This window comes from Mycobacterium sp. E2989 (assembly GCF_001667595.1).
Taxonomy (GTDB): domain Bacteria; phylum Actinomycetota; class Actinomycetes; order Mycobacteriales; family Mycobacteriaceae; genus Mycobacterium.
The window spans coordinates 1-56,280 of sequence record NZ_LZJX01000001.1 but is presented as its reverse complement, the minus strand read 5'-3'; the positions used below and the strand labels follow the sequence as shown (position 1 = coordinate 56,280).

Genomic DNA, 56,280 nt, shown 5'->3' with positions numbered 1-56,280 from the left:
GGCCGGTGTCAAGCCCGGTTCGCTGTATCACCACTTCCCGCGGGGCAAGCAGCAGTTGGCCGCGGCGGTTGTCGAGACCGAGGGGACGGGTATCGAGCAATTGCTGCGCCGGTTCCTGGCGACGGGCCGGCCGCCGGCCGACATCGTCGATCGCTGGATCGACCTGCTGGCGGCGGGGTTGGCCGGTGACCGGCGCGACGGCTGCCCGATCGAGCCGATCGCCACCGAGTCGGTGAACGCGAGCCCGCTGGTGCGCGAGGCGTCGGCGCGCGCCTTCGCCGGCTGGTGCGCGGCGGTCGAGGAACGGCTGCGCTCCGACGGCTGGGCCGAGGACGAGGCCAACCGGGTTGCGCTGGCGGTGATCTCGCTGATCGAGGGGGCACTGATCCTGTCCCGGACCTCCGGTGACGCGGGCGCGCTGGACGCGGCCAAGCCGGCGGCGCGCACGCTGCTGTCCGGCGGCGCGGCGGTGCGGGTGTGAAAACCGTCACGGCGGTTGTCAAGGTTGTTGGGGACCAAGGACTTAGGACCCTACGGCGCTTCCCGGAGCGGCGAGACGATGACAACTGCACGATCAACCCCTCTGAGCAGAAGGGATCTCCCAATGGCCGAGAACGACCTGACCGCCCGGTTCGAGAAAATCTCCACCGCCGCCAGGGAGGCGAACGACAAGGTGCGCGCGGCGGCGCAGCAAGCCCGCGAACAGGTCCAGGCCGACGCGGCCCGCGCGCGCGAAAAGGCGGACCACGCAGCCGATCACCTTCAAGACCGGGCAGTCGCCGCCCACGACGAGGCGTCGAAGCACTGGCAGGAAATCGCCGAGAAATGGAAGTCACACGTCGCGAAGATCCGCAAGGACATGGCGGAGACGAAGGCCGAGCACGAAGCCAAGGAGATGGACGCCTACGCCAACATGGCCATCGGCTACGCGCTCGACACCATCGACTTCGCCGAGGCCGCGGTCTACGAAGCGGAATACGCTGTGCTCGACGCGCTTTCGGCACGTTCCGCAGCCGATACGATGGCCCGGGGATGACCGTCCGGTAAGCCCTACATATCCAGGCCGACGTCGAGCGCGCGTACCGAATGCGTGAGCGCGCCGACGGCCAGGTAGTCCACCCCGGTGGCCGCGTACGTGGCGGCGTTGTCGAGGTTTAGCCCGCCGGAGGACTCCAGCAGGACGGCGGGGGCCCGGGCGTCGCGGCGCTGCACGGCCATCTGCGTCTGCCACACCGGGAAGTTGTCCAGCAGGACCAGTTCCGGCTTTTCGGCCAGCACCTCGTCCAGCTGCTCGAGGGAGTCCACCTCGACCTCGCACGGCAGCTCCGGGGCCGCGTCGCGCACCGCCCGCAGCGCGTCGACCACCGAGCCGGCGGCCACCACGTGGTTGTCCTTGATGAGCGCCGCATCCCCCAGCCCCAGCCGGTGGTTGACGCCCCCGCCGACCCGGACCGCGTACTTCTGCAGGGCGCGCAGCCCGGGCAGGGTCTTGCGGGTGTCGCGGACCTTGGCCTTGGTGCCGTCCACGGCCGCCACCCAGGCCGCCGTCGTGGTGGCGATGCCGGACAGGTGGCAGACCAGGTTCAGCATGGTCCGCTCGGCGGTCAACAGGCCGCGGGTGTCCGCGCGCACGGTCAGCACCGGCTCGCCCGGCTGCAACCGGGCGCCGTCGTCGACGCGGTGCAGCACGTCGTAGCCCCCGGCGAGGACGGCGTCGAGGACCAGCAGCGCGACCTCGACGCCGGCGATCACGCCCGGCTCCCGGGGCACCATCGACGCGGTGGCCACCGCGCCGGCGGGCACCGTCGCCAGCGTGGTGACGTCGGGGCCGTAACGCAGGTCCTCTTCCAGCGCGCGCCGGATGGTGTCCTGGGCAGCGCTGCGTTCCTCGGGCTGCATCATCAGCCCACCGCCGCCAGCGCCTCCACCAGCACCTGGTCGTCGGCCAGCCGCAGCACGCTGCTGCGGGCCTGTTCCGGGGCCGGGTCCGGGTGCTCGGCGCGGTGGTGGCAGCCGCGGCTCTCGCTGCGGGCCAGGGCCGCGGCGGTCACCGCGCGCGCGGCCACCGTCAGCGCGACGTCCTCGAAGTCGCGGCGGCCCGCGATGGCCCGGGCGGGCGCCCCGGACAGCGCGTCGGACAGCCGGTTCAGTCCCGCGGCGTCGCGCACCACCGAGGCGTCGCGGCTCATCGAGGCCTGCAGTTCGGCGCGCCGCGGGGCGGTGTGCACGCTCGGCTCGGGCGCGGTCGCCCGGACCCGCCCCGCCGCCACCGCGTGCGCGGCCGCGGCCTTGCCGGCCCGCCCCCCGACCACCAGGCCTTCCAGCAGGCTGTTGGACGCCAGCCGGTTGGCGCCGTGCATGCCGGTGCGCGCCACCTCGCCGGCGGCGAACAGCCCGGGCAGCTCGGTCTGCCCGTGCACGTCGGTGACCACGCCGCCGCAGCTGTAATGCGCCCCCGGCACGACCGGGATGGGTTGGCGGACCGGGTCGATGCCGGCGGCCCGGCACGCGGCGGTCACGGTCGGGAAGCGGGCCGCGAACCCCCCGATATTGCGCGCGTCCAGGAAGACGCACGGGTCGCCGGTGGCCTTCAGCCGCGCGTCGATGGCGGCCGCGACGACGTCCCGCGGCGCCAGGTCGCCCATCGGGTGAACACCCGCGGTGACCGAATTGCCTTGCCGGTCAACCAGTATCGCGCCCTCACCGCGGATGGCCTCGGTGACCAGCGGGCGCCGCCCGCCGGCCCCGCCACCGTAGAGCATCGTCGGGTGGAACTGGATGAACTCGAGGTCGCTGACGGCGACGCCGGCCCACAGCGCCAGGGCGATGCCGTCGCCGGTGGAGCCTTCGGGGTTGGTGGTCGCGGCGTAGAGGTGGCCGAGCCCGCCGGAAGCCAGGATCACCGCGGGCGCGCTGATGATGCCGTACCCGTCGGGGTTGCCGACCGCGACGCCGGTCACGGCTTCTCCGCCCAAGGAGCCGTCGTGCAACACGCACAGGGCGACGTGGCTTGTCCGGATGTCGAGCAGCCGGGCGGCGTGGTCGAGCGCGCGCTGCACCTCGGCGCCGGTGGCGTCCCCGCCCGCGTGCACGATCCGCCGGCGCGAGTGGCCGCCCTCGCGCGTCACGTCCCAGCGGCCAGGCACCGCCTCGTCGAATCGCGCTCCGGCACCGACCAATTCGGACACCGCGAGGTAGCCGTCGGCGACGATCGAGGTCACCGCGTCGAGATCGCAGAGGCCCGCGCCCGCGGTCACGGTGTCGGCGACGTGGGCCTCGACGGAGTCGTCGTTGTCGGGCAGGACCACCGCGATGCCGCCCTGGGCGTAGTGGGTGGCGGTCACCCCGCGCGCCTGGTCGGCCTTGCTCAGCACGACGACGCTGCGCCCGGCGCGGTGGGCGGCCAGCGCCGCGGCCAGACCCGCGACGCCGGTACCGATGACGACGACGTCGGCGCTGTGCGTCCAGGCCGGCCGGACGATCATTCGCCGCCGCCCGGTTGACCGATTGCGATCATGCGCTGCACGCTGCGCCGACCCGCGGCGGCAATCTCGGGGTCGACGTCGACCTCGTCGGCGCCCTCCACCAGGCAGCGCAGCAGCGCCGCGGGCGTGATCATCTTCATGTACTTGCACGACGCGCGGTCGTTCACCGCGCGGAAGTCGACTTGCGGTGCGGCCCGGCGCAATTGGTGCAGCATGCCGACCTCGGTGGCGACCAGCACCTTGCGGACCCGGGTGTGGTGCGCGGCGTCCAGCATGCCTCCGGTGGACAGGATCTTGACCCGCTCGGCCGGGAAGGCGCCTTCGCCGGCGAGGTACAACGCCGAAGTGGCGCAACCACATTCGGGGTGCACGTACAGGTCGGCGTCCGGGTTGGCCCGGGCCTGCTCGGACAGCTCTTCGCCGTTGATCCCGGCGTGGACGTGGCATTCGCCGGCCCACACGTGCATGTTCGTCCGGCCGGTCATCCGGCGCACGTGCGCTCCGAGGAACTGGTCCGGGCAGAACAAGACCTCACGGTCGGGGTCGATCGAGTTCACCACGTCCACGGCGTTGGACGACGTGCAGCAGATGTCGGTGAGCGCCTTCACCGCGGCGGTGGTGTTGACGTAGGAGACGACGACGGCGCCGGGGTGCTCGGCCTTCCAGGCGCGCAGTTCGTCGGCGGTGATCGAGTCGGCCAGCGAGCAGCCCGCCCGCTGGTCGGGGATGAGGACCGTCTTGTCGGGGCTCAGGATCTTGGCGGTCTCGGCCATGAAGTGCACGCCGCAGAACACGATCGTGTCCTCGGGCGCCTCGGCGGCGATCCGGGACAGCGCGAGCGAGTCGCCGACGTGGTCGGCGACGTCCTGGATGGCGGGCAGCTGGTAGTTGTGCGCGAGCACGGTGGCGCCGCGCAGGTTGGCCAGCCGGCGGATCTCGGCGGCCCATTGCGCGTCGCCGTCCACGCCGGCGTAGCCGGTGGGCGAATTGGTGACGTCGGCGATCATGTCTTCGGCGAGCGTGTCCATGCGATTGATAACCGTCACGGCGGCTCCTTTCAGCCCGACAGGTTTTCGACTTATAATCGAAAACATGGGCCATACTAGCACTGAACACGAGGTGCTTGCGGTCGTGTTTCAGGTTCGCCAGGTAACGGCGGCACCGCGAAGACAGAAACCGCAGCTGAACGTGCTGTTGTGGCAACGCGCCAAAGACCCGCAGAAGGGCGCCTGGTCGCTGCCCGGCGGGCGGCTGCGCAACGAGGAGGACATGACCACCTCGGTGCTGCGCCAGCTGGCCGAAAAGGTGGACCTCAAAGAGCTGGCCCACCTCGAGCAGCTGGCGGTGTTCTCCGATCCGCAGCGGGTGCCGGGCAACCGGGTGATCGCCTCGACCTTCCTGGGCCTGGTGCCCTCCCCCGCCACCCCGGAACTGCCGCCGGACACCCGCTGGCACCCGGTGAGTGCGCTGCCCCCGATGGCGTTCGACCACGGCCCGATGGTGGAGCACGCCCGCACCAGGCTGGTTGCCAAGATGTCGTACACCAACATCGGATTCGCCTTGGCGCCAAAGGAATTCGCTCTTTCAACGCTGCGTGACATCTACGGTGCCGCGCTGGGTTACCAGGTCGACGCCACCAACCTGCAGCGGGTGTTGGCCCGCCGCGGGGTCATCACGGCGACCGGCACCATCGCGCAGTCCGGGCGCAGCGGCGGGCGGCCGGCGGCCCTCTACCACTTCACCGACTCGAGGCTGCGGGTCACCGACGAATTTGCCGCGCTGCGGCCGCCGGGCCAGATTTGACGACCGGGGCCCGCCGCCGCCTCCACTAAACTGGACCGGAAGGTCTTCCGGGGGACGCGACTAAGGCGCCATCAGTGGCGCGTCTTACCTGCGGGCACACAGACGAACTCGCTCACACACGGCGATTACGTTTTGGTTACCTGCCGTTGGTGCGCGAGAATGCCGGATGGCCTAGAAGGGAGCCTCAATGGCTGAGCTCGGCAATCTGGCAGGCACGCGTGGCGCGGAATGGATCGCCCGGCCGCCGCACGAGGAACTGCAGCGCAAGATCCGCCCGCTGCTGCCCTCGGACGACCCGTTCTACCAGCCGCCGCTCGGCTTCCAGCACGCCGAGCCCGGGACGGTGCTGCGCTCCCGCGACGTCGAGCTCGCCTTCCTGGGGCTGATCCCGCAGCCGATCAAGGCCGTCCAGCTGCTCTACCGGACGATGGACATGCACGGCGAGCCCGAGGCGGCGGCGACCACGGTGATCGTCCCCGCCGAACTCGCCCCGGAGCGGCCCTGCCCGCTGCTGTCCTACCAGTGCGCGATCGACGCGGTGTCGTCGCGTTGCTTCCCGTCCTACGCGCTGCGACGCCGGGCGAAGGCCCTCGGATCGATCGGCCAGTTCGAGCTGTTCCTGATCGCCGCCGCGGTGGCCGAGGGCTGGGCCGTCTCGGTGCCCGACCACGAGGGGCTGCGCGGGCTGTGGGGCGCGCCGTACGAACCCGGCTACCGGGTCCTCGACGGCATCCGGGCCGCCCTGGGCTCGGAACGCCTCGGGCTGTCGCCGGCGGCGCCGATCGGGCTGTGGGGCTACTCCGGCGGCGGCCTGGCCAGCGCCTGGGCGGCCGAGATGTGCGCCGACTACGCGCCCGAACTGGACATCGTCGGGGCGGTGCTGGGATCGCCCGTCGGCGACCTGGGCAACACCTTCCGCAGGCTCAACGGCAGTTTCCTGTCGGGTCTGCCGGCGCTGGTGGTCGCCGCACTCGCCCACATCTACCCCGAGCTGGACCGGGTGATCAAGGAGCACAGCAACGAGGAGGGCCGCGCCCTGCTCGAGTCGCTGGAGAAAATGACCACCGTGGAGGCGGTCGTGAAGATGGCCGGCAAGAACATGGGCGACTACCTCGACGAGCCGCTCGAGACCATCCTGTCGACGCCCGAGGTCACGCACGTCTTCGAGAGCATCAAGCTGGGCGCCGCCGTGCCGACGCCGCCGGTGTTGATCGTGCAGGCCGTCCACGACTACCTGATCGACGTCAACGACATCGACGTGCTCGCCGACGCCTACTCGGCCGGCGGCGCGCGGGTCACCTACCACCGGGACGCGTTCAACGAGCACATGCTGCTGCACCCGCTGTCGGCGCCGATGACGCTGCGCTGGCTCACGGACCGGTTCGACGGCAGGCCGCTGACCGAGCACCTGATCCGCACCACCTGGCCCACGATGTTCCATCCGATGACCTACGTCGGGATGGCCCGGCTGGCCAAGATCGCGGCGAAGGTCGTCTTCGGCCGCAGCATTCACCGCCGCCCGCTATGACACGGCCGCTTCGGCGGCGCCCCCTGAAGACACCGGCAACGCGGCCGACGAGCGGTCGCCCGCCGGCGGGACCCCCAGGTCGTCGCGGGCGTCCGCGGCCGCGAACACCGCATACACCAGCGCCGCGATAGCGGCCGGCCACAGCAGCGTCAGCGCCACCTGCAGCGGGTGGTCCGCGAAGAATACCGGGGGCGCCTGCACGACGTAGGCCACCGACGGGCCCTTGGCCAGCGGCACCGCATCGAAGTTCAACGCGCCGAAGCGGATTCGGACCACGGCCGCCCCGACCGCCGTCGCGACCGCGGCGGCGGTCACCAAGCCGGCCGTGAGCGCGACGACCATCCCCGGCCCGCGGCGCGCGCGCCACTGCCACGCCAGCACCGGCGCCACCACCGCCAGCACGGTCAGCAAACCCAACATCAGGCTCGGCGCGTCGAAGAAGTGCTCCGACTCGGTGCCGAGATAGTCGTGGACCCGCTCGCCGGCCCGCGTCATGGCCACCACGGCGTGGATCGGCGGGGCGATCCAGCCCCACACCCCGCCGAGCACCGCGCCGGCCGCCGCGGACCCCAGCCCGGCGCCGGCGATCGCGCGCCAGCGCGGCCTGCCCGCCGTGGCCCCGGTCACCGCCGGTCCTCCAGGTCGACTGAGTCGACCTCACCGTGCCGCGAGCACCGCGCCCGCCAGCCGTCGGGGCGCACCTGCACCACCATCCGGCGCCCGCATTCGGCACAGAACCGCGGCGGCTCCAGGCCCAACTGCGCCGCCGTCGGCACCGCGGTGCCCCCCAATTCGCCGGTGTAGACGTTGTAGACGCCGGCGCTGACCGGAGCGCCCAGATCCCCAACCACGGTTTCCACGCTTCTTACAGGGTGGCGTTGAGCGCCTTGATGGGCATCTGCAGGTCGTCGAGCAGTTCCAGATCGGCCTCGGCCGGCCGGCCGAGCGTGGTGAGGTAGTTGCCGACGATCACGGCGTTGATGCCGCCCAGGATGCCCTTCTTGGCGCCCAGGTCGCCCAGCGTGATCTCGCGGCCCCCGGCGAAGCGCAGCATCGCGCGCGGCAGGGCCAGCCGGAACGCGGCCACCGACTTCAGCGCCTCGGCCACCGGCAGCACCTCCAGGTCGCCGAACGGCGTGCCGGGGCGCGGGTTGAGGAAGTTCAACGGCACCTCGTCGGGGCCCAGCTCGGCCAGCTCGGCGGCGAACTCCGCGCGCTGCTCGAGCGTCTCGCCCATGCCCAGGATGCCGCCGCAGCACACCTCCATGCCGGCGTCGCGCACCATCGACAGGGTCTGCCAGCGCTCTTCCCAGGTGTGGGTGGTGACGACGTTGGTGAAGAACGAGCGGGCGGTCTCCAGGTTGTGGTTGTAGCGGTGCACGCCCATCTCGGCGAGCTGCTCGACCTGCTCGGGGGTCAGCATCCCCAGCGAGCAGGCGATGTTGATCTCGACCTCGTTGCGGATCGCCTCGATGCCGGCCGCGACCTGGGCCATCAGCCGCTCGTCGGGCCCGCGCACGGCGGCCACGATGCAGAACTCGGTGGCTCCCGACTTGGCGGTCTGTTTGGCGGCCTCGACCAGGCTCGGGATGTCCAGCCGGGCGCTGCGCACCGGGGAGGCGAACAGGCCCGACTGCGAACAGAAATGGCAGTCCTCGGGGCAGCCGCCGGTTTTCAGGCTGATGATGCCCTCGACCTCGACCTCGGGTCCGCACCAGCGCATCCGCACCTCGTGGGCCAGCTCGAGCAGGTCGTCGAGCCGGTCGTCGGGCAGCTGCAGCACCCGCAGCACCTGGTCCCGACTCAGTCCCTCGCCGCGCTCGAGCACCTGTTCACGGGCCACGGCCAGGATGTCCGCGTCGTTGGCGCCGGTCACCGGTCGAGTTGCCGCTTGAGTCACCAGTACTCCCCTGCATCGTCGGGCGCCGCGCGCGCGACCCCCTGCCCCACGGTCGTGGTGGCCTGGATAAAAGTGTTCAAAGTAGGGTAACGGCCGCAGTACATGCCGTCCGCCGGGGTATCTCACCACCATGACCGATCCGCACGTCGCCTATGTGGCCCACCACATGATCCTGCTGGCGATCCCGGCGTTCCTGCCGGCGATCATCGTCGTCGGCGTGATCCTGTACGTCGCGCTGAAAGACCGCCGCTCCCCCGGCGAGTCGGAGGACACCGAGAGCCGCACCGACGAAAATCGGTGATTGATCGGCCCCTGATTTGGGCATTCCGCTTCGTGCGAGCTGCATCACAGCTCGCCAGGCGGTCGGGCGCTGTTGGGAGGGTTGGACGATGAAATCGGCGGAACTCACTTTCGTTGCCGAGGCGCCGGCGCGCGGCGCCGGCCTCAACCAGGTGATCGGGCTGTCAGTGGCGGCGGTCGTGATCGCGGCGGTCATGCTCTGGGTCGGCTACGCCCACCGCACGCATCGCATCCAGTGGCTGACCCGGGTGGCCAACAAGCTCGGCGAGAAGTTCCACCGGCCCAATTGGGTGGCGCTGCCGGTCATGATCTTCACGACGTTCATCATCTGCGCCCTGTTCGGGTTCATCTGGGACGTCAGCTGGCACATCGGCAACGGGCGCGACCCCGGCCCGCTGGCCAACCCCGCGCACTACTTCATCATCATCGGGCTGTTCGGAATCTTCGTCGGCGGCGCGGTCTCGATGGTGCTGCCGTTCGACAAGCCGGGGCCCGCGGCGGTGCGCATCACCCGCAACTGGTACGCGCCCGTCGGCGGCATCCTGATGGCCGGCTGCGGCATGTACGCGATGATCGGGTTCCCGCTCGACGACATCTGGCACCGGATCTTCGGCCAAGACGTAACCCTTTGGGGCCCAACGCATTTGATGATGATCGGCGGGGCATGTTTCTCGCTGTTCTCGGTGCTGATGCTGGAGCGTGAAGGCGAGGCGCACGAAGCCGGGGAGGTATTCCACGGCGCGTTCATCACGTTCCTGCGGTACCTGTCCTTCGGCGGGTTGTTCATCGGCCTGTCCGTCTATCAGATCGAATTCGACTTCGGGGTCCCGCAGTTCCGGCTGGTGTTTCAGCCGATGCTGATCGCCGCGGCGTCCGCGCTGGCGGCCGTCGCCGCGCGCCTGACGATGGGCCGCGGCGCCGCGATCATCGCGGCGGTGTTCGCCATCGCGCTGCGGGGCGCGGTTGCGGTGATTGTCGGGCCCATCCTCGGCGCCCCGATCAACTGGTTCCCGCTGTACCTCGGCCCCGCCCTCGTCGTCGAGCTGGTGGCCCTGACCCCGCTGATCAAGCGCCCGCTGGCCTTCGGCGCCGTCTCCGGCCTCGCGGTGGCCACCGTGGGGCTGTGGCTGGAGTCGCTGTGGATCGGGGCGGTCTACAACTACCCGTGGCCGACCAGCATGTGGGGCGAGGCGCTGGCCATGGCGGTGCCGGTGGCCGTCCTGACCGGAACCTGCGGGGCGATGTTCGGCATGGTCCTCACCGGCGAGCGCCTGCCGGGCCGCCGGCTCGGCATCTCCGTCGTCGCGCTGACGGTGCTGGTGATCGGCGTGGCGGTGGCCAACGGGTTGCACATCACCGTGCCGAGCAAGAACACCGCCACGGTGACCCTGACGGACCAGCCGAGCCCGCCCGGGCAGCGCATGGTCTCGGCCGACGTGATGATCTCACCGACCACCATGGTCAGCGACAACCCGGACTGGCTGACGATCCTGTCCTGGCAGGGGCGGATGCAGAACCACCGGGGCCTGATGATCGACAAGCTCGCCAAGGTGGGGCCCGGGCATTACCGGTCCACCCAGCCGGTCCCGGTGTGGGGTGACTGGAAGACGCTGTTGCGCGTGCAGGACGGCCGGATGATGACGGCCGTGCCGATCTACGAGCCGGCCGACGACGCCATCCCGGCGCCCGAGGTCCCCGCGCTCGCGTCCAGCACGCGGCCGTTCGTCCTGGAGGTCACCATCCTGCAGCGCGAACGCGACCAGAGCGCGCCGGCCTGGCTGTTCACCGCCGGCGGGATCGTGGTGCTGTTCCTGACGCTGGCGGTGATCACCGCCCTGAGCTGGGGCGCGGGCCGGATCAACAACTACGACAGCCTCCCGAAGCGGCCCGAGGAACAAAAGCACCCGGTGCCCGATACGCCCCGGGCGGCGTGATCGATGGGAATGCGTAGCGCCCTGGCCGCGGCGTGGGTGGCGATCCTGGCGTGGGCGCTGATCGGCTGTGGCGGTTCGCAGCAGCAGGCCCCGGCCGCGGGCCCGACGGTCGACGTCACGATCGCCAAGGGGCAGGTGACGCCCACCAACGCCACGCTGCAGGCCAAGGTGCACCAGCAGATCACCCTGCGCGTGACCAGTGACGCCGCCGACGAACTGCACGTGCACTCGACGCCCGACCACAAGTTCCCGGTGGCCGTGGCGCCCAACCAAACCTTCCAGTTCGCCGTCGACGTGCCCGGCAACGTCGAGGTGGAGCTGCACCACCTCGACCGCACGATCGCGACCATCCAAGTCCAACCGTGAGCGCGGGCGGCGCGACCGCGGTACTCGCGCACGGGCTCGGCGGATCCGGCGACCTTCCGGTGCCGTACATGTACGCGATGGTCGGCGCGGCGTGGGCGCTGACGTTCACCTTCGCGCTGGTCGCCTTCGCGTGGCGGCGGCCGCGGTTCGATCCGGGCAAGCCGGGCCGCCCGCTGCCTTCGGCGGTCACCGCCTTCGTCGACGCCCGGGCGACGCGGTGGGCGGCCGCCGCGCTGGGTCTGGTGTTCGCGGCGTGGGCGGTGGCGGCCGGGGTGTGGGGTCCGCTATCGGAGACCAACGCCCTGCTCGGCGCGTTCTACGTGCTGCTGTGGGTCGGGCTGGTGGCGCTGTCGCTGCTGTTCGGGCCCGTCTGGCGGGTTCTCTCGCCGATGCGGACGGTGTACCTGCTGCTGTGCCGCGCCACGCCCGACCGCCTGCACTCGCCGCGGTTGTCCTATCCCGAGGGCTGGGGCTACCGCCCGGCGGCGCTGGGCCTGTTCGCGTTCGTCTGGATGGAATTGGCCAGCCCGAACCCGGCGTCGCTGCCGTGGGTGCGGGCGTGGCTGGCCGGGTACGCCGTGGTCATGCTGGTGGGCGCCTGGTTGTGCGGCCAGCGCTGGCTGGCCCGCGCCGACCCGTTCGGGGTGTACAGCATGGCGGTGTCGCGCCTGTCGCCGTTTCGCCGCAACCCCGAAACCGGGCGCATCGTCGTCGGGAACCCCCTCGACCATCTGCCGTCGCTGCCCGTGCGCCCCGGCGTGGTCATGGTGCTCGCGGTGCTGCTCGGGTCCACGGCGTTCGACAGTTTCTCGGCGTCGCCGACATGGCGCGGCTTCGCCGACAAGGCCTCCCGCGGCATCGGCCTGGCGCCGGCGGCGTCGTCGTCGCTGCTGCGGACGCTCGGGCTGATCGTCTTCATTTCGGTTGTCGCCGTGACCTTTTCGCTTGCCGCGCGCGCGACGGGCGGCGTCGACTCCGAGCGGCGCCGCGCGCTGCCGGGCCAGCTGGCGCATTCCCTGATCCCGATCGTGGTGGGCTACATCTTCGCCCACTACCTGACCTACCTCATCGAGCGCGGACAACAGGCCGTGATCGCGCTGGCCGATCCGTTCGGCCGCGGCTGGGGCGGGCTGGCGCACCAGCAGGTGGCCTACGTGCTGTCCACCCATCCGCCGGTCCTGGCCGGGATCAAGGTGGCCTGCGTGGTGACCGGCCACATCCTCGCGGTGATCGCCGCCCACGACAAGGCCCTGCGGCTGCTGCCGAGCGGCCATCAGCTCACCGGGCAGTTGACGATGATGCTGGTCATGGTGGGCTACACCTTCACCGGGCTGTACCTGCTGTTCGGCGGCTAGCCGATCAGGTGGTCGGTCTTCTTCTCCCCGTTCCAGTGCCGCAGGGCGGCGAAGCTGCCCTCGATGAGCGGGGGGCGCCCCGCGATGCGCAGCGCCCGGCTCAGCGCCGGTCCGCCGACGCGGCGGGCCAGCGTGACGTGCGGCGTCCACTGGCCGGGCAGGCTGGTGGGCGCCGGCGCGGGGGCCAGGTGCTCCCCGGCCAGCCGGTGCACCTCGGCATGGAACTCGAGCAGCTCGGCGCTCGGCACGACGAGCCGGGCCAGGATCGCGTTGGAGCGCCCGAGCAGCAACGACGCGCCGACCCCGCAGCCCACCGGCAACCGCTCGGTCAGCGGGCGCAGCGCGGCGTCGGCCTCGTCGGCGATGCGGTCGGCCACCGCGAGCGTGACGTGTGGCCGCCCGGCCGGCGCCTGGCTGGGAATCCCGGCGGCGGCCAGGGCGTCCCACAGCCCGCGGATGGTCGCCTCGGTCTCGCCGTCGAAGAGCAGCTCGATGGAATGCACCATCAGCGGACCAGCGCGGTGACCCAGTCGCGGTCGAACGCCGCGGCGCTCATGTCCGCGAACTGTGCGGCGCCCATCGATCCGGCGCCCGCCGGCAACGCGGCCCGCACCGCACCCAGCCGGGCCAGGGCGGAGCGATTCGATGTTTCCACCGACCCGGGGTGGCCCGGCCAGCTCCCGATCACCAATCCTGCGCACGAAACATTGTGCGCGGCAAGCGCTTCCAGAGTGAGCGCGGTGTGGTTGAGGGTGCCCAGTTCCGCACTGACCGCGACCAGCGCCGCGGCCCCCAGCTGGACGGCAAGGTCGCGCAGGGTGACACCCGCGGCGGCGAGCTCGACCAGCAGCCCGCCGGCGCCCTCGACCAGCGTCAGCCGCCCCGGGCGGTCCAGGCCGGTCACCAGCCGCAGCAACTCGTCGCCGGTCGGCAGGGCCGCGCCCGCCTGCTCGGCCGCGGCGGCCGGCGCGAGGGGCTGCGGGTAGCGGGCCAGCCCGGCCAGTTGGGTGACGCCGGACAGCCGGGCGACCTCGGCCAGGTCGTCGTCACCGGAGGCGGTGCCGGTCTGGACCGGCTTGCACACCGCCACGTCGACGCCGGCCCGGCGGGCGTGACAGGCCAGGGCGGCGGTGACGACGGTCTTGCCGACCCCGGTGCCGGTCCCCGTGATGACCAGGACGGTCAAGGGCGCGCCACAGCGAGCACGTCGGCGAGCACCCGCCGGGCGATGTCGAGTTCGGCCGCGTCCAGCGACGCGCGCGCGGTCAGCCGCAACCGCGACGTCCCGGCGGGCACCGTCGGGGGCCGGAAGCAGCCCACCTTCACGCCGGCGTCCAGGCAGGCGGTCGCGGCGGCCAGCGCCACCTCCGGGTCCCCCAGGATCACCGACACCACCGCCGACTGCGGGGCCTCGGGGACGTCGCAGACGTCGGCCAGGACGCGGGCGTGCCGCAGCACGGCATCGGGTCGCCACGGTTCGGCCCGCAGCACGTTCAGCGCGGACCGCGCGGCGCCCACCGCCGCGGGCGCAAGGCCGGTGTCGAAGATGAACGTCCGCGCCGCGTCGATCAGGTGCGCCCGCACCGCCGCCGGCCCGAGCACCACGCCGCCCTGGCTGCCCAGCGCCTTGGACAGCGTCGTGGTCATGACCACGTCGGGGGCGCCCGCCAGCCCGAGCTCGTGCAGCAGCCCGCGCCCGGCGCCGCGCACGCCCAGGCCGTGTGCCTCGTCGACGAGCAGCAGCGCGCGGTGGCGGCGGCACACCTCGTGCAGCTCGCGCAGCGGCGCCAGGGCGCCGTCGGCGCTGAAGACCGACTCGGTGATGACGACGGCGCGCTCCTCGTCGCGTCCGGCGAGGGCCGCCTCCACGGCGTCGACGTCGCGGTGTCCGGTGACGGCCACGCGGGCCCGCGACAGCCGGCAGGCGTCGACCAGGGACGCGTGCGAGAGCGCGTCGGACACCAGTAGCGAACCCCGGCCGGACAGGCCGACGACCGCGCCGAGGTTGGCCGCGTAGCCCGACGAGAACAGCAATCCCGAAGCGGCGCCGACGTATTCGGCGAGCTCGGACTCGAATTGCTGGTGCAGTTCGGTGTCGCCGGTGACCAGCCGCGAGCCGGTGGCCCCGGCGCCCCACATGCGCAGCGCCGCGATGCCGCCGTCGATCACGTCGGGGTGCTGGGACAGGCCGAGGTAGTCGTTGGACGCCAGGTCGAGCTCGGTCGCCACGGCGGGGCGCGGCCGCAGCGAGCGACGCAGCCCGGCCTCGCGGCGCTGGCGCTCCACCGCCTCCAGCCAGGCCAGCGGGGAAGTCTCGATCGGTGCCCTCATCGCCCTAAAGACTACGAGAGCCGGCGAGCCGGGCCACCTCGACCATCGCCGAGGTGATCTGGGCGATCTCGGCGGCCGGGCAGATGTAGGGCGGCATCGCGTAGACGAGGTTGCGGAACGGACGCAGCCAGACGCCGCGATCCAGCGCGGCCGGGGTTGCGACGGCCAGGTCGACCGGGCGGTCGCACTCGATGACGCCGATCGCCCCGCGCACCCGCACGTCGGTCACGCCGGGCAGCGCCCGGGCGGGTTCGAGCCCGGCGGCCAGCCCGGCGGCGATCTCGCCGACCCGCGCGCGCCAGTCCTGGCCCAGCAGCAGCTCGACGCTGGCCACGGAGACCGCGCAGGCGAGCGGGTTGGCCATGAAGGTGGGGCCGTGCATCAGCGCGCCGGCCTCGCCGGCGCTGATGGTGTGCGCGATGTCGGTGGTGCACAGCGTGGCCGCGAGCGTGACGTACCCGCCGGTCAGCGCCTTGCCGACGCACATGATGTCCGGGCTCAACCCGGCGTGGTCGGCCGCGAACAGCTCGCCGGTGCGGCCGAAGCCGGTGGCGATCTCGTCGAAGATGAGCAGCACGCCGTGCCGGCGGCAGAACTCGCGCAGGTCGCGCAGGTAGCGGGGGTCGTGGAAGCGCATCCCGCCCGCGCCCTGCACGACGGGCTCGACGACGACGGCGGCCAGCTCGTCGGCGTGCGCCGCCAGTTGTTGTTCGAACGCCGCGCTGTAGGCGGGGTCATAGTCGCGCGGCACCTGCGGGGCGAACACCTGGCGGGCCAGGATGTCGGTCCACAGGGAGTGCATGCCGCCGTCGGGGTCGCAGACGCTCATCGGGGTGAAGGTGTCCCCGTGGTAGCCGCCCCGCCAGGTCATCAGCCGGTGCTTGGCGGGCCGGCCGCGGCTGCGCCAGTACTGCAGCGCCATCTTGACGGCGACCTCGACCGACACCGACCCCGAGTCGCTGAAGAACACCGTGTCCAGGCCCGGCGGGGTGATCTGCACCAGCAGCTGCGCCAGCCGCGCGGCCGGTTCGTGGGTGAGCCCACCGAACATGACGTGGTTCATCGTGGCCAGCTGGGCGGTCAGCGCCGCGTCCAGGGCCGGGTGGCCGTGTCCGTGGATGGCCGTCCACCAGGAGCTCATCGCGTCGAGCGCGTCGATCGGCTCGCCGTCCCGGATCAGGGTCAGCCGGGCGCCCCGGGCGGCGACCGCCACCACCGGTGCGACGGCCTCGCGACCGATTGTGCTGTAGGGGTGCCAGACGTGCGCAGCGTCGATCGCGCTGATCTGCTCGGGCGTCAACCCGGCCCTCGCCGCAGGCATAGTGATCGAGGGTAAAGCAGCCGAGTCGCACAAATTCCGGCCATCGGGGAGCATGGGAGCCGATGGCTACGCCGCATCCGCCGGGCAATCCCGCCGCGGACACCGATTCCCCGCTGGTCGACTACGACGACGAAGCCCCGCGGGTCATTCGGGTGCGGCTGGCCGCGTGGGACGTCGTCTGCACGGTCGCCCTGTTGGCCCTGCTCATCGTCCTGGCCACCGCGACGACCTGGCCCACCCGGCTGTTCGGCTTCCTCGAGCACGTGTGCGCCGACGAGACCTGCGGGCCGGTGCCGTTCGGGGTCGACTACTACATCCGCCCGGTGGTGTGGGGCGGCATCGGCGCGGCGATCGCCGCCGCCGTCGTCGGCCCGCTCGTTTCCATCCTGAAGGGCTGGTTCATGTCCTTCTGGCCGGTGCTGGCCCTCACGCTGCTCATGGTCAGCTCCGTCGCCGGCTCGATCCTGACAACCTTTAGCGAACGCTATTGGATGTAGGCGCACCGCCGCCGCGGCCCGGGCCTCGCCGCTTTCACTGAGACCCAAATCACAACGGCGCATACGGAATTGGGTCACCCAGTCACCGTCCGGTCACGGTACGACAAAAAATCCCCCGGCGGCCTGGCGGCTAATAACTTCTGTTGTCAGAGTGGCTTTAGTGACTGATGTGAAACAGGGGCTTTGACCCGCTGTCACATCCGCAAGCGTCATGCAGCGGCGTCGGCCCCAACGTGGGGGTCCCGCCCGGGTCATGAACAGGCGGCCCAGGCGTGAAGTCACCGCGCCGAGGCCCGTGAGCCCCTGAGAGGCCAGAACAATGAAACGCATCTACGCCTTCGCGATCGGTTTGGCGATGCTCGCGGCGCCGGTGGCGGCTCCGCTGATCGCGTCCGCCGACCCGGGCACCCGGCCGATGGACTACCAGCAGGCCACCGACGTGGTGATCGCGCGCGGGCTCTCCCAGCGCGGCGTGCCGTTCTCCTGGGCCGGCGGCGGCATCAACGGGCCCACCCGGGGCACCGGGACGGGCATCAACACCGTCGGGTTCGACGCCTCCGGCCTGATGCAGTACGCCTACGCCGGCGCCGGCATCAAGCTGCCGCGTTCGTCCGGGGCGATCTACCGCGTCGGCCAGAAAATCCTGCCCCAGCAGGCGCGCAAGGGCGACCTAATCTTCTACGGCCCCGAGGGCACGCAGAGCGTGGCGATGTACCTGGGCAACAACCAGATGCTCGAGGTCGGCGACGTCGTGCAGGTCTCGCCGGTACGCGCCAACGGCATGACGCCGTACATGGTCCGCGTCCTCGGCGCCGACTCGGCGCCGGCCCAGGCGCTGCCGCAGCAGGTCCCGGCGCAGCTGCCGGCGCAGCAAGCCCCGCTGCAACAGCCCCCGCTCCAGCAACTGCCCGCCGCGCAGGCGCCCACCGCGCAGGCCCCGCTGCAGCAAGCGCCCGTGCAGCAGCCGGCGACGCCGCAGGCACCGGTGCAGCAGGCGCCGCTGCAGCAGCAGTCCGCGCTGGCCCCGCTGCAGCAAGCGCCGGTGCAGCAGGCACCGGTGCAGCAGGTCCCGGCGCCGCAGGCGCCGCTGTGGCAGCCGCCGATCCAGCAAGCGCCGGTGCAGCGGGCCCCGGTGCAGCTGCTGCCGCCCCAGCAATCTCCGTTCCTACCCCCGGCCGCCGGCACCACCCGGTAAATTCCCGGCACCGCCCGGGACTCCCGAACGCCGCCACCTGCTCCTAATCGGGAGCGGGTGGCGGTTTTCGGTAAATTGACTGGTAACCATGCCGACCCTGTCACCGCCTTCCACACCGGTCGCGACCGCGGAACCGGTCGCGAAGGGAGCGCGTGGCGAGGGGTTCTATCGCTACGACCTCGACGGCCTGCGGGGCATCGCGATCGCCTTGGTCGCGGTGTTCCACATCTGGTTCGGCCGGGTCTCCGGCGGGGTCGACGTGTTCCTGGCGCTGTCGGGATTCTTCTTCGGCGGCAAGATCATTCGCGCGGCGCTGAACCCGGCGGTGACCCTGTCGCCGGTGGCGGAGCTCACCCGGCTCGTCCGCCGCCTGGTCCCCGCCCTGGTCGTGGTGCTGGCGGGCTGCGCCGTCCTGACGATCCTGGTGCAGCCGGAGACCCGCTGGGAGACGTTCGCGGACCAGAGCCTCGCCAGCCTCGGCTATTACCAGAACTGGGAGCTGGCCAACACCGCGTCGGACTACCTGCGCGCGGGTGAATCCGTCAGCCCGCTGCAGCACATCTGGTCGATGTCGGTGCAGGGCCAGTTCTACGTCGGCTTCCTGCTGGTGATCGCGGGGTGCGCGTACCTGTTCCGGCGCCCGTTGGGCAAGCACCTGCGCACCCTGTTCCTGGTGCTGCTGACCGCGCTGACGGCGGCCTCGTTCGTCTACGCGATCGTGGCGCATCAGGACGATCAGGCCGCCGCCTACTACAACAGCTTCGCGCGCGGCTGGGAGCTGCTGCTCGGCGCGCTGGTCGGTGCGCTCGTGCCGGCCATCCGGTGGCCGATGTGGGTACGCACGGTGGTGGCCACCGTCGCGCTGGCCGCGATCGTGTCATGCGGGGCCCTGATCGACGGCGTGAATGAGTTTCCGGGCCCGTGGGCGCTGGTCCCCGTCGGGGCCACCATGCTGATGATCCTCGCCGGGGCCAACCTGCGGGGCGCCCCCGCCGGCGGCCGGTTACCGCTGCCGAACCGGCTGCTGGCGGCCCCGCCGCTGGTGGCGCTGGGCGCCATGGCGTACTCGCTGTACCTGTGGCACTGGCCGCTGCTGATCTTCTGGCTGTCGTTCACCGGACACCGGCACGCCGGCTTCGTCGAGGGCGCGGCGGTGCTACTGGTCTCGGGCCTGCTGGCGCACCTGACCACCAGGCTCGTCGAGGATCCCCTGCGGTACCGCACGGCCGGGCGGTCACCGGCGCCCGCGCCCGCGTGGCTGGCGCGCCTGCCCCGGCCCACGGTGGCGCTGGGCACCGCCATCGTGCTGCTCGGGGTCACGCTGACCGCCACGTCGTTCACCTGGCGTCAGCACGTCACGGTGCTGCGGGCCGCGGGCAAGGAACTCAGCGTGCTCAATCCGCAGGACTACCCCGGGGCGCGCGCCCTGACCGAACGGCTGCGGGTGCCAGCGTTGCCGATGCGGCCCAGCGTCCTGGAGGTCAAGGAGGACCTGCCGACCTCCACCCGCGACGGTTGCATCAGCGACTTCGTCAACCCGGCGGTGGTGGTGTGCACCTACGGCGACGTCGCCGCCGAACGCACCATCGCGCTGGCGGGCGGCTCGCACGCCGAACACTGGCTGCCCGCGCTGGAGCTGCTGGGCAGGATGCACCACTTCAAGGTCGTGACGTACCTCAAGATGGGCTGCCCGCTGTCCACCGAGGAAGTCCCGTTGATCATGGGCAACAACGCCGCCTACCCGCAGTGCCGGCAGTGGGTGGAACAGACCATGGCGAAGGTCATCGCCGACCGCCCCGATTACGTGTTCACCACGACCACGCGGCCGTGGAACATCAAGTCCGGCGACGTGATGCCGGCCACCTACATCGGAATCTGGCAACGCTTCTCCGACAACAACATTCCGATCCTCGGCATGCGCGACACCCCATGGTTGGTGAAGAACGGCCAGCCGTTCGACCCGGCGGACTGCCTGGCCAAGAAGCAAGGCAATCCCCAGTCGTGCGCGATCAAGCGATCCGACGTGTTGTCCGACCGCAATCAGACGCTGGACTTCGTAACCCAGTTCCCGCTGCTGAAGGTCCTCGACATGTCGGACGCGATCTGCCGTGCCGACGTGTGCCGCCCCGTCGAAGGTAACGTGCTGATCTACCACGGAGCCCATCACCTCACCCCCACGTACGTGCGGACCATGGTGGGCGAATTGGGCCGCCAGATCGCGGCCAATACCGGTTGGTGGTGACGCGCCCCGCGCCGCCGAGCGCGGATAAGGTCAGATGGTGCCGACCAACGATCACGCTTCAGAAACAGGCGTAGCTGGTAACCAACAGCCGAGACTGGCCACGGTCTGGCCGGGCAACCCCTACCCGCTGGGCGCCTCCTATGACGGCGCGGGGACCAACTTCTCGTTGTTCTCCGAGATAGCCGAGAAGGTCGAGTTGTGTCTGATCGACGACGCGGGGGGCCAGACGCGGATTCCCCTCGATGAGGTCGACGGCTTTGTCTGGCATGCCTATCTGCCCAACATCACCCCGGGCCAGCGCTACGGCTTCCGCGTGTACGGGCCGTTCGACCCGGCCGCCGGCCACCGGTGCGACCCGAGCAAGCTGCTGCTCGACCCGTACGGCAAGGCCTTTCACGGCGACTTCACCTTCGGCCAGGCGTTGTTCTCCTACGACCTGAAGGCCGTCGGCCCCGACGGCGACAACGCCGACCCCGGGACGCCGCCGATGGTCGACTCGCTGGGCCACACCATGACCAGCGTGGTGAGCAATCCCTTCTTCGACTGGGGCTCGGACCGGTCGCCGCTCACCCCGTACCACGAGACGGTGATCTACGAGGCCCACGTGAAGGGCATGACCCGGACCCACCCGGGCATCCCCGAGGAACTCCGCGGCACCTACGCCGGCCTGGCCCATCCCTTGGTCATCGATCATCTCAAATCGCTGAACGTCACGGCGATCGAGCTCATGCCGGTGCACCAGTTCATGCACGATTCGCGACTTCTCGACCTGGGCTTGCGAAACTACTGGGGTTACAACACATTCGGTTTCTTCGCCCCGCACAATCAGTACGCGGCCAACCGCAAGGCGAGCGTCCAAGAGTTCAAGTGGATGGTGCGCACCTTTCATGAGGCCGGCATCGAGGTCATCCTCGATGTGGTCTACAACCACACCGCAGAAGGCAACCACCTCGGTCCGACGATCAACTTCCGCGGCATCGACAACGCCGCGTACTACCGACTGGTGGACACCGACCTGCGGCTCTACAAGGACTACACCGGTACCGGCAACAGCCTCAACGCCCGCCACCCGCACGTGCTGCAGCTGATCATGGACTCGCTGCGCTACTGGGTGACCGAGATGCACGTCGACGGGTTCCGATTCGACCTGGCCGCCACGCTGGCCCGCGAGCTGCACGACGTCGACCGGTTGAGCGCCTTTTTCGACCTGGTGCAGCAGGATCCGATCGTCAGCCAGGTCAAATTGATCGCCGAGCCGTGGGACGTGGGCGAGGGCGGCTATCAAGTCGGCAATTTCCCGGGTTTGTGGACGGAGTGGAACGGGAAGTATCGCGATACTGTGCGTGACTACTGGCGGGGCGAGCCCGCAACCCTGGGCGAGTTCGCTTCCCGGCTGACCGGGTCGTCGGACCTGTATGAGGCGACCGGCCGGCGTCCCAGCGCCAGCATCAACTTCGTCACCGCCCACGACGGGTTCACGCTGAATGACCTGGTTTCCTACAACGAAAAGCACAACCTGGCCAACGGCGAGGACAACCGGGACGGCGAAAGCCACAACCGCTCGTGGAACTGCGGCGTCGAGGGACCGACCGACGACCCGGAGATCATGGCGCTGCGCCGGCGCCAGATGCGCAACTTCTGGGCGACCCTGATGCTCAGCCAGGGCACGCCGATGATCGCGCACGGCGACGAGCTGGGCCGCACCCAGAACGGCAACAACAACGTGTACTGCCAGGACTCCGAATTGTCTTGGATGGATTGGTCATTGGTTGACAAGAATGCCGACCTGCTGGCCTTCGCGCGCAAGGTCACCGCGCTGCGCAAAAACCATCCGGTGTTCCGCCGGCGCCGGTTCTTCGAGGGCGAGCCGATCCGAACCGGCGAAGAGGTCCGCGACATCGCCTGGCTGAACCCGAGCAGCCGGGAGATGACGCACGAGGACTGGGGCGAAAGCATTCACAAGTGTGTGGCGGTGTTCCTCAACGGCGAGGCCATCACCGCACCCAACGCACGCGGTGAACGGGTGGTCGACGACTCATTCCTGTTGTGCTTCAACGCCGGTGAGGAACCGGTTGAGTTCGTGATGCCGAACGACGACTATGCGCAGGAGTGGACCGTGGAACTGGACACCAATCACCCGGCGGGTGACGCCGACCAGCAAGTGAACGCCGAAGAGAAGGTCTCGCTGCCCGGGCGTTCCCTTCTGGTTTTACGTAAGACCATGTGACGCATGCCTTTTCCGATACTCTCGACCTACCGGTTGCAGCTGCGCGGTGAGGCCAGCGGGTTCGCGTTCACCTTCGCCGACGCCGAAAACCTGCTGGACTACCTGGACGAACTCGGGGTCTCCCACGTTTACCTGTCCCCGATCATGACCGCGGCCACCGGCTCCAACCACGGCTACGACGTCACCGACCCCACCACGGTCTCCCCCGAGCTCGGCGGCCGCGACGGGCTGGCCCGGCTCTCGGCGGCCGCGCGCGAACGGGGCATCGGGCTGATCGTCGACATCGTGCCCAATCACGTCGGAGTCGACCAGCCCCAACAGAACGCCTGGTGGTGGGACGTCCTGCGGCATGGCCGATCGTCGCAGTACGCAACGTATTTCGACATCGACTGGGAGCTCGACGAGGACGGCCGCATCGTGTTGCCGATCCTGGGTTCCGACGACGACGCCGCCGATCTCAAGGTCGACGGCGACCTGCTGCGGCTGGGCGACCTCGCGCTGCCCATCGCCCCCGGCACCGGCGAAGGCTCCGGACCGGAGGTGCACGACCGCCAGCACTACCGGCTGGTGGGCTGGCGCAACGGCGTGTGCGGCTACCGGCGCTTCTTCTCGATCACCTCCCTGGCCGGGCTGCGCCAGGAAGACCGCGCCGTGTTCGACGCCACCCACGCCGAGGTCGCCCGCTGGGCGGCCGACGGGCTCGTCGACGGCGTGCGCATCGACCACCCGGACGGCTTGTCGGATCCCTGCGGCTACCTGGCGTGGTTGCGGGAATCGGTTGGCCCGCAGACCTGGATCGTCATCGAGAAGATCCTCGCGGTCGACGAGGCGCTCGAACCGACGCTGCCCATCGGCGGCACCACCGGCTACGACGTGCTCCGCGAGATCGGCGGCGTCTTCGTCGACCCGAACGGCGCACCGGCGCTGACCGCGCTCGTGGAGTCGGCGGGAGTGGATTACGCCGCGACCCCGAAGATGTTGGCGGAACTGAAGATCCGCGCGGCGACCGACACGCTGGCAAGCGAACTGCGCCGGCTGCGCCGCAGCATTGTCGCGGCCGCCGGAACCGATCACCCGCAACTGCCGGAAGCGGTGGCCGCACTGCTCACCCACATCGGCGTGTACCGCAGCGACTACCCCGGCCTGGCGGCGGTCATGCCCACCGCACTGGCCGAAACGCAAACGCAGTCACCGGAATTGGGGCCCGCCCTGCAGGTGCTCGCCGCGGCGTTGGCCCGCGGCGGCGAACCGGCAACCCGGCTGCAGCAGCTCTGCGGTGCCGTCACCGCCAAGTCGGTGGAGGACTGCTACTTCTACCGCGACGCGCGGCTGGTGTCGCTCAACGAGGTGGGCGGCGAACCGCACCGCTTCGGTGTCGGCGCGGCCGAGTTCCACCACAGCTCCGCGGCCCGCGCCCGGCTGTGGCCGCACACGATGACGACGCTGACCACCCACGACACCAAACGCGGCGAGGACGTCCGGGCCCGGATCGGGGTGCTCTCCCAGGTCCCGTCGCTGTGGACGGAGTTCCTCGCCCGCTGGGAGGTCGCCGCACCGTCCCCCGACCCCGCGACCGGACAGTTCCTGTGGCAGAACATCTTCGGCGTGTGGCCGGTCAGCGGCGAAATCACCGACGAGCTGCGCGAGCGGCTGCACGCCTACGCCGAGAAGGCCATCCGGGAGGCGGCCTGGCACACCTCGTGGAACGAGCCGAACACCGAGTTCGAGGACGCGGTGCACAGGTGGCTGGACGGCGTGTTCGACGGCCCGGTGGCCGGCCAGCTGACCGAGTTGGTCGGCCAGCTCAATCCGCACGCCGCCAGTGACGCCCTGGGCCAGAAGCTGCTCGCGCTGACCGTTCCCGGGATACCGGACGTCTACCAAGGCACCGAGCTGTGGGACGACAGCCTGGTCGACCCGGACAACCGCAGGGCCGTCGACTACGCCGCCCGGCGCGCCGCGCTGAAGGCGCTCGAGCATCCCAAGATCCGGGTCGTCACCACGGCGCTGCGGGTGCGACGCGCCCACCCGGACAGCTTCCTGCGCGGCGACTACGTCCCCGTGCTGGCCAACGGCGACGCCGGCGATCACGTGCTGGCCTTCCGCCGGGGCTCCGACGTCGTGGTCGCGGTGACCCGGTGGACCGTGCGCCTGACCGAAAGCGGCTGGGGCAACACCGTTCTGGCGTTGCCCGAGGGCACCTGGAAGGACGCGCTCAGCGGGGTCATCGCGGACGGGCCGACGGCGGCGGCCCAGTTGTTCGCCGAGCTGCCCGTCGCGCTGCTGGAGCGCCATCATGACTGAATTCCGGGTGTGGGCGCCCAAACCGGAGTCGGTTCGGCTCGACGTCGAGGGCGGCGTGTACCCGATGACCCGCTCCGACGACGGCTGGTGGCACGCGTCCGTCGACGCCGCCCCGGACGCCCGCTACGGCTTCCTGCTCGACGACGACCCGACCGTGCTGCCCGACCCGCGCTCCGCCCGCCAGCCCGACGGCGTGCACGCCCGCTCCCAGCTGTGGGACCCGGCAGGCGCGACTTGGACCGACGGCGACTGGAAGGGCCGGCCGGTCGAGGGCGCGGTGATCTACGAGATGCACCTGGGCACCTTCACCAGCGCCGGCACCTTCGACGCCGCCATCGAGAAGCTGGACTACCTGGTGGACCTGGGCGTCGACTTCGTCGAGCTGATGCCGGTGAATTCCTTTGCCGGAACGCATGGCTGGGGCTACGACGGGGTGCTGTGGTACAGCGTGCACGAACCCTACGGCGGCCCCGACGGCCTGGTCGCCTTCGTCGACGCCTGCCACGCGCGCGGGCTGGGCGTGTTGATCGACGCGGTGTTCAACCACCTCGGACCGTCGGGCAATTACCTGCCCAAGTTCGGGCCCTACCTGTCGTCGGCCAGCAACCCGTGGGGCGAGGGCATCAACATCGCCGACGCCTATTCCGACGAGGTGCGCCGCTACATCATCGGCTGCGCGCTGCGCTGGATGCGCGACTTTCACGCCGACGGGCTGCGACTGGACGCGGTGCACGCGCTGGTGGATACCACCGCCATCCACATCCTCGAGGAGCTTGCGACCGAAACGGATTGGCTTGCACAGCAATTGGGGCGCCCGCTGTCGCTGATCGCCGAGAGCGATCTCAACGACCCGCGGCTGATCAGCCCGCGGGACCGCGGCGGCTACGGCCTGACGGCGCAATGGGCCGACGACATCCACCACGCCATCCATACGGCGGTGTCCGGCGAACGCCAGGGCTACTACGCCGATTTCGGCAGCCTGGCCACCCTGGCCCAGACCCTGCGCCACGGCTACTTTCACGCCGCCACCTATTCGTCGTTCCGGCACCGCCGGCACGGCCGGCCGTTGGACACCACCGAGTTCTCGGGAATCCCGGGCACCCGCCTGGTCGCGTACACCTGCACCCATGACCAGGTGGGTAACCGTGCCCTCGGTGACCGCCCGTCGCAGAACCTGACCGGCGGACAGCTGGCGATCAAGGCCGCGCTGGCGCTCGGGACGCCCTTCACCGCAATGCTTTTCATGGGCGAGGAGTACGGGGCGTCCACGCCGTTTCAGTTCTTCAGCTCCCACCCGGAGCCGGAGCTGGCCCAGGCCACCGCCCAGGGGCGCAAGGCCGAGTTCGCCGAACACGGCTGGGACGCCGACGACATCCCCGACCCGCAGGACCCGCAGACGTTTGCGCGCTCGAAACTCGATTGGGACGAGGTCGACGCCGGCGAACACGGCCGGCTGCACCGGTTCTACCGCGACCTGATCGCGCTGCGCCACGGCGACCCCGACCTGGCCGACCCCTGGCTGGAGCGGCTCGCGGTCGACTACGACGAGGAACAGCGCTGGATCAGCGTGTCCCGCGGCGGGCTGCGCATCGTGTGCAACCTCGGCGCCGAACCGGTTCGGGTGCCCGTCGCCGGAGACGTGATCCTGGCGTGGGGCGAGCCCGCGGTCGAGGCCGACGGCGCGGTGCTGGAAGGCCAGTCTGTCGCCATCCTGCGCTGTGGATAACGGTGAGCGGCGGGGCGAGCCACCGCCGATGATTCGGCCATGACTCAATTCGCGTTCGGCCGGTTGATCGGCCTGCTGAGGAAGAAGAAGCCGGTGCCGGCTCCGCTCGTCGTGGTCGACGAGGCGCCGCGGGACCGCAGCGTCGCGCTGTTGTGGACCGGTCCCGGCCTGGGTGGCCCCGAAGGGGCCTGATCTAGACGCTGGGGCGGCCCGCGCTGCGCACTGCCTCGGCGATCGCGTCGGCCAGGGGGCCGATCTCGCCGGCGGTCAGGTCCGCGATGGTGACGCGGATGCCCGGCGGCGTGCCGATCCGGAATCGGGTGCCGGGTGCCGCGGCCCAGCCCGCGCGCAACAGCCGGGTGATCGCGACGGTCTCGTCGGGCACGGGGATCCACACGTTGAGCCCGGACCTGCCGTGCGCGGCGACGCCACGCTCGGCCAAGGCGGCGGATAGCCCCCGGCGGGTGTCGGCGTATTGCCGCTCGGCCATGGCGATCAGGCGCGCGGCCGCCGCGTCCGACCACAGGCTGACGGCCAGGTCCTGCAGCAGGTGGCTCACCCAGCCCGGCCCGAGCCGCAGCCGCCCGTGCACGCGCTCGACGGTGCGGTGGTCGCCGGCGAGGACGGCCACCCGCAGGTCGGGCCCGTACGCCTTGGACGCGGACCGCACGAACGCCCAATGCCGGGTCGCGCCGGCCAGGGTGTGCAGCGGCGCGCCGGAGATGCCGGCGCAGTGGTCGTCTTCGATGAGCAGCACGTCACCGCCCCGGCGCGCCAGCAGTTGCCGCAGTGCGTCGGCGCGCTCGGCGGATAGCGCAGCGCCCGTGGGGTTTTGGGCGCGCGTGGTGACGATGAGCCCGCGCACACCGCGGTCCAGCGCCGCCGCCAGGTCGGCGGGCAGCGGTCCATCGTCGTCGACCCGGACCGGCTCGGCCGAAAGCCCTAGGGCGGCAAGGAGATCGAACACGTTCCCCCAGCCCGGATCCTCGACTGCGACCCGATCGCCGGGACGCAGATGGGCGGTCAGGACGCGCTCGAGGCCGTCGAGCGCCCCGCTGGTCACCGCGAGGTGTTCGGCCGCAACGCCATCGGCGGACAGCGCCGCCCGGGCGAACTCGACCAACGCCGCCGACATGGCCGGCTGCCCGTACAGCACCGGGCGGCCGACCACCGGCGCGGGCAGCGTGGCGCCCGCCAGGGGCAACAGGGCGGGGTTGGGATTGCCGGTCGACAGGTCGCGCACCCCGGCGGGGACGTCGAGCCCGAGCAGCGACCGGGGGGTGGTCGCCGGGCGGTGCCGCACCCGGGTGCCGCGGCGACCGGCCGTTTCCACGGCCCCTCGATGGCGCAGCAGGCGGTAGGCCGCCGCCGCGGTGTTGGCGTTGACGCCGAGCTGGGCGGCCAGTTCCCGGACGGGCGGCAGGGCGTCACCGGGCGCCAGCGCGCCGGTCGAGACCGCCTCTTCGATGCTGGCCGCTATGGACTCCGCGCCCGTTCCGGTTATGCTGTTTTGTACTGGCACGCAATTAATTATGTACTAGAACAAAGGCACACGCAATGGACACCGGATACCAGCCGACTCCGCGCACGACGCCCACCCGCTACCGGGAGCGCGCCCGCTACGACCGCGAGACCGTGCACCGGATCCTGGACGAGTCGCCGATCTGCCACCTGGGCTACCTCAGTGCCGGCCGCCCGGTGGTCCTGCCGACCACCCACGTCCGCCTCGGTGAGACGCTCTACCTGCACGGTTCGACCGGCGGGGGTCCCCTGCTCGCCGCCAGGGCGGCCCCGTCGGGCCTGCCCGTGTGCGTCACGGTCACCCTGGTCGACGGGCTGGTGCTGGCGCGCGCCGCCATGCACCATTCGGTGAACTTCCGCTCGGTGGTCGCGCTGGGCGCCGCGCGCGTTGTCGACGACGCGGGCGAGAAATCGCGGGCGCTGGCCGGCCTGCTGGACCACATCGCGCCCGGGCGCGCCGCCGACTGCCGGCCCCCCGATCCGCGCGAGCTGGCCGCCACCGGGATGCTGGCGCTGGACCTGCTGGAGGTGTCGGCCAAGGTGCGCGCCGGCGGCCCGGAGGACGATCCGGAGGATTGCGCGTTGCCCTACTGGGCGGGAGTGGTGCCGCTGAGCGTGACGGCCGGGGCGCCGGTGCCGGCCGCGGACCTCGCCCCGGCGTTGCCGGTGCCGGGATACCTCAGGGAGCGCCGGGCCTGAGCCTCACGGCGGCAACGCGCCGACTGTCGTCCCACCAGGTTCCGACGAGGATGACGGTGCCGGCCCAGGCCAGGCCCAGCATCCAGCCGGAGAGCACGTCGCTGACATAATGGACTCCCAGATACACCCGCGAGAACCCGATCAGGAACGCCGAGCCGATCGCGACGGTCCACACGATCACCCGCCCGGCCCACCGCAGGATCAGCCAGCGGGTCAGCATCCACGCGGAGATCACCATGATCGCGGCGGTGCCGGTGGCGTGCCCGGACGGGAACGAATACCCGTCCGCGTCGACGAGGGCGAACGGCAGGGGCGGACGTTTTCGGCCTACCAGGGCCTTGGCGATGAACAGCACCAGCGGAACCACACCGCCGCCAATCAGGGCGAGCAGCACGGGCCGCCACGACCGGCACCGGTAACCCGCGGCAACGGAAATCGGGAACGCGACCGCAGTCAGGAAAAGGGGTCCGCCCGCGACTGTGATCGCCCGCAAAGCCGCGGTCAGCCACAGCTCGCGGTGGACCGCGAGCCAGCGGGTCACCGGCTGGTCGATTCCGGCGATGCCGTCGCCCTCGAGCACGTCCTCGAGCACCTCGCTGAAGCCGACCGCGAGCGCGACGACCACGACCATCCCGAGCAGCAGCGCGGCACCGGCAACCTCGCTCTCGGGCCACCGACGCGCCAGCGACCACCCCCGGTCGCCGATCCGGTCACGGGCCCAGGTCAGCGTTTCCGACACCCTTCCCATGAGTGTCCGTAACGGGGGCCCGCGCCGGGCAACCCGAATCGCCAGCCACGCAAGCAGGACAAGGAAAACGGTGATGCCGGCGCCGACCAGACCGAACCCGCCCGCGCCGGGTCCATACTGCTGGTCCATGCAGCGCGGCCCGGCGTCTAGAACAGCAGGTAGCGGTAGGCCGGCGAGCCGGGTTCCAGGCGTTCGACGTGGAGTTCGGTCGCGCGCATCCGGGCCAGCAGGCCGTCCAGGTCGGCCGAGGACGCCAGCTGGATGCCGACCAGCGCCTCGCCGGTCTCGCGGTTGTTCCGCTTGATGTACTCGAACAGGGTGATGTCGTCGTCGGGGCCCAGCACCTCGTCGAGGAACCGGCGCAGCGCGCCGGGCTCCTGCGGGAAGTCCACCAGGAAGTAGTGCTTGAGGCCCAGGTGCACCAGCGAGCGTTCGAGCACCTCGCCGTAGCGCGACACGTCGTTGTTGCCGCCCGAGATGAGGCACACCACGGTGGAACCGGGCTCGATGTCCGCTTCCAGCAGCCCCGCGACCGACAGCGCGCCCGCGGGCTCGGCGATGATGCCCTCGTTCTGATAGAGGTCCAGCATCGCGGTGCAGACCGCGCCCTCGTCGATCGCCGTGATCGACACCATGTCGCCGGCCGCCGCCAGCGCGGCGTAGGTCAGGGTGCCCGCGCGCCGCACCGCGGCGCCGTCGACGAACTGGTCGACGTGGTCCAGCTCCACCGGCTCGCCGGCGGCCAGCGCGGCCATCATCGCCGCGGCGCCGGCCGGTTCGACGCCCAGCACCGACGTGTTCGCCGTCCGCTCGGCCAGGTAGGTGGTGATGCCCGCGATGCAGCCGCCGCCGCCGACCGGGACCACCACCAGGTCGGGCTCCCCCGCGCCGAGCCTGTCCAGCTGATCGAGCAGTTCGACGGCGATGGTGCCCTGGCCGGCGATGGTGCGCAGGTCGTCGTACGGCGGCACCAGCGTGGCGCCGGTGCGTTCGACGTCGGCCAGCGCGGCCTCGGCGGCCAGGTCGTAGGTCGTTCCGCCCACGATCAACTCGATGAACTCCCCGCCGTGGTAGCGAATCCGGTCGCGTTTTTGCTGGGGGGTCTTGGCGGGCACGTAGACCCGGCCGTGCACGCCCAGGGTCCGGCACGCGTAGGCGAAGCCCTGCGCGTGATTGCCCGCCGACGAGCACACCACCCCGGCCGCCAGCTCCTCGTCGGACAGCTGCACCAGCAGGTTGTAGGCCCCCCGCAGCTTGTAGGAGCGCACCACCTGCAGGTCTTCCCGCTTGAGGTAGACGTTCGCGCCGGTGATCGCCGACAGCCGATCGCTCAACTGCAGCGGCGTCGGCGTGACGACCGCGGCGATGCGCTTGGCCGCGCCGTCGATGTCAGCCCCGGACAGCAGAGGCGCCGGCCCCATGCTCTGGCTCAGTTCGGCGGACACCGATCAATGGTGCCACGCCGGGGAGCCAACTTCGGAATTCAGCCCACCGGGGTCAGCACGAACACCGGGATCTGGCGGTCCGTTTTCTTCTGATACTCGGCGTAATCGGGCCAGGCCTCGACGGCGCGCTCCCACCAGAGGGCCTTCTCATCGCCGAACACCTCGCGGGCGTCGTACTCGCGGGTGGTGCCGCCGTCCTGCAGCTCGACCCGGGGGTTCTTGACGACGTTGTGGTACCAGACGGGGTGCTTCGGCGCCCCGCCGAGCGAGGCGACGATCGCGTACTGACCGTCGTGCTCGACCCGCATCAACGGGGTCTTGCGGAGCTTGCCCGTCTTGGCCCCGATCGTGGTCAGCACGATGATGGGTTTCCCCTTCATGTCCGTGGCCTCGGTCCCGCCGGACTGCTCGTACTTCTCGGCCTGTTCGCGGGACCAGTCCCATGGGCTCGGCGCGTACTCCCCTGAAAGCGGCATGGCACCAACTCTATGCCGCGCGCCCGGCGGGCGCCGGTGCGGTCGAGATCGCCTACGGTCGCGTTTCGACGAACGGGCGAAGGTGGATGCGCGTCTGGTGGTCGGGGGCCCCGGCCTCGCCGTCGGAATGCCTGCCGCGCGTGTAGTCGCCCTGCCACGGCACCTTTTCACCCACGGCGGTGTTGGTCGCGGCCTGGGCCTGGCCCAGCTCGTTGCGCGAGCGGAGGAAGAACTCGTGCTTGCGGCGCACGTCCTCGTCCGACTCGATCGGCCGGATCTCCGGGGCGAACTCTTCCAGCTCGGCCCGGCGCTGCGGGACGATCATGCAGATCGGCTCGTCGACCTCGAACCGCACCGGCATCATCTTCCGGGTGATCTGCCAGCTCATGCTGAAACTCGATGTGGCCCAGTCGGTCTCGACGACGCCCTCCAACGGCGATACGGCGTCCTTGGGGTAGTTGGCCGGCCCGCGGACCAGCAGGTTGTAGCCGGGCGGGGTGCGAAACAGCATCGGCAGGTGCCACGTCAAGATGCCGTGACCGAAGTGGCTGAACGGCAGGAGCTGACCGGGGTCGCGCCGGTCGGGCGCGATGATCACCCCCATGCTCTCGTCCCCGCCCATCCACGTGGCGGTGAACGCGCACGGATTGCGCAATTCCCAGCCACTTTGGTTGGCGATGAGCATCGGCAGGCACCGGTTCGGCCAACCGTTTCGCATCGCCGACATCCACGGCCGGCTGATGGGGGCCGGTGTGATCGGCGGCGCATTGGCAGCGGTGGTGAACGCGATCAGCGGGCGGGTGGCCTCGCCGGACTTGTCACTCATCGACTCCTCGATTCGGTACGTGGCGCAGACCTTCCCCAAACCATTACCCAGTGTGCCCTCCGAGCGCGAGCTCGAGTGTGTGAGCCGGTAGGTCCGACCATGGCCGCGGGTCGCCGGGCTGCGCGGGCGGATCGGCGAGCGGGCGATGCCACCAGCCGATGTCCCACCACCTCCCCAACTTGAAGCCCACACCATGGAAGACGCCGACGCGATCGAAGGCCATCGCCTCATGCAGGCCGACGCTTGCCGGGTTGGGCAGCACGATGGCGGAGTAGGCATTGATGTATCCCTGTGCGGCAAGCACATTGAACAAGACGCCATACATTCGTCGACCGTGCCCCTGCCGGTGGTGTGACCTGCTCAGGTACAACGACACGTCCACCGACCAGCGGTATGCGGCCCGCTCGCCGTGGGGGCTCGCGTAGGCGTATCCCACGATGGCGTCGCCGTTCGTCATCACCAACCAGGGCAGGCCGGCCAGGGTCGCGGTCAGCCTCGACCGCATCTCCTGGGCGTCGGGCGGCACCGTCTCGAATGAGATTGCGGTGTCGCGCACAAACGGCGCGTAGATGTCGGCGATAGCGTCCGCGTCCTGTGGCGTTGCCATTCGGATCATGAGAAGAGCATGCTCACGACCTTTTCGGCGAACCGGAGGTGGGTGGCTAGTTGTTCGTTGGCGGTGGCTGCGGCTCGAAGGGGTCGTACCACCACCAGTCGGCGCGCTCGCCGGAGGGCCCGGACCACGGCGGCACGGCGGGCGGGGCGCGGTTGGGCGCGCGGGCAAGCGATCCCGCGCTCAGCGGGCGGCCCGAGCCGTCGGTGACGACGAGATGGTCGGCGGGTCCGGTGATCGTGATGCCGCCACGGTGGTGCAACCGGTGGTGATAGGGGCAAACGAGCACCAGGTTGGCCAGCTCGGTGGGGCCGCCGTCTTCCCAATGGCGGATGTGGTGGGCGTGCAGACCGCGGGTGGCGCCGCAGCCGGGAACCGCGCAGGTGGGGTGGCGATGCTCGAGCGCGCGGCGAAGCCGCCGGTTGATCTGGCGGGTCGCCCGGCCGGCGCCGATCACCTCGCCGTCCCGCTCGAACCAAACCTCACACGTGGCATCACAGGTCAGGTATCGGCGTTCGGCGTCGGTGAGCAGCGGACCCAGATGCAACGCGGCGGCGCGTTGCTCGACATCGACATGCACCACCACCGTGGTGTGCTGCCCGTGCGGCCGACGCGCCGCCTCGGCATCCCAACCGGCCTCGACCAGGCGCATGAACGCCTCTAGCGTGCCCGGTAACGGCGGCGCGGCATTGGACGCGCAGCCTTCATTGCCGCGATCGCGCTTCCACTCGGCGACCAGCGCATCGCGATGAGACGCCAGTGCGGCGTCGAATTTCGCCGCATCCAGGTGCGGAAGTTTGATCCGCCAACAGCTGAAGTCCTCGTCGGCGGTCTTGGTGATCGAGGGTTGCGGTTGCGGCCGAGCATCGGGTTGGGGGCGCGGTTCCAGCTTGACCGCGGTGCGCAGCTGGTTGACCGTGGCGACCCGGGCCAACTTCGCGTAATGCTCATCGGATCCCTCACCCGCCCGCGCCGCGATGACGCCGACCTGGTCCAGTGACAGTCGCCCCTCCCGCATGGCCTGCGCGCAGCGCGGGAACTCCTCGAGCCGCCGCGCGACGGTGGTGATCGTGTGGGCGTTCGCCGACGACAAGCCGATCTTCCAGGCCACCAACGCCGCGACCGACCGCGCGCCGGTGGCGCCGCAGAGCTCGTCGCGATCCATCTCCGCGACGATCTCGACGATGCGCCCGTCGATCGCGTTGCGCTGTCCGGCCAACTCGGCCAGCTCGTCGAACAATACGTCAAGCCGCTCAGCGGGATTCACCTCCACGGGAGGCGATGCGATCGGCGACATGAATTCATCATCGCAGGGGGGTCTGACAAGTTTCGGCTTTGACCGCCAGCCCGACCGCCGCCGCGACGCGTCAATTGGTGCGGTCGGCCCAGCCAGGCGGAAGCCGGTCGGGGGCCACGTCGATCACCGATTCGTCGTCGGCACCGACACGCTCGAACAGCGTGATGTAGGCGAATTCGGGCACGGTGAAGATCGGGTAGGTCGGTCCCTCATCACGATAGGCACGCATCTGGTCGAGGTGCTCGTTCTGGAAGCACACCGTGCGCTCGCCGTGCTGTCGGATCCACTGGGGAAAAAAGATCACGCCGTGGATTCGCCGCTTGCCGGGCATGACGTTGACGGCCACCGACGTGCCCGTGGGCTCGGTCCAGGAGATCTTGTAGCTGTCGTCGTCGAGCTGTACGAGGTCGACCTCCTGGCCCTTGACCCACCGCCCGCCGACGTGGCCGGAATGGATTCGATAGTCGATGGTGCGGTCGTTCTTGACGTACATCTCGTAGCGCCAGCCGTTGGCGTAGGTGTAGATGAACCGGCAACCCACGATCCCCGACAAGTCCTGCGGCGGAATGGGATTGTCGACGGTGGTCATAATCGGCTCCCGATTCTATCGGCGGTCAGTAGCATACGGCGAAGGCAGGGGTTAGGGGCGTCGCGGAATGCACTGGATGCGCGTGTGGTGGCGGCAGCCGGATCACTACGACTGGTTCTCCGACTACCTCGGCGCGCGCGGGTTGAAACCCTTCATCCGGTACTTGATGGTCGGCATCCTGTCCATCCTGGCCACGGCGACGTTGCTGATGCTGAACAGCCCCTCGGGCATGCAGACTCCCGCGCGGCGCGGTCTCGCGGCGGTGTTCGTCGCGTGCCTGGCGGGCATGGTGCTGGTGTGGGTGCGACGCTGGCCCGGACGCGTTGAATCGCAAGTGTTTTCGGTGGTGGGCACGATCGGCATCGCCGCCGTGTGCGTGACGGAGGCCGACCCGCGGAGCGGAATGCTGAGTTGCGCGGCATTCGGCGGCCTCGCGGGTTACGTCGCGTTTTGCCACTCCGCCCGCCTGCTGGTTTTCACGCTCGGCACCGCCCTGGGTGCGGCCGCGGCGTGCGCGGTGCGTATCGCTACGTCCGGTGACGCATCGATGGCGGCGGCCAACTTCCTGTTGGTCAGCGCGGGGATCCTGGCGGTGCCGTTCTGCGGACAGGTGCTCGTGCACTGGCTTTCGGTGGACGCACTGAAATCCTCGACCGATCCGCTCACCGGCCTGCGGAACCGCAGGGGGTTCTATCGATCGGCCGCGAAACTGGTAGCGGCCGACGGGCGCACATCGTGCCTCAGCGTGCTGATGGTCGATCTCGACAACTTCAGGCGGATCAACGACACGTACGGCCACGCGGCCGGGGACCGCATCCTGGTGTCCGTCGCCGACACGCTGAGGCGGGTCGGCACCGAAAGAACCGTTATCGCGCGGGTGGGCGGGGAGGAATTCCTGGTCGCCGAGATGGCCGGCACCTCCGAGGCCCTGCAGACCGCCGAGGCGATGCGCCAGGCGATCGCCGGCACACCGTGGGGCGTGACGGCCAGCCTGGGGGTCAGCAGTCTTCCGCTGCGCGCGCGGGCCGAAAGCGTGGACAGGGACACGATCGAGCGCCTCGTGAACGAGGCCGATCTCGCGATGTATGAGGCGAAACGTGCTGGCGGAAACCGGGTTCGGCACACCGACATGCCGGTACCACCCGGCCGCTGATGCGCAACGGCGTTACCCCGCCGGGGTGCCGCCTACCGCGCACCGGCCAGGCCCGCGATGGCGTTGACGCGCCGGACCGCCGTGGCGATCTCGTCGGCGAACTCGCGGCGCCGGTTCGCGATGGTCAGATCCTCGAAGCCGTCCACCAGCTCGCGGTGGCGGGCCAACCGCAGGGCGGTCTTGAACAATTCCATCGACCTCGACTCGGCGCTGGCGATCCTGCGTTGCAGTTCCCATTGCTTGCCCACCTCGAGGCACTCGGCGAGAAACGCGCCCTCGTCGAATGATTCGTCGTCGTAGGCGGCCAGCCGGTCGGCCACGATGTGGTAGGCGTCCAGGAACGGACGCAACACCAGGTGCGCCAGCAGCAGGTCGGCCTTCTCCAGGAGCCCCCGCACATCGGCGGCGCTGGCGGCCTTGCTGGTGTCTTCCACCCGCCCGATCAGCCGCACCTCGTCGGCGAGCTCCTTTTCGAACTGGGCGCGCGCCGAGAACAGGAACTCGAACTTCAGCAACTCGCGCAGGGCCAGCGCCTCGTCGCGCACGGCCGACGGCAACACCAAGCCCTCGACCGAGGCCTCGGCGTCTTCGACGGCGGCCAGCAACGCCGTCTCGGCGATCGCGCGGTCGACCACGATGTGGATGGCGGCGTTGCGGTAGAACGCCGCGACCAGATGCCGGTCTTCGCCGATGCCCCAGACGGGTTCGGTGCCCGCGTCGTACACGCTGACCACGCCCGAGGCCACCAGCTGGTGCAGCGTCCAGCGGATCGTCGAGCGGTTCGTCAGGTCGGCGGCGCCGGCCACCGTCCAGTTCCGCGCGGCGATGTAGCTCGCCAGCGGCCGCACGGTGGCCAGCACCTCGCTGATGGACAGCGACCGGTCGGCGCCCAGCAGGGCCAGGCTCACCACCGCGGTCGGGGTGACCGGGGTGGCGCGGTTGATCCGGTGCTCGACGTCCAGCGCGATGCGCTCGATCTCGGTGCCCGTCTGAGACTCCTCGGCGCGCAGCTCCTCGAGGCGCTTGCGCAGCGGCAGCGGTTCACCGAAGTCCAGGTAGGCCCGGCCGAGCCGCTCGCCCTGCTGGCGCGCCAGCCGGATCAGGAAACGGAAATCCTCGGGCCGCTTCGTCGCGCCGTAGGCCTCGGTGGTCATCGCCTCGACCTCGTGCAGCTGGTCGTACACGATCGAGGTGGGCACCAAATACACTTCGGGGCCGTCGATTTCGTCGACGGCGTCGCTGATGTAGCGCAGGATGCCGTACACCGGCGGCCGCAGCTTGCCGGTCCGGGTGCGCCCGCCCTCGATCGACCAGGTGAGGTTGGCGTGGTTCTGCACCAGCTGAGCGGCGTAGGCGCGCAGCACGAAGCGGTACACCGGAATGTCTTTGGTCTGGCGCCGGATGAAGATGGTGCCGGTGCGCTTGGCCCACGCCCCCATCGGGAAGAAGTTCAGGTTGGCCCCGCCGAAGGTCAGCGCGGGCGAGAGCCGGTTGGCCTGAATCACTTCCGGCAGCAACAGGCCATCCAGGTAGGAGCGGTGCGAAAAGGCAAACGCCAGTGTGGCTTTGCGATCCAGCCTGCGCAGCTGCGAGATCTGGTCCTCGTCGACCAGCACGTCGTAGGCCCGCATCAGCCAGCAGCTGAAGCTGCGCCATCCCCGCACCGCCCGCTCGTCCAGCGAGGGCGCCATCTCCCGCAGGTAGCTGGCGGCCTCGGCGCGCACGTCGGCCAGGTCGCGCCCGAGCTCGTCGGCCAGCCCGCGCAGCCGCTCGTCGTACCACGGCGCCGCGAGCAACTGGGCGACCTCCGCCGGGTCGGTCGGCAGCGGTGTCGTCGATTCCGCGACTAATCCGGTGCGCTGCAACAGCTTTCGTGCGCCGGCTCGGCCAAATTCACGGGCGGTCGACCCCGGCCCCCCGCTCATGCCGGCTGCACCGTCGCGGCCGAAGGCTCGTGCACGTCCGGGTGCAGCTCGGGCGCGTAGAGTTCCTCGATCTCGGTCGCGTACTTCGACAGGATCGGCTTGCGCTTGAGCTTCATGGTCAGCGTGATCTCCTCGCCGCCGGGCTCCCACAGCGACGGCAGGATGCGGAAGCGCTTGATCTGTTCCACCCGGGACAGTTTGGCGTTGCCCTCGGCCACGCCCGCGGCGATCCGGGCGATGACGTCGGGGTGGGCGGCCAGCGCCGCGGGTGACGCGTCGGCCAGGCCGTGCTGGGCCGCGTATGGAGCGACCGATTCGGCGTCGAAGACCATCAGCGCGGCGTTGTAGGGCCGACCGTCGCCGATGGTGATCATCACGCCGACCATCGGGCAGGCGGCCAGGACGGTGGTCTCAATGTTGGCCGGCGACATGTTCTTTCCGGCCGCGTTGATGATCAGCTCCTTCTTGCGGTCGATGATCCGCAGATAGCCGTCGTCGTCGACCTCCATGATGTCGCCGGTGTGCAACCAGCCGTCGGCATCGATCGCCTCCGCGGTCTTGGCGGGCTCCTTGCGATACCCCTTCATCACCAGCGGACCGCGCACCAGAAACTCGCCGTCGTCGGCGACCTTGCCCTCGAGCCCCGGAAGCAGCTTGCCGACGGTGCCCAGGCGCGCGTCGCGGGGGTGGCTGACGCTGGCGACGCAGCTGAGCTCCGACATCCCCCACACCTCGGCGATCGGAACACCCAGACCGAGGAAGAACGCCAGCGTCTCCTTGGGGATGGGCGCCGCCCCCGAAACCGCCCAGCGCAGTTCACCGAAGCCCAGCCGCTCGCGCAGCTTGGACAGCACCAACTCGTCGGCCTGGGCCCATTCGGCGGCCAGCTCGTCGGCGATCGGCTCACCGGCCAGCAGGGCAGCGCCGCGCTTGGCGGCCACCGACATCGCCCACCGCAGCGCCTGACGCTTGACCTCGTCCGCCTCGTTGTCGATCGCGAATTCGATTCCGGCCTTGAGCTTTTCCCACACGCGGGGCACCCCGCCCCACACCGTGGGCCGCACGTCGGCCAGCGCGGCGGCGATGGCGCGGACGTCGGAGACGACCGTCACCTGGGCGCCGAACACCTCCAGGCCGTACAGGCCCATCACCCGGTCGGCGATGTGGGCCGTCGGGAGGTAGGAGGTGACCCGGTCACCGAACTGGGACGGGAGGACGGCGTTGAGGGCGTAGGCCTCGAAAAGCAGGTTGGCGTGGGTCATTTCGACGCCCTTGGGGTTTCCGGTGGTCCCGGAGGTGTAGATGAGCGTGACGACGTCGTCGGGCCGCACCGCCCGCCAGGTGGCCTCGAAGTCGAAGCCCTCGCGCGCGGCGGCGTACACGTCGTCCACCGAGATCGTGCCCGGCGGCGAACCGTCGATGCAGACGATGTGCTCGATCGGCGCGCCGCTGGCGCGGATGCGGTCGACGTACTGCTCCTCGCAGATCGCGACCTTGGTGCCGGCGTTTTCGAACAGGTACGTCAGCTGCTCGGCGGGCAGCGTGTTGTACACCGAAAACGAAGTGGCGCCCAGGTGTTGGGCGCCGATCTCGAACGGGTAGAACTCGATGCGGTTGGCCATCATCAGCGAGACCGTGTCGCCACGGCCGACCCCCAGGCCGGCCAGGCCCGCGGCGACCTTGCGCACCTGCGCCGCGAGCTCGGTCCACGTCAGCGTCTGGGTGTCGCCGGGCGTGCGGAGCGCGACGGCGTCCGGATCGATCGACGCGTTGCGTGCAAACGCCTCGCATAGGGTGACGGGACGCTCGGGTGTCGTCATGTGTGTGAGCGTACGTGCGTGGGTAGTGGCGCGGAACACATCACGCGGTATCGGGGCGCCACAGCTGCAGCGTGCTCGATATGCCGGCGGGCAGCTGCAGCAATTCGATGGGCGTGCCGTCGGGGTCGTGGATGAAGAACATCCGCACCCCGCCGATGTCGACGGGCGGCTCGGCGCGGACGTCGGGATGCCCGCGCCGCACGGCGTCGTAGGTGGCGTCGAGGTCGTCGACGCGGAACGAGACGTTGGTGTAGCCCAGGTGCGGCCCGCTCGGGCATTCGGGGACCTCGCCCAACGACAGCAGTTCGACCATGGCGCCGCCGATCAGCCCGCCGACCATCCGGCCCCGCTGCGTGACCCCGCCGGTCACCGCGGCCAGGCCCGCGCCGTCGAGTTCGATGTCGAACACGACGTCCATGCCCAGCACCGCGGTGTAGAACTCGCGCGACGCCTCGATGTCGGAGACGCCGATGCAGACGTGGGAGAAGTTCTGCACCGCGATGGTGGGCGGCTGGCTCATGGAACTCCTTTGCTCAGGCGGGCAACGCGGCGTGAATCCCGCACGTGCATGCGTCGATTGAGGGACACGTGCAGCGCATGCCCCATTCGATCACGGCGCGCGCCCGGGCCAGCGACTCCATCTGCGCGTCGATGGCGGCGAGTTTGGCCTCGGCCAGCGCGCGGCTGGCGGGCCGCCCGGGGGCGTCGTCGGCGAACAGCAGCTGGATCTCCTCGAGCGCGAAGCCGGCCGACTTGCACAGCCGGATGACCTCCAGCCGGGCCAGCACCGAATCGTCGTAGCGACGCTGGCCACCCAGCCGCACCGGCGGCGGCACCAACCCGATCTGTTCGTAGTAGCGCAGCGTGGTCGCGGCGACGCCGGCCTGGCGGGCCACCTCGCCGATGGTCAGCTGTGCGCTCATTCCGGCCTCCTTGACTTAGAGCCAACTCTAAGTCGTTGACTGGGGCCATGCACACACATTCACTCGACGGGCTGGCCGCGGCCCGCTACGCCCTGCTCCGGTCGTTTCGCCGCGACGGCACCCCCGTCGACACCCCGATCTGGTTCGGGCTCGACGGCGACGCACTGCTGTTCCGCACCAAGGTGGGGCCGAAGACGAAGCGGCTGGCCACGCGCCGCGACGTCGAACTCACCGCCTGCGACTATCGGGGCCGGGTCCGCCCCGGCGCGACGACCCTTGCGGGCCGCGCCACCATCCTCTCCGGGGCCGACGCCGAGCGGGCCAACCGCGTGCTGCACGAACGGTATGGCTGGCAGTGGAACATCGTGCCGCTGCTCAAGATCCCGGGCGTCACCAACGTGCACCAAGACCTGTGCGTGCGCGAGAAGCTGCGCCGCGCGCGCGATCGCGGGTTGTGGGCCGACAGCGCGATGGTTCGGGTGGACGTGGCGTCGCCCTAGGCGCGCCGCGATGCACTAGCTGCCGAGGCAGCCGGGGCCGAGCAGCTCCTTGAGGTCGCCCATCAGCGCGGGTGAGGGCGTCACCCGCAGCGAGGCGTCCAGCTCCAGGGTGGTGATCCGGTCCCCGCTGATGAGCCGCAGGTGCACCTGGGCGGTGCCGGGGTGGCGCGCCAGCACCTGCTTGAGCGCGCTGACCTTGTCGATGGTGCACTGCCGGGTGGGCAGGCTGACCGCGATCGGCCGGTTCGGCTGGGCGTTGGAAAAGTCCGGCACCACAAGCTCGTTGGCGATCAGGCTGATGCGGTCGTCACGGATGGCGACCTTCGCGTTGATCAGCACCACCGCGTCGTCGGCGATGTCGGCGCCGTAGGCGGAATACGCGTGGGGGAAGAACATCACCTCGATGCCGCCGGTGAGGTCTTCCAATTGCGCTGACGCCCAGGGCATTCCGTTCTTGTTCACCCGGCGGTTGACCGACGCCAGGATGCCGCCCACCCGCACCTGCGTCTCGTTGGGGACATCGCCGTCCAGGATGGCCGGAATCTGGGTGTCCACCTGGGCGGCCAGCAGGTGCGCCACCCCGTTGAGCGGATGCCCCGACACGTACAGGCCGAGCATCTCGCGCTCCAAGGCCAGCTTATGTTTGTCCTCCCACTCGTCCTCGGGCACCTTGATGGTGAACACGGAATCCTCGGTGCCGCAGCCGTCGCCGCCGAACAGGTCGAATTGCCCTATCGCCTCGGCCTTCTTGGTGCCCAGCACCGAGTCGACGGCGTCGGTGTGCACCAGGAACAGACCCTTGCGGGCGTGACTCAGTGAGTCGAACGCGCCCGCCTTGATCAGCGACTCGGTGACCTTCTTGTTGCAGGCCGCGATGTCGATCTTGTTCAGGTAATCCGAGAAATCGGTGAACTTGCCTTTCTCGTTGCGGGTCTTGATCAACGAGCCCACGACGTTGGCCCCGACGTTGCGCACCGCGCCCAGGCCGAAGCGAATGTCCTGGCCGACCGACGCGAAGTTCACCAGGGACTCGTTGACGTCCGGCGGCAACACGGTGATGCCGAGCTTGCGGCAGTCGGCCAGGTAGACCGCGGCCTTGTCCTTGTCGTCGCCCACCGACGTCAGCAGACCGGCCATGTATTCGGCCGGATAGTTGGCCTTCAGGTAGGCGGTCCAGTAGGACACCAGGCCGTAGCCGGCGGCGTGCGACTTGTTGAATGCGTACCCGGCGAACGGAAGGATGGTGTCCCACAACGCTTTCACCGCTTTTTCGGAGAAGCCGTTGGCGGTCATGCCCTCGTAGAAGCCCTTGTACTCGGCCTCGAGCACCTCGAGCTTCTTCTTGCCCATCGCCTTGCGCAGCGCGTCGGCCTTGCCCATCGTGTAGGAGGCCACCTTCTGGGCGATGAACATGATCTGCTCTTGGTAGACGATCAGACCGTAAGTCTCCGAGAGGATTTCGCGCAGCGGCTCCTCGAGCTCCGGGTGGATCGGCTTGATCGCCTGCCGGTTGTTCTTGCGGTCGGCGTAGTCGTTGTGGGCGTTCATGCCCATCGGACCCGGACGGTACAGCGCCAGCACGGCGACGATGTCGTTGAACTCGGTGGGCTGCATGCGGCGCAGCAGGTCGCGCATCGGCCCGCCGTCGAGCTGGAACACCCCGAGCGTGTCGCCGCGGCCCAGCAGCTCGTACGTCGGCTTGTCGTCCAGCGGCACCGATTCCAGGTCGAGGTCGATTCCCCTGTTGGCCTTGATGTTTTCCAGCGCGTCGCCGATGATCGTCAGGTTGCGCAGGCCCAGGAAGTCCATCTTCAGCAGGCCGATGGCCTCACACGACGGGTAGTCCCAGCCGGTGATGATGGCCCCGTCCTGCGGCCGCTTCCACAGCGGGATGGCCTCGGTGAGCGGCTCGCTGCTCATGATCACCGCGCAGGCGTGCACGCCGGCGTTGCGGATCAGGCCCTCCAGGCCGCGCGCGGTCTGGTAGATGGTGCGGACGTCGGGATCGGTTTCGATCAGGCCGCGCACCTCGGCGGCCTCCTTGTACCGCTCGTGGTTCGGATCGGTGATGCCGGACAGCGGGATGTCCTTGGCCATGATCGGCGGCGGCAACGCCTTGGTGATCCGGTCGGCGATGGCGAAGCCGGGCTGGCCGTAGTGGATGCGCGCCGAATCCTTCAGCGCGGCTTTGGTTTTGATGGTGCCGAAGGTGATGACCTGCGCCACCCGGTCCTGACCCCACTTGTCGGCCGCGTAGCGCACCATCTCACCGCGGCGACGGTCGTCGAAGTCGATGTCGATGTCGGGTGCCGACGGGCGTTCGGGGTTGAGGAACCGCTCGAACAGCAGCCCGTGCGGAATCGGGTCGATGTTGGTGATGCCCAGCGCGTAGGCGACCAGCGAGCCGGCCGCCGAACCGCGCCCGGGGCCCACCCGGATGTCGACCGACCGGGCGTAGTTGATCAGGTCGGCGACGATGAGGAAGTACGACGGGAAGCCCTTGTCGCAGATGACCTTGATCTCGTATTCGGCGCGGTCGATGTAGTCCTGGCCGACGCCGGACGGAAACCGCCGCCGCAGCCCGGCCATCACCTCGTGGTGCAGCCAGGACGCCTGGTCGTGGCCCTCGGGCACCGGGAAGACCGGCATCCGGTCGCGCGGCGCCCACACGTCGTCGTAGGGCTGCACCCGCTCGGCGATCAGCAGCGTCGAGTCGCAGGCGCCGGGAATCTGGTCGTCCCAGAGCTGGCGCATCTCGGCGGCCGACTTCAGGTAGTAGCCGTCGCCGTCGAACTTGAACCGGTTGGGATCCGACAGGGTCTTGCCGGTCTGCACGCACAACAGCGCCTCGTGGTTGTGGGCGGCGTCGCGGGTGACGTAGTGGCAGTCGTTGGTCGCCAGGGGGCGGATGTCCAGCTTGCGGCCGATCTCGAGCAGCCCCTCGCGCACGCGCTGCTCGATGGACAGCCCGTGGTCCATCAGCTCGAGGAAGTAGTTGTCGGCGCCGAAGATCTCGCGCCACTTGGCGGCCGACTCCAGCGCCTCGCGGTCCTGTCCCAGCCGCAGGCGGGTCTGCACCTCGCCCGACGGGCAGCCGGTGGTGGCGATGATGCCCTCGGCGTGTTCGGCGATGATCTCGGCGTCCATCCGCGACCACTTGCCGAGCTGGCCCTCGAACGACGCCAGCGACGACAGCTTGAACAGGTTGCGCAGGCCGGTGGCGTTCTCGGCGACCATCGTCAGGTGCGTGTAGGAGCCGCTGCCGGAGACGTCGTCGGACTTTTGGCTGGGGTCGCCCCACAGGATGCGCCGGGTGTCGAAGCGAGAAGCGGGTGCGATGTAGGCCTCGACCCCGATGATCGGCTTGATCCCGGCCTTGGTCGCCGCGTTGTAGAACTCGCTGGCGCCGAACATGTTTCCGTGGTCGGTCATCCCGACCGCGGGCATTCCCAGCCGCTCCACCTCGGCCAGCATCGGCGTGATCTTCGCGGCACCGTCCAGCATCGAGTACTCGGTGTGGTTATGCAGGTGCACGAAGGAGGAGTGGTTCATAGGGACGCCAGTCTAAGACTGCGGACCGACGGGTTTCGGGCGTGTCGCGAAGTGTGTCTGGGTTTGATTCGCGACGGCCCGCCGCGCTAGCCGTATAGCTCGACGAAGTTCTTCAGCGACTTCTGCACGTCCCCCTTGACGGCCCGCGCCGCCGCCGAGCCGACCGGCCCGAACAACGCCCGCCCGCCCAGCTCGAGGCGCAGTCCCAGCGTCGATCCCTCCTGACCGCCCCGCACGGTGAGCGTGACGGCGTACTTGGCGCCGCCCTTGCCCGACCCCGACAACGCGACCTGATGCGGCGGGTCCCAGCTGGTCACCGTCCACGTCACCCGATTGCGGAAGCCCTTGGCGCGGGCCACGCCGACGACTTGGACGCCCTCGCCGAGCTCCTCGGGCAGCTCGCTGCGCCACGCCTCGTGCAGCACCAGCCAATCGCCCAGGTCGGAGAGGTCGGCGACGCGGTCCCACATCTCCTGCGGGCTCATCGGTACGTCGGCGGTCAGGTCAACAGCGGCCATGAGCGGAGCCTAACGCCCTCGACCGCCACGCTGGCGTGACGCTCGGCGCTCAATGCCACGCTGGCGTGACGCTCGCAAGCGGGAGGTGCCCGACCCCTCGGTGAATCAGCGGTTGGGCCCCCCGCGGAAGCGGTTACCGATCCGAATCCCCGGCAGCAGCAGGCTGCGCGGGACGAACCTGCCGCCGGTGCTGACCACCTTGGGCACCACCCCGGGCACCACGCTGCGCCGGCCGGCCAGCATCCCGCCGATCGCGGCCTCGGCGACGTCGTGCGGCGAGACCTGCGCGATCGGGATGCTGAACCGCTCGGCGTTGGCGATCTCGGCCCACTCGGTCGGCACCGGGCCGGGGCACAGGCACGTCACCGACACCCCGGTCCCGTGCAGCTCCTCGTGGATGGCCTCGGAGAACGTCTGCACGAAGGCCTTGGTGGCCGAGTAGACCGCCATGTAGGGCACCGGCTGAAAACCGGCGATCGAGGCGATGTTCATCACCGCGCCGGCGCCGCGTTCGACCATGCCGGGCAGGGCCGCGTGGGTGAGCTCCATCAGCGTCAGCGCGTTGAGCGTCACCTCTTCGCTTTCGCGCTCGAGCGGCAGCTCGTGGAAGACCCCGCTGGTGCCGAAACCGGCGCTGTTACACAGGCCGGCGATCGGCTCGGCGCGCAGCCGGTCCGCCAATTTGTTGCGGCCCTTGGCATCGCCGAGGTCCAGCGGCTGCACCTCGACCGCCACCGAGTACTCCTGGCCCACCTCGTTGGCGAGTTCGTCGAGACGTTCCCGGCGTCGCGCCACCAGCAGCAGCGGAAAGCCGCGGCGGGCCAGCCCACGGGCCAGCTCGGCGCCGATGCCCGAGGATGCGCCGGTGATGACGACGGTGGTCTGGATGTCGGGTTTCGGAAGGCTCATGATGTCACCAATGTATCCCGCGCGTCGCCCGCACAAACGTCTCGCTGCGCTTGTCGAATTCCGGTGAATCGCTTGACGATTCGTCACCCTTGGCGGCATGGGAGTCGCCGAACATGGCAAACGCGCGGTTGCGCACCCGGTCCATCACCGCCGGGTTCACCGCGTCCGCGACGGCGGCGAACTGGCCGAACGGCGAGCTGGCCCGCCGGGGCCGGTGCACGATCGCGTCCGCGATCACCCCGGCCGCCTGATCCGGCGTCAGCGCCGGGAACTTGTCGTAGAGCGTGGTCGGGCTGATCATCGGGGTGCGCACCAGCGCCATGTGCACGGTGGTGAACTTCACGCCGTCGTTGACGGTTTCGGCCTGCAGGGAATCACACAGGCTGTCCAGGGCGGACTTGCTGGCGATGTAGGCACCGAAGCGCGGCGCGCGGGTCTGCACACCCACCGAGGAGACGTTGATGATGTGCCCGAAGCCGCGCTCCCGCATCCCGGGGATGAACTTCAGGATGAGCTGGACCGCGCCCAGGTAGTTCAGCTGCATCGTCCGCTGATAGTCGTGGATGCGGTCGTAGGACAGCTCCAGCGAGCGCCGGATGGACCGCCCGGCGTTGTTGATCAGGACGTCGACGCGCCCGAGGTCGCCGAGCACCTGGTCGGCCATCGCGGCGATCGCGTCCATGTCGGACAGGTCGCACGGGTAGACGTGGGCGGTGCCGCCGCCGTCGCGGATCTCGTCGGCCACCTTCTCCAGGTTTTCCCGGGTGCGGGCCACCAGCACCACCTCGCCGCCCGCTTCGGCGATCTTCTTCGCGGCGGCCTCGCCGATGCCCGACGATCCCCCCGTGATCAGGACGATCTTGCCGCCGACGGCCTCGTCGAGCGTGCGGCCCTGCACCGCGTCGAGCAGATTCCTCAGATAAAACGGTCGATAGCGCCCCGCCGAGTTCGGGGTGTTGACGATGTGCGACATCGCCGCGATCGGCTTCTCGACCAAGTTCGCGAGCGGCTTTTCGACCAAGCTCGTTAAGTCACCAAGATTCATCGGCTTTCGCTCCTGATGGTGTCGGCCCCCCAATGGCAGCTGGACTGCCCGATGACCACGACCGCCTGGTGGGGCTGTGTGATTGATGTGACGTGAGTCATTAACCCAACCTAGGACATCATCGACGCGACCCGGTGCGGATTTCCGGCATGTAAAGCGCCCGCCCGCCTCACGCCTCGGTCGGCGCGGGCGTCAAAAGCGGGCAATCCGCTTGTTACGCAAAGACATCCGTGGGTGATTGCCAACTAACTGCGGGGCAACGCCGAGATGTTCCAATCCAACTTATGAAAATTCTGGCACGCTTCCGCACCCCGTCGGTCACCGTCTACGACCGGATCGGCGGGCACGAGGCGATCGAAGTCGTGGTCGAGGACTTCTACGTTCGAGTTCTCGCCGACGACCAGCTCGCGGGCTTCTTCAGCGGGACGAACATGAGCCGCCTCAAGGGCAAACAGGTGGAGTTCTTCGCCGCCGCCCTCGGCGGGCCCGAGCCCTACACCGGCGCGCCGATGAAGCAGGTGCATCAGGGGCGCGGGATCACGATGCACCACTTCAACCTGGTGGCCGGGCACCTGTCCGACGCGCTGGCCGCGGCCGGGGTCGACGCCGGAACGGTAACCGCGATCATTGGCGCGATCGCACCGCTGGCGCCCGAGATCGCGTCGGGCGAGGCCAACAGGGCCACCGTCTGACCGTCTCGCGGCGTGTCGCACACCGGTGGGCGGCCCGCAGCGGGTAGTCAGCACGTATGCGACTGCTCGCCGCCGTCATCGCGGCACTGGTGCTGGGCGCCTGCGGCGCGAAGACGGATCCGCCGCCGGCCAGCACCACCCCGGCGAGCACGGCCAGCACTCCCCCGACCGCGGCGGCGCTGGACTGCGCGCACCCGGGCAACGCGGCCCAGCAGTCGGTGTGCGCCGACCCGCAACTGACCGACCTCGACCACCGCCTGCAGGCGGCGTATCAGCAGGCGTTGACCCGGCCCGGCGCCGACCAGGGGGCGCTGACGGCCGCGCAGAACGGCTGGGCGACCGCCCGCGACGGTTGCGCACAGAACCCCGAGATGCGCACCTGCCTGGTCGAGGCCTACCAGACGCGGCTGGTGCAGTTGGCCATCGCCGACCCGGGCACCCTGAGCCCGCCCGTGGTAACCTACCAGTGCCCCGCCGACGCGGGTCCGCTGACCGCGCAGTTCTACAACGAGACCGACCCGCCCGCGGCGGTGCTCAACTGGAAGGGCAACCAGCAGATCCTCTTCCTCGAACCGTCAGGCAGCGGCGCCCGGTACGGCCGGCAGGGTTTCCAGTACTGGGAACACCAGGGCGAGGTCAGGCTCGACATGAACGGCACCAAGTTCGTCTGCCGCACGCCGTGATTTCCGTGGAGCCGTCGGATCAGTCGAACACGACGACCGCCCGGCCGACGATGTCTCCTCGCCCCAACGCCTCCAGGTTGTCGTTGATGTCGTCGAGTTTGACCGGGACGACGCGATGCTTGATCAGTCCCTGGCCGGCAAGCGCGAGCACCTCGCGCAGGTCGTTGTAGTTGCCCCAGAACGAGCCGAAGTACGACTTCTCGCCGCTCACGAACGGAAACAGTGGCAGCTCCACTCGCTGACCCATGAGGCCGACCTGCGACAGCGCCCCCTCGGTCTCAAGGATCGCGGCCGCCAATCCCAGCGACTCCGTGGAGCCGGCGCAGTCCAGCACCGCGTCGACGGTGCGGCGGCCGGTCACGTCCTCGATCTCGTTCTGCACGTCCTCGACGGTCTTGTCCCGGACGTTCACGGTGTGGTGGGCGCCGTGTTCCCTTGCGACCCGCAGCTTTTCGTCGCTGCGGGCGAATCCGAACACGGTCGCGCCGCCACCGAGCAGTCGGGCGTATTGCACCGCGTAGCTGCCGAGACCGCCGATGCCGTTGACCACGACCGTACGGCCGGCGCCGAGCTTGCCCGCGTCGCGCAGCTTCTTCATCCCGCGGTACGGCGTGAGGCCCGCGTCGGTCAGCGGGGCCAGGTACTCGGGTTGGGAATCCTGATCTGATACCGAGATGACGTGGTCGAACGGAGCGACCATGTACTCGGCGAAGCCGCCGTTCGGCCCGAAGCCGACCAGCTGTCCGTCGGCGCACAGTTGCTGGTTCCCTTCGTGGCACTGCCGGCAGGTGCCGTCCCCCCAGTTCGGGTCGACCACAACGAGATCGCCTTCGGAGATCCCGGCGGAGTCGGGCACGTCGGCACCGATGTCGGCGATGGTGCCCGCCACTTCGTGCCCGGGGATGAACGGGAATTCCACCGGGAGACCGTCCCGGAAGTAGCCATCCAACAGCTGATAGTCGCTGCGGCACATGCCCGTCGCCGCGACCTTGATCAGGACCTGGCCGCGACCGACGTCGGGAATCGGAACTTCGTCGATCTCCAGCGGTTGGTTGTATCCGTGCATGCGTGCTGCCCGCATTGACATGATTTCTCCTGACGTCCGCGCCGGAGCGCCGGCCATTGTCCCTCCCGACGGGATGACTACAAGCCAACCGGATCATCGGCCGGCGCGGTACAAGATTCCTGCTCGATGTTTGCCCGTTCCGATCAAGGCCCGGCAGCACTTAACCAGCGGGGGCGCCGGACGTCCGATACCTTTTGTTTGCGGAGCGATTCGCGGCGCCCGCGATGTGCGGATGCCGAGGGGGTGCGAACTGACCGCCACCGAACGCATCGAGCACCATCTCACCTCCGGTGATCTCGTCGCCGAATTGACCGCCCACGCACCGCATCCCGGCGCCAACGTCGGGCTGTGGCCGGGCCTGACGATCTACCGTTTCACCGAGCCCACCGAACCCGAGTGGCAGGAGATCCGCGGACTGTCGATCGGGCTCGTGGCGCAAGGCCGCAAGGCCGTCATCGAGAAAGGCCGGCGGCACGTCTACGACCAGTTCAGTTACCTGGTGATCAACGGCGATCTGCAATTCCAGAGCGAGGTGCTCGAAGCGTCGCCGAGCACGCCCTGCCTGTGCATGGTGCTGGAGGTGGACCCGGCCGCCGTTCGCGACATCACCGAGCAGATGCCGGGCCGGCAGCGCGCTCAGGCGGCGTCCGTTCGGCAGCTCGGCGAAACGTGCGTCGTCTCCGCGCTCGACGACGAAGTCATGAGTTCGGTTTTGCGATTCCTGCGGGCGCTGTCGACCGGCGTCGACCGGCGGGTGCTGGCGCCCCTGTACCTTCGCGAGTTGGTGTACCGGGTGTTGCAGCGGGAGCAATTCGCGCGCATGCTGCTCTTCGCCACCCAGCAGGCGGCCGGCAACCCGATCGGCGCGGCGCTGACGTACATCGACACCCATTGGGCCGAGCCGATAACGGTCGCGACCCTGGCCGCGCAGGTGGGCCTCAGCTCGTCCGCGTTCACCAGAGCGTTCCGCGAGGTGACGGGGTCCTCGCCGTATCAGTACGTGAAGGACGTGCGACTGAACCGCGCGCGCGAACTTGTGCTGGACCGGCGGCTGGCCGTGGCCGACATCGCCCACCGGGTCGGGTACGTCAGCGTGTCGCACTTCATCAGCGAGTTCCGGACCCGGTTCGGCGCCACCCCCCGCGATTACGCGGGCGGCCAATCCGCCGGCTGAGGCCGGTGCGCATCGGGCCTGAGCGCTGTCCGACAATGTCGACATGACCCGCACCTTCGACGACTTGGTGGCGGAGGCCGACTCAGCGCCGGTCGACGGTTGGGATTTCTCCTGGCTGGACGGGCGGGCCACCGAGGAACGCCCGTCGTGGGGTTACCAGCGCCAGATGAGCCGGCGCCTGGCGAGCGCCTCCGCCGCGTGCGACCTCGACACCGGCGGCGGCGAGGTGCTCGCGGGGGCCGAGCGCTTTCCGCCCGCAATGGCGGCGACGGAATCCTGGCCACCCAACGCCGCCCTGGCCACCCAGCGCCTGCATCCCCGCGGCGTGGTGGTCGTGCTCACCGGCGACGAGCCGCGGCTCCCGTTCGCCGATTCGGCTTTCGACCTGGTGACCAGCCGGCACCCCATCGAGGTGCGATGGCTCGAGATCGCCCGGGTACTGCGGCCGGGCGGGACCTACTTCGCCCAGCAGATCGGCCCCGCCACGATGGCCGAGCTCGTCGAACACTTCATCGGGCCGCAGCCGCAGAAGTGGGCCGAGTTGCACCCCGACGTCCAGCGCGCCGAGGCCGAGGCCGCCGGGATGCAGGTGGTCGACATGCGCATGGAGCGGATGCGCGCCGAGTTCTTCGACGTCGGAGCCGTTATCTACTTCCTGCGCAAGGTGATTTGGACGGTGCCGGACTTCACGGTCGACGCCCACCGCGAGCGGCTGCGCGAACTGCACGAGCGCATCCAGGCCGACGGGCCCTTCGTCGCGCACTCGGTGCGCCTGCTCGTCGAGGCGCGCAAGCCGGCCGAGTGATCGCAAGCGCGGCGAAGCCCTGGCGCTGGGGGCACCCCTCAGCGAAGCTTGGGGGACGGGTCGGCGACCATCAGAATGATCAGCCCTCACCGCGCAGCACGTCCAGCGCGTGCTGCAGGTCGGGCGGGTAGGGGCTGACGATCTCCATCCGCCGGCCATCGGCCGGGTGGGCGAACGACAGCGAGCGTGCGTGCAGCCATTGCCTTTGGAGCCCAAGTCTTTTCGCCAGTTTCGGATCGGCCCCGTAGACCAGGTCGCCGCAACACGGGTGATGCAGCGCCGAGAAGTGCACCCGGATCTGGTGCGTGCGGCCGGTTTCCAGGTGCACGTCCAACAGGCTCGCCGCGACGAACGCCTCGATCGTGTCGTAATGGGTCAGGCTGTGCCGGCCGTCGGTCGTCACCGCGAACTTCCATTCGCCGCCGCGGTGCCGCCCGATCGGCGCGTCGATAGTCCCGCTGGACGGATCCGGATGTCCTTGCACCAGAGCGTGATAGCGCTTGTCGACCGTGCGCTGCTTGAACGCGCGCTTGAGGACCGTGTACGCCCGCTCGGACAGCGCCACCACCATCACCCCGGAGGTGCCGACGTCGAGGCGATGCACGATGCCCTGCCGCTCGGGCACGCCGGACGTGGTGATGCGGTAACCGGCGGCGGCCAGCCCGCCGAGCACCGTCGGCCCGGTCCAGCCCACCGACGCGTGCGCGGCCACCGCGGCGGGCTTGTCGACCGCGACGATGTCGTCGTCGGAATACAGGATCGTCATGCCCTCGATGTCGACGGGCGTGTTCTCCACCGGCGGCGGGGCCTCGGGCAGGCGCACCTGCAGCCACGCGCCGCCGGTCAGCCGGTCGGACTTGCCCGCCTGCACGCCGTCCAGCTCCACGCCGCCGTCCTCGGCCAGGGCCGCGGCGGCGCTGCGGGACAGCCCGAGGAGGCGGGCCACTCCCGCGTCCACGCGCATGCCCGCCAGCCCTTCGGGGACCGGCATCGAGCGATCCGTCAACGCTGGCCGGCCCTTCGCCTGCCCACGGTGTCGAAGTCGTAGCCGAAGATCGACAGCACCACCAGAAGGATCGCGCCGCCCACCACCGAGGGGTCGGCGACGTTGAACACCGGCCACCAGCCGACCGACAGGAAGTCGACGACATGGCCGCGCAGCGGCCCGGGCGCGCGGAAGAAGCGGTCGACCAGGTTGCCCATGGCGCCGCCGAGGATCATCCCGAGCCCGACCGCCCACCAGGGCGACACCAGCCGGCGCCCCATCCAGAAGATGCCGACCACCACGCCGGTCGCAATCAGGGTCAGCACCCAGGTGTAGCCGGTCGCCATCGAGAACGCCGCCCCGGAATTGCGCACCAGCGTCCAGGTCACCGTGTCGCCGATGATGGGCACCGGCTGACCGGGCGGCAGCAGCTTGACGGCGAGCACCTTGGTCACGATGTCCAGGGCCAACACGATCGCCGCGACCGACAGCAGCAGCCGCAGCCGCCGCGCCGGGCGCTCCGGCTCGGTGGTCGGGGCGTCCTCGGCCTGCTCGGTCGACGTCACGGGCTCAGGTTCCTCGGGCACTCTCACATCATCCCCCAATGGGCACGCGGGCCGGCCGGTGTTCGCGGTCGGCGTGCGCGATGATTCCACCATGGGCCGGCTCACCGTCATCGCCACCGGAGGCACGATATCGACTCACACCGGCGCGGACGGCGTGCACCGGCCGTCGTACGGCGCGGCCGATCTGGCGGCCGGTCTCGACGTGGACGTCGTCGACGTGCTGGCGGTGGACAGCTCCCAGCTGGTGCCCGCCGACTGGGACCGGATCCGCGGGGCCGTGCGGTCGGCCGTCGACGGCGGCGCCGACGGCGTGGTGGTCACCCATGGCACCGACACCATGGAGGAGAGCGCGCTCTGGCTCGAGCTCACCCATGACGGTGACGTCCCCGTGGTCCTCACCGGCGCCATGCGCAGCGCCGACGCCCCCGACGCCGACGGGCCGGCCAACCTGCGCGCCGCCCTCGCCGTCGCGGGCAGCCCCGGCGCCCGCGGCCTGGGCGTCCTGCTGTGCTTCGCCGGCCGGGTGCTGCAGCCGCTGGGGCTGACCAAGGTGGCGACCAACGACCTGAGCGGCTTCGCCGGTGAGCTGATCGGCACCGTGAACGGCGGAGTGACGCTGGCCGGCACGAAGACGCGGCCCCAGCTCGGCGCGCTGAGCGCCGCGGCGGCCCCGCGGGTCGACATCGTCGCCGCCTATCTGGGCAGCGATGGTGTGGCCCTGGACGCGTGCGTGGCCGCCGGGGCGCGGGGCGTGGTGCTCGAGGCGCTGGGTTCGGGCAACGCGGGCGACGCGGTGGTCGACGCGGTGGCCCGCCATTGCCGCGCCGGGGTGGCCGTCGCGGTGTCCACCCGCGTCCCGGGCGGCCGGGTCGGCGCGAGCTACGGGCCCGGGCACGCCATGGCGGCCGCCGGCGCGGTGATGGTGCCCCGGCTGCGACCGCCCCAGGCCCGGGTGCTGATGATGGCCGCGCTGGCGGCGGGGCTACCGGTCGGCGACGTCGTCGCCCGGTGGGGCTGAGGCCTCGTCAACCTGCAGCTTCCCCAGGTAATCCGGCCAGTCCAGGGAATCGACCGGGTTGGCCTTGACCAGCTCGGCGGTGTCGGCCGGGAACGTGCGGGCCGGGCCAGGGCCCGTGCTGCGGGTCTCGAAGCGCGCCGTGACGACGCCGTGGCCCGCGCCCTGCACCCAGCCGTGCCCGAGGTCGGGGTGCGCGACGTCGTCGCCCACCCGCCAGCCGGAATCGTCGGGTGCCGGCGCGAACATCGCCTCGGTCGCCGTCGCCACCGTTTCCGCGGAGTGGCCCTCGGAGGCCTCCCCCGCCAGGTCCAGGTCCGGGAACAGCGACTCCTGGCGCACGTCGCTCAACCCCGAAAAGCCAACGCCCAGAAGGCGAATGGGCCCGATCTCGCGGGGGTCGAGCAGCAGCCGCCGGGCCACCGCGACCAGCGCGCCGGGCTCGGTCGTCGCGTACGGCAGCGTGGCCGAGCGGGTCAGGATGCTCATGTCGGACTTCTTCAGCTTCACCGTGACGGTGCGGGCGCCGCGGCCGTCGCGGAGCAGCCGCTGATGCGCGTGCTCGGCGATCGGGTCGATCGCCTCCCGAAGCTGCTCCAGGCTGGTCAGGTCGACGGCAAACGTGGACTCGGAGCTGATCTGCTTGGCCTCGGCGCGCTCGGCCACGGGGCGGTCGTCGATGCCGCGGGCCAGCCGGTGCAGCGCCGGCCCGATCGTCGCGCCCAGGATGTTCGCGGCCTCGGCGTCGGTCAGCGCGGCCAGCTGGCCGATGGTTTCGATGCCCAGCCGATTGAGCTTCTCCTCGGCGACCGGGCCGATGCCCCACAGCCGCCGCACCGGCAAACCGCCCAGCAGCGCCCGCTCCTCGGCGCGGCCGACCACCCGAATGCCGTCGGGCTTAGCCAGCCCGGACGCGATCTTGGCGATCTGCTTGCCCGAGCCGGCGCCGACCGAGGCGATCAGGCCGGTCTCGTCGCGCACCCGTCGCCGCAGGCCTTCGCAGAACGCCTCGACGTCCTCGGCGGAGGCGCCCGCGAGATGGGGCGGTTCGCCGAAACCCTCGTCGAAGGACAGCTGCTCGACGACGGGCACCACGCTACGGACGGCGTCGAAGACGCGCCGGCTGGCCACCCCGTACACCACGCCGCGCGGCGGCAACACCACCGCGGTCACGCCCACCATGCGGCGGGCCTGGTGCATCGGCATGGCCGAGCGGGCGCCGAACACGCGGGCCTCGTAGCTGGCGCCGGCCACCACGCCCCGCCCGCCCAGGCCGCCGACCAGCACCGGCCGTCCCCGCAGGGTCGGCCGGGTGAGTTGTTCGACCGAGGCGAAGAACGCATCCATGTCCAGGTGCAGCACCCAACGGGACTCCACGCAATCGATGCTATGGGTCTAGCGTCGGTTGTTATGGACGTCGCCGACGACGCACCGGGGTCTCGGTGGGAGCGCCTGCGCCACCAATGGAACGAGCGGCTGCAACCCGGTGAGCAGGCCACGGTGTTGGCCTGGACGTCGTTCACCCTCACCTTCGCCGGGCTACGGGGCCTCACGCACTGGATCCGCGCCGGGCATGGCCCGTCGGGGGGCGGTATGTCGATGGGCGGCAAGCACTTTCACCACTACAACATCGGCATCGGGTTGCTGGCGACGGTGGGCGGCCTGGGGCTGCGGGGCACCGACAGGCAGCGGCGGCATCCCGCGGCGGCCCTCGCGTACGGCGCCGCGAACGCCATGATCGTCGACGAGCTGGCCCTGCTTTTGGACCTCAAGGACGTCTACTGGGCAAGCGATGGGCGCGAAAGCGTCGACGTCGCGGTGGGCCTCATCGCCGCCGGCGCGACCGTCGCGGTGGGCATGCCGTTCTGGCCTCACGCCCACCGCGCGCTGCGCTCGCGCACCTAGGCGAGACCGGACCGATTGTCCGGCCTCGCCCGATCTCAGGGATGCTGCGGCGGTTGCGGGTGGATCGGCTGCGGGTGAACCGGCTGCGGCGGGTGACAGGCGAGGCACTGGATCGGTGGGTGGCCGCTCGGCGCGGGCTGGCCACCGCCCTGCTGGCTGCCACCTTGGTAGGGCGGCACCGGTATCGGAACGGGCACGGGCACGATCACCGGCGGGGCGTTGACGGTCACATTGGGAGGCGGCGGCGGGGCCTCGGGCAGGCGCACCTGCAGCCACGCGCCGCCGGTCAGCCGGTCGGACTTGCCCGCCTGCACGC

General features: G+C 70.2%; 53 protein-coding genes and 2 pseudogenes (1 of these 55 only partly in view). 24 read left to right on the top strand and 31 right to left on the bottom strand.

Going from position 1 to position 56,280, the window contains the following annotated elements; genetic code table 11:
- Both A5680_RS00265 and A5680_RS00260 read left to right on the top strand, forming a co-directional pair.
- Window positions 1-481 carry the 3' portion of a TetR/AcrR family transcriptional regulator gene (locus A5680_RS00265; RefSeq protein ID WP_067814932.1) on the top strand. 104 nt of this gene lie to the left of the window's left edge, so 481 of the gene's 585 nt are visible here — the last part of the coding sequence; its start codon lies off the left edge, out of view; the stop codon is at window positions 479-481.
- A gap of 123 nt (window positions 482-604) precedes the next feature.
- On the top strand, window positions 605-1,036 hold the full coding sequence (locus tag A5680_RS00260; RefSeq protein WP_067814929.1) for a hypothetical protein: 432 nt from the start codon (window positions 605-607) through the stop codon (window positions 1,034-1,036).
- Window positions 1,037-1,050: 14 nt separating this feature from the next.
- Here A5680_RS00260 and nadC read toward each other — a convergent pair whose 3' ends face one another.
- The 3 genes from nadC to nadA are packed head-to-tail and all read right to left on the bottom strand — an operon-like array spanning window position 1,051 to window position 4,531.
- Window positions 1,051-1,902, bottom strand: a complete 852-nt coding sequence (gene nadC / locus A5680_RS00255; RefSeq protein WP_055404198.1) for a carboxylating nicotinate-nucleotide diphosphorylase — start codon at window positions 1,900-1,902, stop codon at window positions 1,051-1,053.
- Window positions 1,902-3,485, bottom strand: coding sequence for an L-aspartate oxidase (locus A5680_RS00250; RefSeq protein ID WP_067814927.1), 1,584 nt, complete (start codon window positions 3,483-3,485; stop codon window positions 1,902-1,904). The genes nadC and A5680_RS00250 overlap by 1 nt, the downstream gene beginning before the upstream one ends.
- The gene (gene nadA / locus A5680_RS00245) at window positions 3,482-4,531 is read right to left on the bottom strand and encodes a quinolinate synthase NadA (protein ID WP_067814922.1); all 1,050 of its coding nucleotides are present in this window, start codon (window positions 4,529-4,531) and stop codon (window positions 3,482-3,484) included. Before nadA ends, A5680_RS00250 begins: the two co-directional genes overlap by 4 nt.
- Window positions 4,532-4,577: 46 nt before the next feature.
- Here nadA and A5680_RS00240 point away from each other — a divergent pair, with 46 nt between their 5' ends.
- Both A5680_RS00240 and A5680_RS00235 read left to right on the top strand, forming a co-directional pair.
- Complete coding sequence (locus A5680_RS00240; RefSeq protein ID WP_067814919.1) at window positions 4,578-5,288, top strand: NUDIX domain-containing protein; 711 nt, start codon at window positions 4,578-4,580, stop codon at window positions 5,286-5,288.
- A gap of 187 nt (window positions 5,289-5,475) precedes the next feature.
- Window positions 5,476-6,816, top strand: coding sequence for a lipase family protein (locus A5680_RS00235; protein WP_055404194.1), 1,341 nt, complete (start codon window positions 5,476-5,478; stop codon window positions 6,814-6,816).
- Here A5680_RS00235 and A5680_RS00230 read toward each other — a convergent pair.
- The 3 genes from A5680_RS00230 to bioB are packed head-to-tail and all read right to left on the bottom strand — an operon-like array spanning window position 6,811 to window position 8,716.
- Window positions 6,811-7,443, bottom strand: a complete 633-nt coding sequence (locus A5680_RS00230) for a DUF2567 domain-containing protein (RefSeq protein ID WP_055404193.1) — start codon at window positions 7,441-7,443, stop codon at window positions 6,811-6,813. The two genes, A5680_RS00235 and A5680_RS00230, sit on opposite strands and share 6 nt — an antisense overlap.
- Window positions 7,440-7,667 carry a hypothetical protein gene (locus A5680_RS00225; RefSeq protein WP_055404217.1) on the bottom strand — a complete coding sequence of 76 codons (228 nt, stop codon included), beginning with the start codon at window positions 7,665-7,667 and terminating at the stop codon, window positions 7,440-7,442. Before A5680_RS00225 ends, A5680_RS00230 begins: the two co-directional genes overlap by 4 nt.
- Window positions 7,668-7,681: 14 nt before the next feature.
- Window positions 7,682-8,716, bottom strand: coding sequence for a biotin synthase BioB (gene bioB / locus A5680_RS00220; protein WP_067814915.1), 1,035 nt, complete (start codon window positions 8,714-8,716; stop codon window positions 7,682-7,684).
- A gap of 130 nt (window positions 8,717-8,846) precedes the next feature.
- Here bioB and A5680_RS25950 point away from each other — a divergent pair, with 130 nt between their 5' ends.
- From A5680_RS25950 to A5680_RS00205, 4 genes are all read left to right on the top strand, one after another.
- Complete coding sequence (locus A5680_RS25950; RefSeq protein ID WP_197281283.1) at window positions 8,847-9,017, top strand: hypothetical protein; 171 nt, start codon at window positions 8,847-8,849, stop codon at window positions 9,015-9,017.
- A gap of 88 nt (window positions 9,018-9,105) precedes the next feature.
- On the top strand, window positions 9,106-10,950 hold the full coding sequence (locus tag A5680_RS00215) for a hypothetical protein (RefSeq protein WP_067814912.1): 1,845 nt from the start codon (window positions 9,106-9,108) through the stop codon (window positions 10,948-10,950).
- 9 nt (window positions 10,951-10,959) lie between these two features.
- Window positions 10,960-11,316 (top strand): hypothetical protein, encoded by a 357-nt coding sequence (locus A5680_RS00210; RefSeq protein ID WP_369827577.1) that lies wholly within the window; start codon window positions 10,960-10,962, stop codon window positions 11,314-11,316.
- Between the two features lie 68 nt (window positions 11,317-11,384).
- A complete protein-coding gene (locus tag A5680_RS00205) occupies window positions 11,385-12,671 on the top strand; it encodes a hypothetical protein (protein WP_369827575.1) in 1,287 nt (428 codons plus the stop codon).
- On the opposite strand, the gene A5680_RS00200 is transcribed toward A5680_RS00205, so the two are convergent.
- From A5680_RS00200 to A5680_RS00185, 4 genes are read right to left on the bottom strand one after another with little or no spacing between them, the layout of a single operon-like run.
- Complete coding sequence (locus A5680_RS00200; RefSeq protein ID WP_067814903.1) at window positions 12,668-13,177, bottom strand: 2'-5' RNA ligase family protein; 510 nt, start codon at window positions 13,175-13,177, stop codon at window positions 12,668-12,670. The genes A5680_RS00205 and A5680_RS00200 overlap by 4 nt on opposite strands.
- Complete coding sequence (bioD, locus tag A5680_RS00195) at window positions 13,177-13,857, bottom strand: dethiobiotin synthase (RefSeq protein ID WP_067814900.1); 681 nt, start codon at window positions 13,855-13,857, stop codon at window positions 13,177-13,179. The genes A5680_RS00200 and bioD overlap by 1 nt, the downstream gene beginning before the upstream one ends.
- The gene (locus A5680_RS00190; protein WP_067814897.1) at window positions 13,854-15,002 is read right to left on the bottom strand and encodes an 8-amino-7-oxononanoate synthase; all 1,149 of its coding nucleotides are present in this window, start codon (window positions 15,000-15,002) and stop codon (window positions 13,854-13,856) included. The genes bioD and A5680_RS00190 overlap by 4 nt, the downstream gene beginning before the upstream one ends.
- A gap of 4 nt (window positions 15,003-15,006) precedes the next feature.
- Entirely contained in the window at window positions 15,007-16,323 is a 1,317-nt protein-coding gene (locus A5680_RS00185) for an adenosylmethionine--8-amino-7-oxononanoate transaminase (RefSeq protein WP_067814895.1), read from the bottom strand.
- Window positions 16,324-16,385: 62 nt separating this feature from the next.
- On the opposite strand from A5680_RS00185, the gene A5680_RS00180 reads away from it, so the two are divergent.
- The 7 genes and pseudogenes from A5680_RS00180 (at window position 16,386) to A5680_RS25555 (ending at window position 26,706) form a co-directional block, all read left to right on the top strand.
- Window positions 16,386-16,820 (top strand): hypothetical protein, encoded by a 435-nt coding sequence (locus A5680_RS00180; protein ID WP_055404183.1) that lies wholly within the window; start codon window positions 16,386-16,388, stop codon window positions 16,818-16,820.
- A gap of 319 nt (window positions 16,821-17,139) precedes the next feature.
- Window positions 17,140-17,820 (top strand): annotated as a pseudogene (ripD, locus tag A5680_RS00175) (NlpC/P60 family peptidoglycan-binding protein RipD); the annotation flags it as partial.
- 283 nt (window positions 17,821-18,103) lie between these two features.
- On the top strand, window positions 18,104-20,257 hold the full coding sequence (locus A5680_RS00170; RefSeq protein WP_055405638.1) for an acyltransferase family protein: 2,154 nt from the start codon (window positions 18,104-18,106) through the stop codon (window positions 20,255-20,257).
- 34 nt (window positions 20,258-20,291) lie between these two features.
- The gene (gene glgX, locus A5680_RS00165; protein ID WP_055405860.1) at window positions 20,292-22,484 is read left to right on the top strand and encodes a glycogen debranching protein GlgX; all 2,193 of its coding nucleotides are present in this window, start codon (window positions 20,292-20,294) and stop codon (window positions 22,482-22,484) included.
- A 3-nt stretch (window positions 22,485-22,487) separates the two neighbouring features.
- Entirely contained in the window at window positions 22,488-24,788 is a 2,301-nt protein-coding gene (treY, locus tag A5680_RS00160) for a malto-oligosyltrehalose synthase (RefSeq protein ID WP_067814888.1), read from the top strand.
- The gene (treZ, locus tag A5680_RS00155) at window positions 24,781-26,514 is read left to right on the top strand and encodes a malto-oligosyltrehalose trehalohydrolase (protein WP_067814885.1); all 1,734 of its coding nucleotides are present in this window, start codon (window positions 24,781-24,783) and stop codon (window positions 26,512-26,514) included. Before treY ends, treZ begins: the two co-directional genes overlap by 8 nt.
- A 39-nt stretch (window positions 26,515-26,553) precedes the next feature.
- On the top strand, window positions 26,554-26,706 hold the full coding sequence (locus A5680_RS25555; protein ID WP_156349622.1) for a hypothetical protein: 153 nt from the start codon (window positions 26,554-26,556) through the stop codon (window positions 26,704-26,706).
- A gap of 1 nt (window position 26,707) precedes the next feature.
- On the opposite strand, the gene A5680_RS00150 is transcribed toward A5680_RS25555, so the two are convergent.
- Window positions 26,708-28,036: an aminotransferase class I/II-fold pyridoxal phosphate-dependent enzyme gene (locus tag A5680_RS00150; protein WP_067814884.1), complete on the bottom strand. Its 1,329-nt coding sequence runs from the start codon at window positions 28,034-28,036 to the stop codon at window positions 26,708-26,710.
- Between the two features lie 35 nt (window positions 28,037-28,071).
- On the opposite strand from A5680_RS00150, the gene A5680_RS00145 reads away from it, so the two are divergent.
- Complete coding sequence (locus tag A5680_RS00145; protein WP_067814879.1) at window positions 28,072-28,734, top strand: pyridoxamine 5'-phosphate oxidase family protein; 663 nt, start codon at window positions 28,072-28,074, stop codon at window positions 28,732-28,734.
- Here A5680_RS00145 and A5680_RS00140 read toward each other — a convergent pair.
- The 7 genes from A5680_RS00140 to A5680_RS00110 all read right to left on the bottom strand — a co-directional run bounded on the left by A5680_RS00140 (window position 28,715) and on the right by A5680_RS00110 (window position 34,728).
- On the bottom strand, window positions 28,715-29,611 hold the full coding sequence (locus A5680_RS00140; RefSeq protein WP_067814877.1) for a phosphatase PAP2 family protein: 897 nt from the start codon (window positions 29,609-29,611) through the stop codon (window positions 28,715-28,717). The two genes, A5680_RS00145 and A5680_RS00140, sit on opposite strands and share 20 nt — an antisense overlap.
- Window positions 29,612-29,628: 17 nt before the next feature.
- Window positions 29,629-30,927, bottom strand: a complete 1,299-nt coding sequence (gene ilvA / locus A5680_RS00135; protein ID WP_055404089.1) for a threonine ammonia-lyase — start codon at window positions 30,925-30,927, stop codon at window positions 29,629-29,631.
- Window positions 30,928-30,965: 38 nt separating this feature from the next.
- The gene (locus tag A5680_RS00130; protein ID WP_067814875.1) at window positions 30,966-31,403 is read right to left on the bottom strand and encodes a nitroreductase family deazaflavin-dependent oxidoreductase; all 438 of its coding nucleotides are present in this window, start codon (window positions 31,401-31,403) and stop codon (window positions 30,966-30,968) included.
- A gap of 52 nt (window positions 31,404-31,455) precedes the next feature.
- The gene (locus A5680_RS00125) at window positions 31,456-32,229 is read right to left on the bottom strand and encodes a DUF6065 family protein (protein ID WP_067814872.1); all 774 of its coding nucleotides are present in this window, start codon (window positions 32,227-32,229) and stop codon (window positions 31,456-31,458) included.
- Between the two features lie 43 nt (window positions 32,230-32,272).
- Window positions 32,273-32,836, bottom strand: coding sequence for an arsinothricin resistance N-acetyltransferase ArsN1 family B (locus A5680_RS00120; protein ID WP_067815055.1), 564 nt, complete (start codon window positions 32,834-32,836; stop codon window positions 32,273-32,275).
- Between the two features lie 55 nt (window positions 32,837-32,891).
- Entirely contained in the window at window positions 32,892-34,139 is a 1,248-nt protein-coding gene (locus A5680_RS00115) for an HNH endonuclease signature motif containing protein (RefSeq protein ID WP_067814869.1), read from the bottom strand.
- A gap of 70 nt (window positions 34,140-34,209) precedes the next feature.
- Window positions 34,210-34,728 (bottom strand): phenolic acid decarboxylase, encoded by a 519-nt coding sequence (locus A5680_RS00110; protein WP_067814867.1) that lies wholly within the window; start codon window positions 34,726-34,728, stop codon window positions 34,210-34,212.
- Window positions 34,729-34,804: 76 nt separating this feature from the next.
- Here A5680_RS00110 and A5680_RS00105 point away from each other — a divergent pair, with 76 nt between their 5' ends.
- Window positions 34,805-35,881: a GGDEF domain-containing protein gene (locus A5680_RS00105; RefSeq protein ID WP_231977535.1), complete on the top strand. Its 1,077-nt coding sequence runs from the start codon at window positions 34,805-34,807 to the stop codon at window positions 35,879-35,881.
- A gap of 32 nt (window positions 35,882-35,913) precedes the next feature.
- On the opposite strand, the gene A5680_RS00100 is transcribed toward A5680_RS00105, so the two are convergent.
- From A5680_RS00100 to A5680_RS00085, 4 genes are read right to left on the bottom strand one after another with little or no spacing between them, the layout of a single operon-like run.
- Window positions 35,914-37,806: a lysophospholipid acyltransferase gene (locus A5680_RS00100; protein WP_067814857.1), complete on the bottom strand. Its 1,893-nt coding sequence runs from the start codon at window positions 37,804-37,806 to the stop codon at window positions 35,914-35,916.
- Window positions 37,803-39,626, bottom strand: coding sequence for a fatty acid--CoA ligase FadD11 (gene fadD11, locus A5680_RS00095; RefSeq protein ID WP_067814855.1), 1,824 nt, complete (start codon window positions 39,624-39,626; stop codon window positions 37,803-37,805). The genes A5680_RS00100 and fadD11 overlap by 4 nt, the downstream gene beginning before the upstream one ends.
- A 40-nt stretch (window positions 39,627-39,666) precedes the next feature.
- Window positions 39,667-40,146: a VOC family protein gene (locus A5680_RS00090; protein ID WP_067814853.1), complete on the bottom strand. Its 480-nt coding sequence runs from the start codon at window positions 40,144-40,146 to the stop codon at window positions 39,667-39,669.
- Between the two features lie 13 nt (window positions 40,147-40,159).
- The gene (locus A5680_RS00085; protein WP_067814850.1) at window positions 40,160-40,549 is read right to left on the bottom strand and encodes a MerR family transcriptional regulator; all 390 of its coding nucleotides are present in this window, start codon (window positions 40,547-40,549) and stop codon (window positions 40,160-40,162) included.
- Window positions 40,550-40,596: 47 nt separating this feature from the next.
- On the opposite strand from A5680_RS00085, the gene A5680_RS00080 reads away from it, so the two are divergent.
- Window positions 40,597-41,049 carry a PPOX class F420-dependent oxidoreductase gene (locus tag A5680_RS00080; RefSeq protein WP_067814848.1) on the top strand — a complete coding sequence of 151 codons (453 nt, stop codon included), beginning with the start codon at window positions 40,597-40,599 and terminating at the stop codon, window positions 41,047-41,049.
- 15 nt (window positions 41,050-41,064) lie between these two features.
- Here the strand turns inward: A5680_RS00080 and dnaE are convergent, their stop codons facing one another.
- From dnaE to A5680_RS00060, 4 genes are all read right to left on the bottom strand, one after another.
- Window positions 41,065-44,601: a DNA polymerase III subunit alpha gene (gene dnaE / locus A5680_RS00075; protein ID WP_067814845.1), complete on the bottom strand. Its 3,537-nt coding sequence runs from the start codon at window positions 44,599-44,601 to the stop codon at window positions 41,065-41,067.
- 86 nt (window positions 44,602-44,687) lie between these two features.
- Window positions 44,688-45,119, bottom strand: a complete 432-nt coding sequence (locus A5680_RS00070; RefSeq protein ID WP_067814841.1) for an SRPBCC family protein — start codon at window positions 45,117-45,119, stop codon at window positions 44,688-44,690.
- A gap of 105 nt (window positions 45,120-45,224) precedes the next feature.
- Window positions 45,225-46,028, bottom strand: coding sequence for an SDR family oxidoreductase (locus A5680_RS00065; protein WP_055404078.1), 804 nt, complete (start codon window positions 46,026-46,028; stop codon window positions 45,225-45,227).
- A 4-nt stretch (window positions 46,029-46,032) separates the two neighbouring features.
- Window positions 46,033-47,073: an SDR family NAD(P)-dependent oxidoreductase gene (locus A5680_RS00060; protein WP_067814838.1), complete on the bottom strand. Its 1,041-nt coding sequence runs from the start codon at window positions 47,071-47,073 to the stop codon at window positions 46,033-46,035.
- A gap of 284 nt (window positions 47,074-47,357) precedes the next feature.
- On the opposite strand from A5680_RS00060, the gene A5680_RS00055 reads away from it, so the two are divergent.
- The gene (locus A5680_RS00055; RefSeq protein WP_067814836.1) at window positions 47,358-47,765 is read left to right on the top strand and encodes a group 1 truncated hemoglobin; all 408 of its coding nucleotides are present in this window, start codon (window positions 47,358-47,360) and stop codon (window positions 47,763-47,765) included.
- 56 nt (window positions 47,766-47,821) lie between these two features.
- Window positions 47,822-48,448, top strand: a complete 627-nt coding sequence (locus tag A5680_RS00050; RefSeq protein WP_067814832.1) for a lysozyme inhibitor LprI family protein — start codon at window positions 47,822-47,824, stop codon at window positions 48,446-48,448.
- 19 nt (window positions 48,449-48,467) lie between these two features.
- On the opposite strand, the gene A5680_RS00045 is transcribed toward A5680_RS00050, so the two are convergent.
- Complete coding sequence (locus tag A5680_RS00045) at window positions 48,468-49,535, bottom strand: NAD(P)-dependent alcohol dehydrogenase (protein WP_082970222.1); 1,068 nt, start codon at window positions 49,533-49,535, stop codon at window positions 48,468-48,470.
- A 211-nt stretch (window positions 49,536-49,746) separates the two neighbouring features.
- Here A5680_RS00045 and A5680_RS00040 point away from each other — a divergent pair, with 211 nt between their 5' ends.
- Both A5680_RS00040 and A5680_RS00035 read left to right on the top strand, forming a co-directional pair.
- Window positions 49,747-50,688, top strand: coding sequence for an AraC family transcriptional regulator (locus A5680_RS00040; RefSeq protein ID WP_067814820.1), 942 nt, complete (start codon window positions 49,747-49,749; stop codon window positions 50,686-50,688).
- Between the two features lie 43 nt (window positions 50,689-50,731).
- A complete protein-coding gene (locus A5680_RS00035) occupies window positions 50,732-51,493 on the top strand; it encodes a class I SAM-dependent methyltransferase (protein ID WP_067814818.1) in 762 nt (253 codons plus the stop codon).
- Between the two features lie 79 nt (window positions 51,494-51,572).
- On the opposite strand, the gene A5680_RS00030 is transcribed toward A5680_RS00035, so the two are convergent.
- Both A5680_RS00030 and lspA read right to left on the bottom strand, forming a co-directional pair.
- Entirely contained in the window at window positions 51,573-52,499 is a 927-nt protein-coding gene (locus A5680_RS00030) for an RluA family pseudouridine synthase (RefSeq protein WP_067814816.1), read from the bottom strand.
- On the bottom strand, window positions 52,496-53,065 hold the full coding sequence (gene lspA / locus A5680_RS00025) for a signal peptidase II (protein ID WP_156674964.1): 570 nt from the start codon (window positions 53,063-53,065) through the stop codon (window positions 52,496-52,498). Before lspA ends, A5680_RS00030 begins: the two co-directional genes overlap by 4 nt.
- Before the next feature lie 70 nt (window positions 53,066-53,135).
- Between lspA and A5680_RS00020 the strand changes: the two genes are divergently transcribed.
- Window positions 53,136-54,062 (top strand): asparaginase, encoded by a 927-nt coding sequence (locus A5680_RS00020; RefSeq protein WP_067815052.1) that lies wholly within the window; start codon window positions 53,136-53,138, stop codon window positions 54,060-54,062.
- On the opposite strand, the gene A5680_RS00015 is transcribed toward A5680_RS00020, so the two are convergent.
- The gene (locus A5680_RS00015; RefSeq protein WP_197499706.1) at window positions 54,027-55,421 is read right to left on the bottom strand and encodes a DNA polymerase IV; all 1,395 of its coding nucleotides are present in this window, start codon (window positions 55,419-55,421) and stop codon (window positions 54,027-54,029) included. The genes A5680_RS00020 and A5680_RS00015 overlap by 36 nt on opposite strands.
- Window positions 55,422-55,469: 48 nt before the next feature.
- On the opposite strand from A5680_RS00015, the gene A5680_RS00010 reads away from it, so the two are divergent.
- The gene (locus A5680_RS00010; RefSeq protein WP_067814808.1) at window positions 55,470-55,964 is read left to right on the top strand and encodes a hypothetical protein; all 495 of its coding nucleotides are present in this window, start codon (window positions 55,470-55,472) and stop codon (window positions 55,962-55,964) included.
- Window positions 55,965-56,182: 218 nt separating this feature from the next.
- On the opposite strand, the pseudogene A5680_RS26505 reads toward A5680_RS00010, so the two are convergent.
- Window positions 56,183-56,280: pseudogene (locus A5680_RS26505) on the bottom strand (RNA pseudouridine synthase); the annotation flags it as partial.

Coding starts and splice junctions, on each gene's coding strand:
- A5680_RS00070 (WP_067814841.1), bottom strand. CDS start 45,119: ATGGCCGCTGTTGACCTGACCGCCGACGTACCGATGAGCCCGCAGGAG.
- A5680_RS00055 (WP_067814836.1), top strand. CDS start 47,358: ATGAAAATTCTGGCACGCTTCCGCACCCCGTCGGTCACCGTCTACGAC.
- treY (WP_067814888.1), top strand. CDS start 22,488: ATGCCTTTTCCGATACTCTCGACCTACCGGTTGCAGCTGCGCGGTGAG.
- A5680_RS00170 (WP_055405638.1), top strand. CDS start 18,104: ATGCCGACCCTGTCACCGCCTTCCACACCGGTCGCGACCGCGGAACCG.
- A5680_RS00010 (WP_067814808.1), top strand. CDS start 55,470: ATGGACGTCGCCGACGACGCACCGGGGTCTCGGTGGGAGCGCCTGCGC.
- A5680_RS00200 (WP_067814903.1), bottom strand. CDS start 13,177: ATGGTGCATTCCATCGAGCTGCTCTTCGACGGCGAGACCGAGGCGACC.
- A5680_RS00065 (WP_055404078.1), bottom strand. CDS start 46,028: ATGAGCCTTCCGAAACCCGACATCCAGACCACCGTCGTCATCACCGGC.
- A5680_RS00100 (WP_067814857.1), bottom strand. CDS start 37,806: ATGAGCGGGGGGCCGGGGTCGACCGCCCGTGAATTTGGCCGAGCCGGC.
- fadD11 (WP_067814855.1), bottom strand. CDS start 39,626: ATGACGACACCCGAGCGTCCCGTCACCCTATGCGAGGCGTTTGCACGC.
- A5680_RS00115 (WP_067814869.1), bottom strand. CDS start 34,139: ATGTCGCCGATCGCATCGCCTCCCGTGGAGGTGAATCCCGCTGAGCGG.
- A5680_RS00085 (WP_067814850.1), bottom strand. CDS start 40,549: ATGAGCGCACAGCTGACCATCGGCGAGGTGGCCCGCCAGGCCGGCGTC.
- A5680_RS00120 (WP_067815055.1), bottom strand. CDS start 32,836: ATGGCAACGCCACAGGACGCGGACGCTATCGCCGACATCTACGCGCCG.
- A5680_RS00185 (WP_067814895.1), bottom strand. CDS start 16,323: ATGCCTGCGGCGAGGGCCGGGTTGACGCCCGAGCAGATCAGCGCGATC.
- A5680_RS00080 (WP_067814848.1), top strand. CDS start 40,597: ATGCACACACATTCACTCGACGGGCTGGCCGCGGCCCGCTACGCCCTG.
- A5680_RS00050 (WP_067814832.1), top strand. CDS start 47,822: ATGCGACTGCTCGCCGCCGTCATCGCGGCACTGGTGCTGGGCGCCTGC.
- A5680_RS00140 (WP_067814877.1), bottom strand. CDS start 29,611: ATGGACCAGCAGTATGGACCCGGCGCGGGCGGGTTCGGTCTGGTCGGC.
- A5680_RS00020 (WP_067815052.1), top strand. CDS start 53,136: ATGGGCCGGCTCACCGTCATCGCCACCGGAGGCACGATATCGACTCAC.
- A5680_RS00210 (WP_369827577.1), top strand. CDS start 10,960: ATGCGTAGCGCCCTGGCCGCGGCGTGGGTGGCGATCCTGGCGTGGGCG.
- A5680_RS00035 (WP_067814818.1), top strand. CDS start 50,732: ATGACCCGCACCTTCGACGACTTGGTGGCGGAGGCCGACTCAGCGCCG.
- glgX (WP_055405860.1), top strand. CDS start 20,292: ATGGTGCCGACCAACGATCACGCTTCAGAAACAGGCGTAGCTGGTAAC.
- A5680_RS00060 (WP_067814838.1), bottom strand. CDS start 47,073: ATGAATCTTGGTGACTTAACGAGCTTGGTCGAAAAGCCGCTCGCGAAC.
- A5680_RS00235 (WP_055404194.1), top strand. CDS start 5,476: ATGGCTGAGCTCGGCAATCTGGCAGGCACGCGTGGCGCGGAATGGATC.
- A5680_RS25950 (WP_197281283.1), top strand. CDS start 8,847: ATGACCGATCCGCACGTCGCCTATGTGGCCCACCACATGATCCTGCTG.
- A5680_RS00130 (WP_067814875.1), bottom strand. CDS start 31,403: ATGCCGCTTTCAGGGGAGTACGCGCCGAGCCCATGGGACTGGTCCCGC.
- A5680_RS00190 (WP_067814897.1), bottom strand. CDS start 15,002: ATGAGGGCACCGATCGAGACTTCCCCGCTGGCCTGGCTGGAGGCGGTG.
- A5680_RS00145 (WP_067814879.1), top strand. CDS start 28,072: ATGGACACCGGATACCAGCCGACTCCGCGCACGACGCCCACCCGCTAC.
- dnaE (WP_067814845.1), bottom strand. CDS start 44,601: ATGAACCACTCCTCCTTCGTGCACCTGCATAACCACACCGAGTACTCG.
- A5680_RS00090 (WP_067814853.1), bottom strand. CDS start 40,146: ATGAGCCAGCCGCCCACCATCGCGGTGCAGAACTTCTCCCACGTCTGC.
- A5680_RS00250 (WP_067814927.1), bottom strand. CDS start 3,485: ATGATCGTCCGGCCGGCCTGGACGCACAGCGCCGACGTCGTCGTCATC.
- A5680_RS00110 (WP_067814867.1), bottom strand. CDS start 34,728: ATGACCACCGTCGACAATCCCATTCCGCCGCAGGACTTGTCGGGGATC.
- A5680_RS00240 (WP_067814919.1), top strand. CDS start 4,578: ATGGGCCATACTAGCACTGAACACGAGGTGCTTGCGGTCGTGTTTCAG.
- A5680_RS00215 (WP_067814912.1), top strand. CDS start 9,106: ATGAAATCGGCGGAACTCACTTTCGTTGCCGAGGCGCCGGCGCGCGGC.
- A5680_RS00180 (WP_055404183.1), top strand. CDS start 16,386: ATGGCTACGCCGCATCCGCCGGGCAATCCCGCCGCGGACACCGATTCC.
- A5680_RS00045 (WP_082970222.1), bottom strand. CDS start 49,535: ATGTCAATGCGGGCAGCACGCATGCACGGATACAACCAACCGCTGGAG.
- A5680_RS00040 (WP_067814820.1), top strand. CDS start 49,747: ATGCCGAGGGGGTGCGAACTGACCGCCACCGAACGCATCGAGCACCAT.
- nadC (WP_055404198.1), bottom strand. CDS start 1,902: ATGATGCAGCCCGAGGAACGCAGCGCTGCCCAGGACACCATCCGGCGC.
- treZ (WP_067814885.1), top strand. CDS start 24,781: ATGACTGAATTCCGGGTGTGGGCGCCCAAACCGGAGTCGGTTCGGCTC.
- A5680_RS25555 (WP_156349622.1), top strand. CDS start 26,554: ATGACTCAATTCGCGTTCGGCCGGTTGATCGGCCTGCTGAGGAAGAAG.
- A5680_RS00205 (WP_369827575.1), top strand. CDS start 11,385: ATGTACGCGATGGTCGGCGCGGCGTGGGCGCTGACGTTCACCTTCGCG.
- A5680_RS00105 (WP_231977535.1), top strand. CDS start 34,805: ATGCGCGTGTGGTGGCGGCAGCCGGATCACTACGACTGGTTCTCCGAC.
- A5680_RS00260 (WP_067814929.1), top strand. CDS start 605: ATGGCCGAGAACGACCTGACCGCCCGGTTCGAGAAAATCTCCACCGCC.
- A5680_RS00125 (WP_067814872.1), bottom strand. CDS start 32,229: ATGAGTGACAAGTCCGGCGAGGCCACCCGCCCGCTGATCGCGTTCACC.